Raw genomic sequence first — 57,671 nt, 5'->3', positions numbered from 1 at the left:
CCGCTAAATTAATGGCTCAAAAGGGTATTTGGTGGAGTTTACAACCGTTTCTGGACGATGAAGATGCCAATCCACTTCCTGCGGGATCTCCGAATCGCTTAAAACAAATCGAAATGAGTAAAGGCACCGATGATGCTTATGCCTTAGCTAAAAAATATAAGATTAAAACAGCCTGGGGAACCGATGTTTTATTCGACAGCGAATCCGCTAAAAAACAAGGAAAAAAACTGGCTAAATTAAGTCGTTGGTATACGCCTTTTGAGATTTTGAAAATGGCTACTTCTACCAATGCAGAGTTGTTGGGTATGAGCGGTAAACGAAACCCATATCAAAAGGGAAAACTCGGTGAAATCACAGAGGGTGCTTATGCCGATTTAATACTTGTTGATGGCAATCCATTGGAAAACATCGACTTGGTTAGCGATCCGGAAAATAATTTTCTAGTGATTATGAAAGACGGTGTGGTTTATAAAAATACCCTAACGAGATAAATAAACGCTTGGTTGCAATAACTCTTTTAATTGAAAAACCCGGACGCTGTTCGGGTTTTTTTATGTTCAAAATTTGCACAGAATTATTTTTCAGTTAGGTATTTCCAATACCGTTTTGGCACGTGTTGCAGGTGCAATTTCATATTACGGCGCGCTTCGATATTGGTGCTTTTAAAATACGATTTCCATAGGCTCTGATATAAAACCTCTTTAGGATCTAGGGCCAATGCAACTTCGGATGGATTCAAATCGCGTTGTTCGGATTTGCTCAGTATCACCTCTTCAATAGTTGTTTTGTTGTATAGGGCGCCATAGTCGCGCTTTAAATCATAGATCAACCAGCGTTGATCGCTATACCGGTTTTTAAAAAAAGCCAAAATCAAAGGCAACACGTTAAAATCGGGTTCCATAACCGCCACATACAGTTCGTCGGAACTCTTCTGAAAGCGAATAAATGCCTTCATCCGATGCCGTTCTCGACTGACTTTTTTTAGGGTTTGATGAAAATAAAGCACCTTGTTATCTCCGTAATCATTGAGGATGTCACGACCTTTGAATTTTTGAACGATGAGGTAGTGTATGCATTGCCACGCAAAGGGGTCTTCCGACAAATAGGCGCGATACACCTCATTGGAAAAAGCAGGGCCAAACTTCGTTTTTATCGCTTTGCCAATGCGTTCCGCTTTCTCATCGATGGAGTCTATCGTTCTAAAAGGTGTAAAGATATCTTGTTGAAAATGCTGTTGTGCCACGGGTACTGCGTCCCATTCGCGCATTTCAAAAGTTTCAAATACACTGCATAACAATCCGGGATAACTGCCGTCAAATACATAAATCATATTAAAACAAACTCAATTGATTGGCAGCGGGTAAACTTTGAAACTTACTATTACCGCCCTTTAAGATATGGTGTTTAACTTGGTGCATTTGCAAGCTCCCTCGCGAAAATGCCGTATCGGCACAAACCATAAAAAAACGAGCTCTATTATAAGCAATGCCCATTTTTTTTAATTGAAATTCGCGTAAAACGCCAAATTTACGTGCCTGAATGATTTTCATGGCCGACTGTCTACCAATGCCGGGAATGCGAATAATAGCGGCATACTCTGCCGTATTGATATCCACGGGGAAAAAGTGTGGATTGCGCAAGGCCCAGCTCAATTTTGGGTCGATGTCGAGATCCAAATCGGTAAAGGAAGGATTTAGAATCTCGTCCAATTTAAAACCGTAAAACCGCAGTAACCAATCGGTTTGATACAGTCGATTTTCGCGAATCAACGGCGGACGCGTACCGATCTGTGGTAAGTTTTTATTATCGTTGTTAATTGGAATATAACCGCTGTAATACACCCGTTTTAAATTGTAGTTCTTATAGTATTCATCGGCGACATTCATGATTTCCAAATCGCTTTCGGGCGTAGCACCAATAACCATCTGTGTACTCTGTCCGGCAGGTACAAATAGCGGTTTGTGTTTGATCAGTTTCTGATCGCCTTGAAGTGCTTGAATTTTTTCGTTGACAAATTGTAGGGGTTCGCGTACCGATTGGTGATCCTTTTCTGGCGCGACTAATTTTAAGCCCGCTTCGGTCGGCATCTCTAAATTGATACTCATTCGATCGACATACAATCCCGCTTCGAGTATCAACTCCTTACTGGCACCCGGTATGGTTTTTAGATGGATATAGCCGTTATAATGCTGTTCCAAACGCAGTTTTTTAACGATGCGTAACAGGCGTTCCATCGTATAATCGGCATCTTTAAAAATACCCGAACTCAAAAACAATCCTTCTATATAGTTTCTGCGGTAGAAATTCATCGTCAAGTCCACCACCTCTTCAACGGTAAAGGCAGCGCGTTGCACGTCATTGCTCTTCCGACTGACGCAAAAGGCACAGTCGTAAATACAGTAATTGGTCAACAAAATTTTTAATAACGAAACACAACGGCCGTCTTCGGTATAGGTATGACAAATACCCGAGGCTGACGCATCTCCGATTCCACCCGTGTTCTTGCGCTTGCTACCGCTAGAACTGCAACTCACATCGTATTTTGCAGCATCTGCTAAAATACGCAACTTCTCTTCTATGCGCTCCATTATTGACTATCAAGATATTATAATACAAATTTAGTATATTTAAAACACACAGTCTGAGAAATAATAGGTAACTATTCGTTAAAAAGTAGTCGCTGATTTCCCAAAGCTATATTTTGGGAATTGTATTATTTAATAGTTAAAATTTGTGATACCGTCATTTATTTTAATTAAATTTAAATAATTCTATAACTTATGTTGAAATTTACGGATAAAGGTATTTACTGCATTCCCGGTCGATTTTACATCGATCCGTGGAAACCTGTAGATAAAGCATTGATCACTCACGGGCATGCAGACCATGCACATTGGGGCATGAAATCGTATTTATGTCACCATTTTACGGTGCCGATTTTAAAGAGTCGTATTAGTGAGGATATTAATGTGCAGGGAATAGCATATAATGAGATTATTCGTATTAATGGAGTGCAAGTGAGTTTTCATCCGGCGGGACACATCATTGGATCTGCACAGATTCGTATGGTATACAAGGGTAAGGTCGTCGTGGTTTCTGGAGATTATAAAATTCAAGACGACGGACTGTCGACGCCCTTTGAAGTAGTACAATGCCATGAATTTGTAACGGAGAGTACCTTCGGATTGCCGATTTACCGATGGCCTTCAATAGCCACACAGCATCAACAATTGCAACAATGGGTTATAGATAATCAGAAAATGGGTAAAACCTCTGTTTTTATAGGTTATTCGCTGGGTAAAGCACAGCGAATCATGAAGGCGATTGAAGGGATAGCTCCGATACACGTGCATTACTCGATCGGGAAGCTCAATGAGGCTTATGAACAAGTGGGTATAAAATTGCCCGAATACCAGACGGCCGATTTTAGAGAATCGGTAACTCATTTAGATCAACAGATTGTGATACTACCACCGTCATTGGTGGATACCTCGGTTTTTAAAAAGATTCCCAATAAAGCCTATGCCATTTGCTCGGGCTGGATGCAGGTCAGAGGTGCGCGCCGTTGGCGTAGTGCCGATGCGGGTTTTGCAATCAGTGATCACGCCGATTGGGATGGGTTAATCACTGCCGTTCAAAATACGGGAGCAGAAAAAGTACATGTCACCCACGGGCAAACAGCGGTTTTTGCCAGATATCTGACGGAATTGGGCATAGAAGCAGTCGAATTGCAAACGGAATACGGAAATGAAGAAGACGATAAAACTCCTGAATAAAATGTCCTATGAAAACATTCGCTACTTTAATTCACGCCCTGGATAGCACCAACAAAACCACGCACAAATACGAGGCGATTTACCGTTTTTTGGACACAGCCGAGGAGCGAGATAAACTATGGTTTTTGGCGTTGTTTACAGGTAGACGTCCCAAGCGTTCGGTCAATACCACCTTGTTAAAACAATGGGCGATTACGCTTACCGAATTGCCAGAATGGCTCTTTGTAGAGAGTTATGCCACCGTAGGAGATTTGGGCGAAACTATTGCTTTAATCCTTCCTCCAAGTGAACAGACCACAGAGCAATCCTTATCACAGTGGATGGATCAGATTATCGCCTTGCGAGATGGCACGGAAGAAGAGAAACGCGAATTTGTAATTGATGCGTGGATGCATCTGAATCTCACAGAACGCTTTATCTTTAATAAATTGATCGGAGGTAGCTTTAGAATTGGTGTGTCCTCCAAAACATTAATCAATGCCTTTGCGCACTACTATCAGCTGGAACCCGCCGCGGTGACCCACAGTTTAATGGGAGACTGGCAAATGGATCAAGTCAATTTCGAAGACCTCGTTCACGGCAAATTCACCGAAGTACACAAGAGCAAGCCCTATCCATTTTGTTTGGCCTATGGCTTGGATAAAGAGATAGAGGAATTGGGGGAGGCAGCACAATGGCAGGTGGAATACAAATGGGACGGTATACGGGCACAAATCATCAAAAGAGACGGTGAAGTTTTTATCTGGTCTAGAGGGGAAGAGTTGATCACGGCTCAATTTCCAGAAATAGAACAAGAGTTTTTAAAGTGGACCGATGATTTTGTTGTGGATGGTGAGTTGCTGGTGGTGATCGATAAGCAAATACAAAACTTTACTTCCCTGCAAAAACGACTCAATCGGAAAACGCTAACCAAGAAAATGTTGCAGGAATTACCTGTTTCAGTCTATCTCTATGATATGTTAGAATATCAAGGCACCGACATACGGGAACAGCCCTTAAGGAAAAGAAGAGTAATTTTAGAAGATATAGTCATACAAAACCCGTCCACAGTGGTCGTGATTTCCCAAAGAGAAGAAGCGTCCAATTGGCAGCAGGTGATAAAAAGCCGCTCTTTGTCGCGCGAACATTCCAGCGAAGGACTGATGATTAAAAACCTCGAGTCCCCTTACCACAGCGGTAGAAAACGCGGTGATTGGTGGAAGTGGAAACTGGAACCGTTAACGATAGATGCGGTATTGATTTACGCTCAAAAGGGCAGTGGTCGACGCAGCGGACATTATACCGACTACACCTTTGCCATTCGCAATGGCGATGCCTTGGTTACCATTGCCAAGGCCTATTCGGGCCTGACCGATAAAGAAATTCAGGAGGTCAGCAAATTCGTCAATAAAAATGCCATAGAAAAGTTTGGACCGGTTCGGACGGTAAAGCCCGAATTGGTTTTTGAAATTGCCTTTGAAGGAATCGGTTTTAGCAGTCGACATAAATCGGGTGTCGCTTTGCGTTTTCCGAGAATCAAACGATGGAGAAGAGATAAAACCGTAGCGGATATCGATACGCTCGAACAAGTGAAATCATTGATAAGCTAACTATTGAAAACAAAACTCAGCCAAACGGACGGTTATCAGCTCATTCACAATTGGATGGCAGAACGGGATCAACAGCCTTTTGATTTTCAAAAGAAGGCTTGGTCGTACTATGGTCAGCACTATAGCGGTTTATTGGTTGCGCCGACGGGTTTCGGCAAGACCTACGCCATTTTTTTAGCGGTTTTGATCGACTATATGAATCAACCCGATACCTATGGTAAAGGTTTAAAACTGATCTGGATCACACCGATTCGCTCTTTAGCCAAAGATTTGGCAAAAGCCATGCAAGAGGCTATCGACAGCATTGGATTGGACTGGAAGGTATCGGTGCGCAACGGCGATACCTCGATAAAAGAAAAGGCCTTACAAAAGAAAAATATACCCGATATACTGCTGCTGACACCAGAGAGTTTACATCTGCTGTTGGCGCAAAAGGACCGCGACAAATTGTTTGAAAACCTAAAATGCATTGCCGTAGATGAATGGCATGAATTGATGGGCAATAAACGCGGAGTGATGGTTGAACTCGCTTTGGGCTATTTGAGACTTAATCAGCCTAAACTGCGTATATGGGGCATCACGGCAACCATTGGTAATTTGGATGAGGCCTTGGATGTATTAATACCCCAAGCAGTCAAAAAGATAAAAATTACCGCTAAAGAAAAAAAGAAAATAAAAATCATACCCGTTTATCCCGATGAAGTTTCCCTATTGCCGTGGGCGGGGCATTTAGGCGGTAAGTTGGTCGATAAGGTGGTGCCGATAATCTTGAATAGCCGCTCGACTTTGATTTTTACCAACACCCGAAGTCAAAGCGAAATGTGGTACCAATTGCTGCTCAATGCCTATCCAGACTTTGCGGGTCTGTTAGCGCTACATCACGGATCCATCGATCATGCTTTGCGACAATGGATTGAAGAATCGTTGAGTGACGGTTTGTTAAAAGCCGTGGTATGTACCTCATCATTGGATTTGGGCGTTGATTTTAAACCCGTAGATACGGTGATACAGATTGGTTCCAGCAAGGGCATTGCGCGATTTTTACAACGTGCCGGACGTAGCGGTCACTCCCCACATGAAGTGTCTAAAATCTATTTTGTACCCACCCATTCCTTGGAATTAATCGAAGTAGCGGCTCTGCGTCAAGCGATGGTCACCAACACCATAGAGGCGCGTACACCTTTGGTTTTGACCTATGATGTATTGGTGCAGTTTTTGGTTACTTTGGCTTTAGGTGGTGGATTTAAATCCGACGAATTATTCGAAATGGTTCAGAAAACCCATGCCTTTCAGATTATGGAAGCCGAGCAATGGGCTTGGTGTTTACTGTTTATAACACAGGGCGGTAAACTGGGGGAACACTACGAAGAATTTCATCGCGTCCAACATCGAGAAGACGGATTATACCTCGTAGAAAACCGTAGAATTGCCATGATCCACCGTATGAATATCGGTGTGATTGTCAGTGATGCGATGATACGCGTAAAATTCCTATCAGGCGGTTATATCGGTATGGTAGAGGAGTACTTTATCAGCAAACTCAAAGTAGGCGACCGTTTTATATTGGCGGGGCGTATATTGGAGTATATTCAAATCAAAGAGTTAACGGTCTATGTTCGCGCTTCCAAAGGCAAGGCCATCACGCCGAGTTGGTTGGGAGGGCGCTTGCCTTTAAGTTCGGATTTGGGGCATTTCTTACGCGAAAAAATCGGAGATTCACAAAATGAACATCCAAAGGATAAAGAGTTGCAGTTTTTAAAACCGCTTTTGCAACATCAAAAGCTGTATTCACATATTCCAAAAGTCAAGGAATTTTTGGTCGAACAAATCCATACGCGAGAGGGTTATCACTTGTTTATGTATCCGTTTGAGGGGCGTATTGTACATGAGGTCATGGCAACTGTGATTGCTTATCGGATCAGTAAAATAGTGGCGATTAGTTTTTCAATTGCGATGAACGATTACGGTTTTGAATTGTTTACCGATCAGCCCATACCGCTTGATGAAGATATCTTAAAACAATTACTTACCGTAGAATCGTTGATGGCAGATGTTTTTAGTAGCATCAATGCCACCGAAATGGCCTTGCATAAATTTAGGGAAATTGCCGTAATTTCGGGTATGGTTATTCAAACTTACCCCGGTGCCCAACGCAATAACAAATCGCTGCAAGCCTCGTCGAGCATCATGTTTAAAGTACTCGAAGATTTTGAACCCCAGCACTTGTTGTTGCGCCAAGCCTATACGGAAGTTTTTAACCAACAATTGGAAGAAGTGCGTTTGATGCAAGCTTTTATCCGTATCGCAGCAAGTACGATTATCTATAAAGAATCCGATTTTTTCACACCCTTGAGTTTTCCGATAAAAGTGGACAGTTTAAGACAGTCCTTATCCAGTGAAAATCTCGCTACCCGCATTGAGAAAATGATACAGCGCAATACCCTTAAAAAGAAAAAGAGATAAGATGATCGATCAGGAAATTCTATTTGCAGATAAAAGTTGGTTTATATCGAATCAACGAACGTTGTATTGGCCCGATAGGGAGATATTGATTTTATCGGATCTGCATCTGGGGAAAAGCCAGCATTTTCGCAAACACGGTTTGCCAATTCCATCTTTAGTACACCAACGCGATTTAATCCGTCTGGAAAGGCAGTTGGACCATTACAAACCCAAACAATTGATTGTGGTCGGTGATCTCATTCACGCAGCAGCTAATGCTGAGGTACAGCAACTAAGCGAAATATTAAGGCGTTTCCCCGACTTAAAAACCACCTTGATCAAAGGCAATCACGACCGTCATAAAACGATGGTTTTTGAACAGTTAGGTATAGATGAAGTGGTTGATTTTCTTGAAATTGATGGCGTCGCCTTTGTACATCAACCGATAGTTAAAGCTGATGTCGCTGTGATAAGCGGACACATTCATCCGGGTATAGCCTTAAAAATGACTACCAAAAAACAATTGCGATTGCCTTGTTTTGTCGTGCAGCCCCAACAATTAATATTACCTGCTTTTAGCCTTTTTACAGGGCTGGATATTCAAAATCAATTGGAGAATGCGGTTTATTATGGCTTGCATGAAGAGGGGATTTTTATTTTATAAAAATGGTAATGCAGTTGCAGACTAAATCAACAGTCAAAATCATAAAAAATGCTAAAAAATATTGAGTACGGCTAGAAATGCCTAACTTTATTTCAGAATTAGGACCAACTTAATTTAGCTAAAAAAATACATTATGAAAATATTAAAAACCAGCCTTTTTATTGCCGCAGTGATCAGTACACAGTGGATGTCGGCCCAATTTAAGCAAGCGCCTTTGCCGTATGCTTACAATGCCTTAGAGCGTTCGGTAGATGCTCAAACCATGGAAATTCACTACTCCAAACACGGTGCTGCCTATACCAATAACTTGAACAAAGCCATTGCGGGAACACCACTTGAAAAGAAATCTTTAGAAGCCATATTAGGAAAAATATCAGCGGAGAGTCCGGCGGTAAGAAATAACGCTGGAGGACATTACAATCACGAATTGTTTTGGACGATACTAACCCCTGAAAAAAACACTCAACCGTCTGTTAAACTATCCAAAGCAATAGTCGAATCATTCGGTAGCATGGACGCTTTTAAAGAGAAGATGAGTAAAGCCGCTGCAGATCGATTTGGATCAGGTTGGGCTTGGTTGGCTGTTGATAAAAGCGGTAAGTTGTTTGTGAGCTCTACGCCTAATCAAGATAACCCTTTGATGGATGTGGTTGAAGAAAAGGGAACTCCTGTTTTGGGGATTGATGTTTGGGAACACGCCTATTACTTAAAATATCAAAACAAAAGAGCGGATTATTTAGCTGCAATTTGGGATATCGTCAATTGGAACGAGGTGAGTAAAAGATATGAAGCAACTGTTTCTATCAAGAAATAATGGAGAGAAAATAGTTAGAGTAAAAAGGTCGAATTCTAATTTCTAGAATTCGACCTTTTTTGTAAACTGTTTATTTGAAATTCCAAGTAGTACTAATACTTACGGAGTTTTTAAGAAATTATGGACGCGCATAGGGCGTTATATTTATGTACAAAACTTTAATTAAACCTGGTTAACGATAAAATTTATAATCGTGTACAAAACCATAATCGTCAATGAGTTGTAGTTTATAAGGTTGATTGTCCAGAGGTAATTCCTGGACATGTACAGTTACACTATTTGTATTAATGTTATTTACAGCTAATACAATTTGATTGTCTGAATTATAAACTATAGCGGTTTGTAGGTTTTTATTGGATACTATATCGATTTTGTCAATTGGAATAAGCTTTGAATTCGACGTACTGTATTCCACTTCGTGGTATCTGTTGATGGTTAATTTTAAAGCAACCGCTTTCATCTTGATATAAGTATTGAAATAGCGCTGCCCCATTTCGCGCTGTCCTGCCGCATCGAAATGAATATCATCGTTGGCATTATTGGGTTTAGTAATAACAGAGGGACTTTCGGAATCGGCATATCCTGTATTGATAACGCGATCTGGAGTATTTTTGATAATTTGTTGTTGCTGTTTTCGACTGCTGTTTGAATTGACCCAATATGGGACCATACCGCCAAGAATAAAGGGAATTTCCTGAATGTTGTTCTGTTCAATATCGGAACGCATATCGGCAATCATTTGATCGAGCGTTGCTTGATAAGGTCCCCAACCTACATTTGCTTCGCCTTGATGCCAAAGTATAGCTACTAATCTGCTTCCAGGTGCGTTATTCAGTATATAATTTACCCTATTCATAGCATCTGTATAGAGGTTTTGATTTTTTGTCCAGCTGGTTATGCTACTACCCGCATAGCCACAGGGTATTAGAAGTACTTTACGTTTACTGTGGTTTAAAAGGTTATTGACATAGAGATTTGAAAAAGTTATCGCAAAACTATTTCGGTTTGTCTGTTTGGTCCAGAAGTCCAATGCAGGTTGTGCAGTCTCTATTCTATAGTCCTTACCGTTGTGTCGATTAAGGGAATAAATTCTCGAATTTACTGTATCTAAGGCAGTATCCAAGGGATAACCATAGTGCGTATTGGATTGTCCTGCAACCAATATAACATCATAACCTTCATTGTCGGGTAAACAATTGATTTCAGATTGAGCCATTACGGTTTGTACCAATAATAGCGAAAAGAGCAGATATATAGTCTTCATGATCTTATTTTTTTAAAATTTTAATTCGCTCTACACGATTGTTTTCCAAGGTTACGATCACGAAATAGAGTCCTTTTTCTAAATTTTGTGTTGGTATGGTGACTAGGGTGTGGTCATACTGATTTTTAAATACAGACTTTTGACCTTGGTTGTAAATTTCGACCTGTTTCATCGTGACAGGGGATGATAAAGTAATCTGATCTGAAGTCGGATTGGGATGTATAATAACTTGCGATTGATTTGCAGCTTCCGACAAAATCGTTTCTGTGAGTTGATTCTGTGAGGTGTTGATCATATCGGAATTAGATATCATTTTTAAGAAAGTATCGTAATAGCGATAGCCCATTTCACGCTGTCCTGTTGCATCAAAATGTATATCGTCGAAAGAATTGTTTGGCTTGGTGATCGCAGTAGGTAATTCAGAATCTGCATATCCCGTATGACTGACTCTATTTGGAGTGTCTTTTATAATTTGCTGCTGCTGTTTTCTGCTACTGTTAGAATTAACCCAGTACGGAACCATACCTCCTAATATAAACGGAACTTCGTCGGTGTTTTCTTGTTTTATATCGTTTCGCATATCTGCGATCATCGTATCCAAAGTAGTTTGATAAGGTGCCCATCCGACATTAGCTTCACCTTGATGCCACAATACAGCAACTAGTTTACTTCCAGGAATGTTTTCTAAAACATAATTAACCCGATTGATAGCATCAACGTATAAATTCTGATTCTTGGTCCAACTCGTAATACTACTTCCCGCATATCCACACGGAATGATTAATACTCTTCTTTGACTATCTTTTAAGACATCCTGAATATACAAATTAGAAAAAGTTATAGAAAAACTATTTCTATTGGTTTGTTTAGTCCAGAAATCCAAAGCCGGTTTTGCAGGCGCAATTCGATAGTCAAGCCCATTTTGTCTATGTAGTGAATAAACTCTCGAATTTACCGTATCCAATGCCGCATCTAATGGATATCCATAATGAGTATTAGATTGTCCAGCAACCAGAATGATATCATAAGACACTTCCTTGGCGTCTGTAGGACAGTTTGGGGTTTGTGCGTGTATTGTAGTCAGTCCCGAAACCAACATGATCATACACAGAAATGTAGTTTTTTTCATAGTAATTGTTTTTGATATTAGGTTAAAAATAATGAATATTTACTATTTTTTTTTAATTTTTTAAATTAATATATTTATTTTTTTATCTAATTTTCATACAATATATTTATTTTCTTGTAATTTGCTATTAGCTTATTTGCGGTTCTATATAAAGTTTGTTTAAGAATATAGGAGTATCGCACTTACAGCCATCGTAATCAATGAATATTACATTTGTGGACAAACGACGATGATAAAAGAGGTATGGGGCAGTTGTTGTAAAATAACATCTATGGTTTTGTGTAGTAAAAGTCTTGGGCAATCGAGTGCAAAGTAGACTAGAGCAGGTAATATGCTTCAAGTATTTAGTCTAGATGTTTTTTGGAAACAAACTTATGCGAGTTTTTTTAGTGATGTATTTTAATACTAAGATAGCATTGTTGAAAGGCTTGATGGAACTCGTAATTGTGGCAATACAACAACCTTTTTTAGATGTGGTCGCCTAAACTAATAGATCTAAAAAAAGGTGTGTATTGCGTTGAGAAAAATTGTTTTCTCAATGCGGAATCTCAAATAAATTTTTGAATTCTTGTGCAAGTTCGCTGTTTTAATTAAGTCCTTAGCTGTTGATGAGGATCTAGCTTCCTAAAAATTCGACTAAATCTTTATTCAAATCATCTTTGTGCGTGATATTCAAACCGTGAGGAGCTTTTTTATACACCTTATAGATGGAGTTTTTAATCAATTGATGTGCTTGATCTCCTGCAGTGGCTATGGGTACGTTCTGATCGGCGTCGCCGTGTATGATTAAAACCGGTATATCAATTTTCTTGCATTCGGCTCTAAAATCAGTATCGATCCAGGATTGCGCTGCTTTGATTGTAGCGTGTGCAGCAGTCTGAGAGGAAATGCTAAAATCAAAATCCAATTGAGCGGGATGAACCGTAGGATTTTTATCTGTATAGTTGTAAAAGCCTTGGTGAAAGTCCTTTAAAAAGGCCAGTCGATCCGTTTTCAATTTTTGCAATATCTGATCTAAATCTTTCTGCGGAACTCCCGCCGGATTGTCTGCATGTTGCTTTACCAAAGGTATAATCGATGATACCAACACAGCTTGACTGACGTGTTTGGAGCCGTATTTACTCAGATAGCGTATAACTTCACCGCCTCCCATTGAAAAACCAACCAAGGTACATTTGTCAATTTTTAAATCGAGTATCAATTGATTCAAATCATCAGCCAATTCATCAAAGGAATAACCATCCCAAGGCGCCGCTGATTGACCAAATCCTTTTCTGTCGTAAGCAATAACGCGGTAACCGTTGTTCACCAAATGAGTAATCTGATATTCCCAGGATTTGGAGCTCAAAGGCCATCCGTGCATTAATATAACAGCAGGACCACTTCCGTAATCCATTACGTGTAATTCGGTGTTTTTATCTTTAACTTTTTTCATATGGAGCTATTTATAGTTTCGTAAAAAGGTCGTTGACATTGCGCAATCAAATAGATATAATTCAACCGAAACAGCCAAGGTAAAAGCGAAAAATCGTATCTATTAGTAAGTGTTTTACAATTATAAAAATAAATATTTATAGGGGTAAAACCTATTTTTTTGGCTAAAAATTATCAAAAAAAAATAAATAATTGTTGTTTTATGTCGGATAATGCGGTGTTTGAACGAAAGGCCAAACAGCCGACGGTTTTGGATAGGTAAAGTTTTAAAAAAAAATTGAGACAGCTAAGAGCCTGGAGGGGGCTGAAGAATTTACTGATTTATAAGGAAGGTACCGTTGCAATTATCCGTGTAATTATATTAAAAAAAGACCTGTTTTTAGTAAGTCCAATAAATACTGAATTAGATTTTAATAGTAACTTGCTGATCATAGTTTTGGAATGAAGAAATAATAGCAAATAAGAAAAAAGATGTTTGAACGCGTAGTTTTAAATCCTTTGCTGACTGCTGAGCTGATCGCGAAGTACCAGCATTTTTTTGTACCACAAAGTTTCTCAGCAAAAACGATCTTGTTGGAAGAGGGACAAATAGCAGAAAAGGTTTATTGGATAAAAAAAGGTTGTATACGAGTGTGGATCAATCATCAGGGGTCTGACGTCACTTTTCAGTTTTTTTTAGAAGAAAGTCTTGTTGCTTCTATGGAGAGTTTTTGGAAAGGCAGTGCGAGTCAAATCACTATAGAAACCATAGAAGCTTGTGATTTGCTCGTAGCGGATAAAAAGGATATTAAAATAGTCCTGGAGGATACTTTGGAAAAAAGAGATTTTCGAGACCTTTTTATCAATGCTATTTTTGATCGTACTTTTGATTATATGCAGCACAGCTTGTCATTTATAAAATTAACTCCCGAACAGCGCTATTTAAAATTGCTCGATGAACGTCCGGAACTCGTTCAGCGAATTGCCCAACATTACCTCGCTTCGTATTTGGGGATTTCTAAAGTCCATTTAAGCCGAATCAAAAGCAAATTAGCTCTTAAATAATTGAATTTGATAACAAATGTTATCGTTCAGTCTTCGGAACTGTATTAATTTTATATTTTAATAATAAAAAATCTAAGCATGAAAGCTATAGCAGTAATGACCAAAGGGAGTGATCCTGTATATGTTGAACAATACGAACAACCTCTTCCCAAAAATGACGATGAAGTACGTATTCATGTCAAAGCGGTTTCTATTAAAAACTTAGACCGCGCTATCGCGAGTGGCAAGCATTATTCTGCGCAGACTGCTGAATTTATACCGCGAGTAATTGGTACTGATGGCGTGGGACTGCTCGATGACAATACACGGGTCTATGGTTTTGGAATTACGGGGATGTTGGCAGAAAAAGCCTTGATTAAAAAAAGCAGTTTGGTAATGATCCCAGACGGCTTGAGTAACGAATTGGCTGCGGCCTTACCCAATGCTTTGATGGGGTCGGTAATCGCACTAATGCTGCGTGCAAAATTGCAAAAAGGACAACATGTATTGATTAATGGTGCTACGGGGATCACCGGAAAAGTGGCGATTCAAATGGCCAAGCACTATGGCGCATCGAAGGTTAGCGTAACGGGTAGAAATGAAGAGGTACTAAGTTCGCTACTGGATTTAGGAGCGGATACCTTGGTCTCTTTAAAACAGTCCGAAGGTGATTTTATCGACCAGATTAAAGCGATTGACTCTGAATCACCGGTAGATATCGTGATTGATTACCTTTGGGGACACAGTGCTAAGATGATTTTAGAGGCTTTAAAAGGTAAGGGACATTATACACATAAAACAAAGTTTGTCAATGTAGGTGCGATGTCTGGGGATTTAATGGAATTATCATCATCGATTTTACGCGGAACGGATATACAGTTGCTAGGGTCGGGTTTAGGAAGCTGGAATGACGAGGAGGTCAACACCTTTTTTAAAGCCTTACTTCCCGAAGCCTTTAATCTGGCTGCCACAGGTACTCTAAAAATGGATACTTCGGTATATCCGATGACAGCGATTGATGAAGTCTGGAACCCTTCCGTAATTTGGAACAGCAGGCTGGTATTGACTGTAGACTAATAACAAATCGCAACCGCCTTTTTTCAGCGTTCTAACTGACTTTAAACATAGGACCACATCGTTTTCAGAATTAATAAAATCATATGGATCAAAATTTTTTAGATCATAAAAATGTATTTTTGCAGGGGATATCGATGGATAAGGTGGCAATAGCTTGCCTTCTGAAGTTTGATACAGTGATTTCACGTTCCGGGATTAAGTACCAAATAAAAAGAGTTTAGGTACAGGATGCTTAAAATTAGAGCTACAGATTCTATAAAAAAATGAGAAAAGTAAAATTATATATAGCGACCTCCTTAGATGGATATATCGCGACTCTAGATGGCGGATTGGATTGGTTAACAGCATATCCCAACCCCGAGATATCCGATTACGGTTATAGCGATTTTTATAATACGGTCGATATACTCGTAATGGGCGGTAGCACCTATCAGAGTATCCTAGATATGGACATTCCGTGGCCTTATGTGGATAAACAAACCTATGTACTAAGTCGTACTAAAAAATCTATTTCGAATATCGTTGAGGTCGTAGGCGAAGACATCGTTTCAAAAGTAGCGGAATGGAAATCGACTAACGGAAAAGACATTTGGTTGGTTGGCGGAGGAGAAACGCTTGCTCTTTTTTTAAATAACAATCTGGTAGATAGCATGGAAATTACCGTAATTCCAACTCTTTTAGGGAGTGGAATCCCCTTATTTCCAGCGTTGCACAACAGTTCCAATTGGCGCGTTATTGATATAGAAAAACATTATAACGGGGTTGTTACTACCGTATATGAATTAGAACGTGAAATAGCTAACTAAATTACAATGGACAATACCCTGGACAATTGGGCGAAAATGGTGCCCGAACTAATCGTGACAGACATCAGTCGCAGTTTGTCTTTTTGGTGTGATCTGATTGGGTTTACGGTATCCTATGACCGTCCTGAAGAAAAATTCGCCTATCTTAATTTGCAGGGCGCTCAAATCATGTTAGAGCAGTTCAATGAGCACGATCGCGATTGGGAAACCGCTCCACTTGAAGCACCCTTTGGCAGGGGGATCAATTTTCAGATTGAGGTTCCCGACATACAATTAATCATAGAAAGATTGAATCAGGTGAATTGGCCGTTATTTATTCCAATCGAAGAGCGTTGGTATGTTGCGGATGAGGTAGAATTGGGTCAACTTCAATTTCTGGTAAAAGATCCCGATGGTTATCTGTTGCGTTTGATAGAAGATCTTGGGGAAAGACCAAAGAGCACGATGTAAGAGTTCTATAATACCCTTCAATTTATAAATGGATTTTTTTCCGTTCTAGACATGCCAAAATGAAAAAGTACTTAGCTTCCTTAAATATATTATCTAGGTCCGAATTAGATCAGATCGATGCCTATATCGTCAAACGCACGGTTGAAAAAGCTACGGTCTTACTCGAAGAAAACCAGATTTGTCACGAGTTAATGTTTGTGGTTTCAGGTGTACTTCGCAGTTTCTATTGGAATTTTAAAGGCGAACAAGTTACCAGCTGTATAGCCTTTGAGGGCGAGTTTATGGCGGCCTATCCCAGTTTTATCCAACAGTTAAAATCGCGGGAAACCATACACGCGCTGCAACATACCGAAATAGAGGCAATCAGCTATGAGAATCTGGAAAAATTGTACGATAGCAGTATGGCTTGGCAAAAGATAGGACGTAAACTCGTTGAAAATCAATATGTTTTTATGGATCAGCACTTTACTGAATTTCAACAGCAAAACGGCTCACATCGGTATGAATATTTGATAAAAAATTATCCGAAGCAACTCCACCAAATTCCACAACCTTACATCGCTTCATATTTGGGGATCTCGACCCGACAATTAACGCGTATTCGCAAATCGCTTTTATAGACAATTGGCTACTTCATAGAGCAATTGCCCTACTTACCTTTGAAAAAAAATCAGTTTACTGCTAGAGTCGAGTTTACCATAAACGACAATGGACGCAGGCAGCAGTGATTCTATATAACCTTAAAACATAAGCGCTATATGAAAAATATTTTATTGGTAGGAGGCACAGGACTGCAAGGTCAATTGACGCAACAAATCTTAAAAGAACGACAAACCGCTGTAAGGGTTTTTATCAGCAGTAGAAAAGCGAGTTCGGGAACTATGGTGATTGATGTTTGCTTACCCCAAACCTTTCAAAACATACTGACGGCTCAAATTGACTTGGTTGTCATGTGTACGGTTGATTCTAAAAATAAACTTTTGCATTTCTGTATCGAGTACGGTTTGGACTACTTGGATATAACCAAAACGAGTTCGGCTATTGCAGTAGCGCATAGCGCGGCGGTATCCCAACAATTAAAAAGCAACATTGTCTTGGCATCGAGTTGGATGGGGAGTGTGGTTCCGGGATTGATTCAAGATGTGATGGAATGGCGTGATATAGAAGCGGTGGAATTACTGATTTACTATTCGATGCGCGATAAAGCCGGGGCTAGTGCTGCTGATTTTATGGCGGAAAATGCAGCGAAAAAATTTCCAATTTACCGCAACGGTAAAGAGTACGCTGTCCGGCATTTTGAAGGGCGTAAAAAACACCAGTTTGCCTTTTCCTCCTCTGTTTTTAATTTATATCATTTTGACGCACCCGACAATTATGTACTTCATCACATTGAAGGCATACCCAATGTTTCAACCGCGATAACCTACGGTGATAACTTATCGGGAGTCTCGCTGAGTATCATGCAAAAGTTGCGCCTATTCGATATACTGCCGATGTCCATGCGGAAGAAACTTTTCTACGCCAACGGTCAAGGAGATAAAACCGCTTTTGACATACGGCTAATATCTAAAAAAGGGGAAGTAATGAAAATCGGTTTAATAAACGAACAAGGACAGGCGAATTTAACGGCATTTTCAACCGTTATGCATATCGAGAAATTAATTTCGGGTACGGTATTGCCCCCTGCAGTTTATTTTGGTCATCAGTTGTATTCCAAGGGTATTTTTACCTCGGCCTTAAGTCAAAATACTAACATCAATATTTGCATCAAATAACATGAAAAAAATTTTAATAATAGACGGTCATCCCAATGAAAATAGTCTTTGTTATGCCTTGGCGGAAGCTTATAGGGTTGGTGCCGTGAAACAAGGTGTTGAGGTAAAGAAATTGAGAATAGCGGATCTCGATTTTAATCTCAATTTGCGGTTTGGATATCAAAAACGTACCGAGCTCGAGCCGGACTTGCTCGAGGCCTTTGACTTGTTGCAGTGGGCCGACCATTGGGTATGGGTACATCCCGTGTGGTGGAGCGGAATACCTGCGCTGATGAAAGGATTTATCGATCGGCTCTTCCTTCCGGGGTTTACCTACGAACCTATTATTGGATCGCTCCGAGTTAAACCGTTAATGAAAGGGAAAACCGCACACATCATCGCGACCTTAGATCAGCCGAGCTGGTATTATCGACTGTTTTCTAAAGCGCCAAGTGAGTATCAGATGAAAGAAAGCCTAAAATTGTGTGGTGTCAAACCGATAAGAATGACCTATATCGGTATTGTAAAAGACGCTTCGGCTATACAGCGTGAAAAATGGTTGGATAAAGTCAGGAATTTGGGTCAGAAACAACTATAATTTTGAATTTTAAATATCAAAAAAGCCTGTCTCTACAAGACAGGCTTTTTAGGGTTTATAATGCATTAGGGATAATGTGATTATACAACCCCGTTAGGGGTGAAAGAATTATGGAACCCCGTAGGGGTGACATGATTGTTAGGCCTATACGCCTATGGGCACATTCGCCCATGCGCAAAACAAACCCCGTAGGAGTGAAATCATTATAGAGCCCCGTAGGGGTGACATGATTGTTAGGCCTATACGCCTATAGGCACATTCGCCCATGCGCAAAACAAACCCCGTAGGGGTGAAATCATTATAGAACCCCGTAGGGGTGACATATTTGTTAGGCCTATACGCCTATGGGCACATTCGCCCATGCGCAAAACAAACCCCGTAGGGGTGAAATCATTATAGAACCCCGTAGGGGTGAAATGTTTATAACATATACGGATTGTGCACATTCGCATATGGACAAAACAAACCCCGTAGGGGTGAAATGATTATATACGCCTATGGGCTTAAAAAGGATACGTTTTAGCAAGATTTTTATTGCCGAAAATTTCAATTGCCTTGGCATCTGGTGCGGCATAAGTTGCCTTGGTAACTACCGACGGATTAGATGGGTAAGTTCCCTTGTTGTAAACCAATTCCTTCCATTCATTACCCGATTGTACAGTAAGTACATTCCAGCCGTTTTTCTCGCTAGGCTCTACAAATAGTGGTGGACGAGTTACTGTAAATTTGGTGATAACTTCCAACTGATCGCTTAATAACAATATCGTACAACCACCTGACCCACAAAAGTAAGGGGAATTTAAATAGACAAATACCTCGTTTTTACCATCCTTGTTTAAATCAATTGAATACAACTGAAAGTGGCGTTCATCGGCTTTAATCGCTTTTAAATCATTGGCTTTTAAAAAGCTCTTATTTAAAAAGTCTTTTATTTTTGACGCTAATGCATCATCAACCGTTTGCGCTTGAAATTCGCTAACTGTTGTAGGATTGACGGCTTCCTCAGTAGGAACTACCGTTTCTGTAGTTGCTGGAATTTCAATATTTTCGTCTTTGTTTTGCTTGCAAGAAGCTACGGCAAAAAGCACAGCCAAACTCAATAGGGAGATCTTAATATTTTTCATAGTTTGTTTTCTATAGCACAGTCAATATCTATGCCGTTTTATCATGTTTATTAGCACAGTATTTCAAATCTCTATACTATTTTTATTATTGCTTCCAGTTAATGAACAACTGCTGATAAATACGGTTTAATTTGATGGTATAGCTAACTTGGGTTCACGGATCATCAAGCAGACTACGTATAGAATATGGCAAATAAACAAGGCCAATCCCGTTAAAAACAACAGATCTGCGGGAATTATATTGGTAATTGCCGATATAAAGAAAGTCACCACCAATTGAAGGGATCCCAATAACGCAGATGCCGATCCGCTATTTTCATTAAACGGTTCCAAGGCTAGTTTTGTTGTGGTTGGGAATAAAATTCCCATACTGAGTTCCAAAAAGAACAACAACACCAAAATCGCTTCAATCGGTTGTTTGTAAATACACAACAATAAGAAAATAGTACTGAGACCCAATGCTGCGAATACCGTTCCTTTTATGACTTGACGTACGGACCACCAACGCGACAAAACCGAATTGGAGAACCAAGCACCGAAAATCAAACCGATGGCGTTTATAGCAAAAATATAACTAAATGCATTGGAGGACAGTTTTCCGTATTCCATAATTAAATAGGGTGCGTTTGCCAAGTAAATCATCAGTATACTATAGGTTAAACTACCGATGAGTGTATACTTTAAAAAGGTTTTTACCCGCAGTATTTTTTTAAACTCTCCGAGTAGATTTACGGGTTTTGAGGCAGACTTAATACGGGTTTCTGGTAGGAAAAACACCACGGTTAACAAACAGATGATACCCAATATCAGTAGGGTAACAAAAGTGGATTGCCACTCAAAATGCGAGATTAGAAAATTTCCTGCAATTGGACCGATGATCGGTGCTACTCCGGATATGATGGCCAGTAACGAGAAAATCTGCATCGTATTGCTCGCGTCAAAATATTCATTGACCACAGCTCGTGCAATAACAACTCCGGCACAACCGGCGAAAGCCTGGAAAAAGCGCGCCACCCAAAATTGCTCAATACTATTGGAGTAAATACAGGCTGCTGTTGCTGCAATAAATAACAGTAGTGATAGGATGGTTGGCCATTTTCGTCCATAGCGATCCGAAAGGATTCCCCAAAATAATTGTCCCACTGCAAAACCGGCTAAAAACGTAGATATGGAGAACTGCACGGATTTTAAATCCGTCTGATAATAATTGGCCATCTTTAAAAAGCCCGGTAAATACAAATCAATGCTAAAGGGTTCTAAAGCAGATAACAGTGCTAGAATCAGCACGACAACGAGTTGATTTTTCTTTAATTGTCCCATGTTCTTTTTTTTGAGGATACAAAGGTAGTTTCAAATCAACGGCTTAAACTTATATAAAAAGGAGCTATCCTTGCACTTTCTTCACCTGTTCTCTAAAGTCTAATGGGGTTACTAAGGTCAGTTTCTTAAAAAAACGGTTAAAATACGTCACATCTGAGAAACCCAATATATTTGAAATGTCTTGGATATTATCGGTGCTATAACCCACAAGGCGTTTGGCTTCAAGCAGCAAACGGTCTTGTAACTGTTGTTTAAGACTTTTGCCGACGGAACGCAATAAAATTTCATTCATGCGCTTGACGGATAACGCCACTTTATCGGCATAAAATTCATTTTTTCGCTCGCTGATATAATGCAGTTCAACCAATTCAAGCAGTTTGTGAATACGCGCATCTATGGTCACATGTCGCTGTTGTAATACCGGTAAATCCTGTAAGTGAAGGATTAATAATTCCAAGTATTTTTCCAAAACATTAGCGCGTTGTTGATCGTGAAACTCCTGTTCTATCAATAGCGATAAATGCTCAAATAGAGGACGCATGCTAGCGGTGACTTCAAACTTTAAAGGCGCATTTTCAGTAAAACCTTGCTGTTTGGCCTCTTGAAATAAAATACGGTGAAAATAATCTTTATCAATGGCAAGGTAATAACCCGATACCGCAGTGGGGTCAAAATAATGTACTTGTCCAGGATAGATAATCCAAATTTGTTGTGCCTCGAGTGGATAGGCGATAAAGTCAATTTCTTGTTGTTGATCGCTAACTTCTATAAACCAAAAAATCTGATAAAAATCAAATTGATAATGCTGACTGAAGTCGAACAAATCAAAATTGTCCTCAATTCGAAAAAACTCAATCGGAATATTTTTGTCCAGTTGCTGTACTTGAACGACTTGCTTTTTTGATTTCATCCATAGCGGTGTTTAAAGTTGAATTGATCGAAGTGAGGGTAGGTACAAATCAAAAGTATTAAAAATATACGTAGTAAGTGTAGTGGATTTATTCAAATTGGAAACTCATGATAAAAAATGTATAATTTTTTTTAGGTTTAAATTTATTATCGTAATATTGCGATATATAAATGCGGCTATGGGAATAACGAAATCAGAAATGTATACAAACGGGCAAAATCAACTGGCAGCGCTATTTAAGGTGTTGGGGCATCCGGCGCGAATTGCAATTTTGCAATACATCATCGACCAAAAGACTTGTATTTGCAATGATTTGGTCAAAGAGTTGGGATTGGCACAAGCAACGATTTCGCAACATCTAAAAGAACTAAAAAGCAGTGGCATCATTCAAGGCAGCATTGAGGGAAAATCGATTTGTTACTGTATTGACCCAGCCGTTTGGAAAGAATTTCAATCGGATTTCAATCGATTTTTTAATCAGGATATCAACGACAACAGCTGCTGTTAGACTAATAGCCTTTTTTTATATTTTAACATCGTAATATTGCGATATTAAATAAAGATCGGTCAAATAAGTATAAAACAAAACCTATAAAACAAATTATTATGTATTTATCAGAAATTAAAAAAATCCTGCCCACTTTAGAAAACGTCGCATTTCAATTGGAAAATGGACAATGGGTACCCGAACATTTTCACGTAACTGAAGTCGGCCAAATCACCAAAACCTTTATCGATTGTGGTGGAGTGGTTAGGCATGAAACGGCTGTTAATTTTCAATTGTGGAATGCGGACGATTTTGAGCACAGACTGAAACCGGCGAAACTGTCGCACATTATTAGCCTATCCGAAGATAAGCTCGGTATGGAAGATGCGGTTATAGAGGTCGAATATCAAAGTGAGACGATTGGAAAATATGATTTGGAGTTTAATGGGACGCATTTTATCCTAAAAAACAAAACAACCGCTTGTTTGGCTCAAGATGCCTGTGGGATTCCCACCGCTAAGCAACCGATGAAATTAACTGATTTGTCGAGTAGTACAGGCAATTCTTGTGATCCAAACTCGGGTTGTTGTTAGTATATAGGATTAAATTATGTATCTCACCTTAGTTGATTTTATAGAGGAACTGCATGCCAATTCGGTTGTTTCAGTTCAACGCAAGAAAACACTGCAACCTTTGATTGATATGATAACGCTCAATCAGTATGATGTTGCGGGTATCAATCTGAATTTTATCTGTACCCACAATTCGCGTCGAAGTATTTTGGCGCAGGTTTGGGCACAGTTAGCCGCGCATTATTATGGGATTGCCAACGTCACTTGTTATTCTGGAGGTACGGAACAAACCAGCATAGCATCGACAATACTGTCGACCTTATCTGATCAGGGGTTGTGTATAGATGCGTTGACCGATGGAACAAATCCTGTTTATGCGATAAAATATGCGGAAAATGCACTACCTATAATTGGATTTTCTAAGAAATACGATCACGCTTTTAATCCGGTTTCGTCTTTTATCGCGGTTTTGACTTGTTCGCAGGCCGATGTCGGTTGTCCTTATGTCGTAGGAGCCAAAAGCCGTATTCCGATTACTTATGAAGATCCCAAAATAGCGGATTCAACGGAAAATGAAGCGGCAGTTTACGCCGATTGTAGTGTACAAATTGCCAGCGAAATGTTTTATGTTTTCTCACAGATAAAAAAAATAGACTTATGTCCATACGAATGAAATTTTTGGATCGTTATTTAACCCTGTGGATTTTTTTAGCCATGGGATTGGGAGTATTGTTGGGCAACGGATTTCCGCAAATTTCGACAGTGATGGAAAAATGGTCGATAGGAGCTACCAACATACCGTTGGCAATAGGATTGATTATCATGATGTATCCGCCTTTAGCCAAGGTAAATTATAAACTCTTACCCGGGGCTTTAAAAGATAAAAAAGTACTCGGTCTTTCTTTGGTATTGAACTGGTTGGTAGGACCGGTGTTGATGTTTGTTTTAGCGATTATCTTTTTGCGCGATCAACCGGACTATATGGTTGGACTGATATTGATTGGTCTAGCTCGTTGTATAGCGATGGTTATTGTTTGGAACGATTTAGCTCAAGGTAACAGAGAATATGCAGCATTGCTGATAGCTCTAAACAGCGTGTTTCAGCTGTTGTTTTACAGCGCGTTTGTATGGTTGTTTATAAATGTATTACCTGCGCATTTTGGGTTTGCAGCCTACAAGGTCTCGATAGAAATGAGCGCGGTATTTCAAAGTGTATTGATTTATTTGGGCATTCCGTTTTTAGCAGGCTTTTTGACTCAACATTACTTACCAAAAATTAAGGGAGCAAAGTGGTATCAACAAAAATTTATTCCCTTTATCTCGCCTTTTACGCTTTATGCGCTACTGTTTACCATTGTATTGATGTTTAGTCTAAAAGGGGAACAACTGCTGCAATTGCCCGTACAAGTGGTAAAAGTCGCCATACCGTTGGTTATCTACTTTATATTGATGTTTTTCATCAGTTTTTTTATCAACAAATCGATGAAAGTACCTTACGATAAAAATGCTGCAATCTCCTTTACGGCAACCGGAAATAATTTTGAATTGGCTATCGCCGTGGCCATTGCTGTATTCGGTATACATTCGCCTCAAGCTTTTGTCGGTGTGATTGGTCCTTTAGTGGAAGTACCGGTATTGATTGGCTTGGTACGGGTTAGTTTGTGGTTGAAGGGAAGGTTTTATAAGTAAAAGAAATATAAGTTTTCTATACATCAAATCAAAATAATGACGTTTACAACTATGTACGTGCAACTTCATCTATATTTAAAGGAGGAACTTCATTGAGTAAAGCGTATAAAATCATCGATCGCTTTTCCGATGAGCGATCTGAATGGCTTTGAGCGATATTTTTAGAGACCTTTTTACGGCAATCCCTTGATAAAACCCTCCGTTTTATGTCCGGTCAATATTGCTGTGCTTTTTAGATATTCTTAATAGGATATCATGATTACGGCTTTAAAATATGATGGACTACGGCTTTATTTCTAAAATACAAACCCAACCAAAGCAGCGCTCCGATATAAACAGGAAATAGGGTATGACTGTATAAAGGATGATGTGCATGCATATGTATAGCAACGGCACCACCTAGATAACCGGTTAACAAAATCGCACCGAGAACCGAATATTTCGGAATCATATACAATAGCGAACAAACTAATAAAAGCACACCTATAGTGGTAATTTGATTGGAATCAAAACCCAAGGCTTCACTGGCTTTCATAACTTCTTCCAACTGAAACAACTTTCCCAAACTATCCGTAAGTAAGAACAGAAAAACCAAGGTACTCAGCAACCATTTTAAAAATAGTTTTCTCTTTGTTTGAGGGGATACTGTTTCCATAATCGTTTTTTTAGGGTTAGTGTTAATCTTCTAATAAAATTACAAAAAAAGCGCGATAAATAGTGTTTTAAAAGTAAATATTTAACAGTAATGTATTGGTTGTCATGGAGTCGCCTCATTGGTGAATATATAATGGCAAATAGAAGAAGTTACCCTTTCGTACTAAACTTGACTTTATTCGGATATTTCTGAGCATAGGTATATAACAATCGCATAATATATTGATTGCTTTTATAAGGTGTTATATAATCTTTGAGTTCTTCAATATCGTTAAGTGTGCTGTCCATGGGAAGATATCCCATACCGTAAAAGTGGCCGTTTTCGACCCAAATACAACTGCGTTCATCGGCGGTCCTACCTTTGTCTATAAGGGCAAAACTCGGTCGGTTGTTTTGTATTTGATCGAGGGCATTTTGAACTTTTTCGTTGTGGACTTGTACTTCAGGTAAATCGTCCATATTGTATTGTTGCGGAGCTTCACCATCGGCAGGCAGACCGTATTTGCAGAATCGCGGATCAATTTCAAATTGTTGTGATAATCCCAATAGTAAATTAATACCGGCATATTCGGAGTCAAACGCTTCGATGCATTCTTGAAACTTACTGAGTTTTCCAACGGCCAGATAGCGGTAACCGTTACGCGCTTCATAGTGGTACAATCCGAATTTAGCATCAAATCGCTTTAAAGCCCGGTTGTAGGTAGGCCATAGCTTTTTGATTTCGGTACATTCCAACAGTAATGCCAAGAGTTCCGTACCGCATACTTCATAGGAAATAGCGTGTATATCGCGTAAAAAGTGCTGTCGTTGTGGATTGATATTATGACCGGTAAAATGTGAAGCTACCCGTTTTTTGAGGTTGACGGCCTTGCCGACATAAATCACCTTTTTATATTGATCATAAAAATAATATACTCCAGCTTTTTCGGGTAATTGCTCAAAATCTTCAGGCGGGAGGTTGGGAGGCAAGCGTTGATCGGGCGCTGATTTTTTAATCATTTTATCGATTTCTCCGTTTTCATCCCACAACAGCAAACGCGAAAATAAGATGGCAGTAGCATCGGCATCGCCGCCGGCGCGGTGTCGGTGTTCTAGATTGATGTCTAGTGTATTGCAGAGATTGCCCAGACTATAGGAACCCAATCCCGGTCTGATTTTTCGCGTTGCCCGAACGGTACACAGTTTTTTCGGAGTCCAAGTAAATCCCGCTTGTGCTAATTCATGTCGGATAAAAGAATAATCGAAATTGACATTATGCGCGACAAAGATACGTCCTTCAAGTCGTTGCAATACTTCTTCGGCTATATCCTCAAAGATCGGCGCATCGCGTACCATATCGTCGTTAATACCCGTTAGAGCAAAAATCGGAAGCGGTATCTCTTTTTGTGGATTGACCAGCGTTTCCCAACGGTCAATGACCTCAGTTCCGTTGTGGATGACGATGGCTATTTCCGTTATTCTACTACCACCGGCATTGCCGCCGGTGGTTTCGATATCTACTATGGCATATTCTGTTTTTTTCATTTTTTTCGTAATTCGTAATTCGATTCTCGGGTTACATTCGATGTCTAGGCAATCCACTTTCCTGCGGATACGGCGCGCGGTGGGTCATCGATACATCTTCTTTGATGTTTTGTTGCACGTCATAAGGGCGTTTTTGTGCATGGTCGTAACGCGGGTCGGCGACAAAAGGCATTTTGGCCATTTTACTGATGGTAATGGTGGGGAAGTGGTAGTCCACTTCTACGGTACCCAACAGCAAATAACATCCACCGCCTTGAAACGGGTATTTTTCGAGGCTATCGCTAAAATGTGCGGTATCGAAATAAGTGCCTTCAGCATCGATCCAGGTTCCAAAAAACATCGCTCCCCTTTTGGTGGGCACGTGTTTTCTCGAAATCAAATAAGCCAGCATTTTGACAGTCTTTTTGTGTTGATATATCAAATCCTTTGCCATAATATTTCCTCTGTATAACGTTTGTAGCAAATCAAAAGGCGTACAGGATACGGGAAAACTCAACAGTTCAATCTCGTCAAAGGCATCTTCAAAAGGCGAGCGTTCCAATACGGGCAATTGGTATTCTTTAATCGGTTCTTGCATCAGTGTGGGATGCTTGTTTTCGGGTTTAAAATTGACCAGAATCAAGCGGGCAATCACGAGTAATTGGTTTTTGCTTTTTCCGGTAAATCGAAAGGCTCCGATAAAAATCAAAATCTGAATGCCCTCTATGCCTATGGGGATGCGGTTGATAAAATCTTCCAGCGAGTGAAAAACTCCGTTTTGTATCCGTTCTTTAACGATGAATTGGGCAATTTTGGTTTCGAGTCCTTCTAGGTGCATCAGTCCTAAATATACGTCCACACCATAGAGTGTGGTTTCGTATTCGCTTAAATTGACACAGGGATTTTGAATGGTAGCACCAGACATACGCGCTTCGTGGACATAGACTTCTGTGCGGTAAAATCCCCCTTGATTATTGATAACAGCCACCATAAACTCGATCGGATAATGCACTTTGAGATAGAGACTTTGATAACTCTCTACGGCATAGGATGCCGAGTGAGCCTTGCAAAATGAATAGCCGGCAAAGGATTCGATTTGACGGTATATCTCTTCGCTGAGTTGTTGTGGATGTCCTTTCTCGGCACAGCAGGCAAAGAAATTGTCCTTGACCTTTTGCAAGGCCGATTTGGAACGCCCTTTGCCGCTCATGGCTCGTCGGAGAATATCACCATCGGCAGCGGGTAGGCCACCGTAGTATAAGGCTATTTTGATCACGTCTTCTTGGTAAACCATAATGCCATAGGTTTCGCCGAGTTGTTCCTTAAATACTTCGTGGAAATACTCAAAGCGATCGGGATAATTATGGCGGAAGATATATTCCTTCATCATACCGGATTGGGCTACTCCAGGGCGAATAATCGACGAGGCGGCCACCAGTGTTTTGTAATTGTCACAATTTAAACGGCGCAGTAATCCACGCATGGCGGGACTCTCTATATAAAAACAACCGATGGTTTGTCCGCGGGCCAAAAATGTATTACAAATCGCCTCGTCTTTGGACAAAGCGGTATTGCGGATATCCACCTTAATCCCGCGATTTTTTGCAATCAGTTTAACGCTATCGTCTATATGTCCGATACCGCGTTGACTGAGGATATCGAATTTCTCAAAACCGATCTCTTCAGCTATATGCATATCAAATAAAACAATCGGAAACCCCTTAGGGGGCATTTCCAAAACCGTATAATTGGTTAAAGGTTCTTCTGAAATCAAGATACCGCAGGCGTGCATACTGCGTTGATTGGGGTACTTTTCGAGTAGCATGCCGTATTCCTGTACATATTTAACCACGGAATTGGAATCGTGCATCGCCATCGGATTTTTGGCCAGTAGATCGAGTTCCTCTTTGGGCAGCCCGAAAACCTTTCCCACTTCTCGAAAGATCGAACGGTATTTAAATTCGACATTAGTGCCGCAAAAAGCAACGTGTTCGGCACCATAACGGTCAAAAATATAGTGCAATATGGTGTCGCGTTCTTTCCACGACCAGTCGATATCAAAATCGGGTGGCGTTTTTCTGTTGAGGTTTAAAAAACGCTCAAAGTATAAGTCCAGTTCAATAGGGCAAATATCCGTAATGCCCAAACAATAACTGACAATGCTATTGGCACCACTACCGCGGCCAATATGCAAAAAACCACAACTGTTGCTATAGCGAATAATATCCCAGGTAATCAGAAAGTAACCGCTGAATTGGAGTTCATCAATTACCTTTAATTCCTTTTCTACACGTGCCTTAGCCTGTGGATGGTTTGCTCCGTATCGCGTAATCAGTCCTTGATGAGCCAAACGGGTTAACAAGGCCATATCACTTTGTCGATTGTTGGTATAGAATTTTTTATTTTTGGGTTTCTTAAACTCAAATTCAAAATGACAACTATTGATAATGTGCTCCGTATTGGCAAGGATATCGGGGAAGGGAGTGTATTGGCTTAACAAGGTTTCTTGATCAATCATAAAATCCGTAGTTGCGCAATAATCGGATTCCGTCAATTTGGACAACAATACATTGGTATCGATAGCGCGTAAAATCTTATGCAGATTAAATTCTTTTTTGGTGCGAAAAGTTACGGGTTGCAATACGACCATTTTATGTTGTAAGACCTGCCATTTCTTATCGACTAAGAGCGACAATTGTTCGGGGCGTATACCGATGTATTCGTTGGATTTTAGATCGATAGGGACATTTTCTAGTGGATAGATGATGTATACTCCTTCCAACTCGGGAGCTACAAAGGGTAGGGGTTCGCCATTGAAATTATGTGCGGTCAGAAATCGATTCATCGCGGCGAGTCCTTGGGCATTTTTAGCCAGTCCGATATAGCGTAATTGCTGTTTGTCTCGAAACTCCATACCTATTAAGGGTTTGATTTCGACCTGTTGACAAGCTTGTATAAAATCGTAAATACCCGTAACGGTATTGATATCCGTTAACGCAAGAACCTTGACCTGACAAGCCACAGCCTGTTGTACCAAATCCGTAAGCGGGATGGTTCCGTATCGCAAGGAATGAAAAGAGTGGCAATTGAGATACATGGGTTTTTAGTATTTGCGTTTTAAGATTGCGGCTTTGTTATTCGGTTTAAAGGATGCTCCGGCACAGCGCATCACCGCGTCAAAGCCGTAGCGACTTTTCATTTTATCCATCGCCTGATAAAGGGACAATAACTCTTCGGTATCTTCAAATAAATTGATTTGATAGGTACCTCTTACCAAACCGCTAAAGCGAATTCCGATCAGGCGTAGGCGCATACGACGGTGGTAGAGTTTATCGAACAAATCGGTTACACATCGAGTTAGGGTATGGTCGGCTGACGTATAGGGTATTTTGCACTGTTTGGTTTCCGTGTCAAAATTGGAATAGCGTATTTTAATCACGACAGTGGAAGTAAGCCATTCTTCGGAGCGCAATTGAAAAGCCAATTTTTCGACCATACCGATCAATAAAGCTTTTAGCAACGCGATATCTATAGTATCTTGGGTAAAGGTGTGTTCGGTTGAAATCGATTTGCGCTCGGTATAGGGTTCCACGGGATTGTTGTCAATACCGTTGGCTTTTTTCCACAATTCGATACCGTTTTTGCCAATCATCTGTTGCAACACTTCTGCCGGCATTTCCGAAAGGGTTTGTATGGTTCGAATGCCTATACGCGATAACAATTGAAAGGTGACTTGACCCACCATGGGAATTTTCTGAATCGACAGTGGATTGAGAAAGGGCTGTACCATGTTTTCGGTGATTTGGAGGTTTCCCAAGGGTTTTCCCTCTCCGGTAGCAATTTTGGAAACGGTTTTGTTGACTGATAAGGCAAAACTGATCGGCAACCCCGTTTCACGAGTCACGGCTTGTGCGAGTTCATCGGTCCATTTATAACTGCCGTAAAACTTGTCCATGCCTGTAATATCCAAGTAAAACTCATCGATACTGGCTTTTTCCATTACCGGGGCTTTCTCTTCAATGACTTCAGTCACGGTATGCGATAATTTGGAGTACAATTCCATATCTCCTTTGACTACTTTGGCTTGTGGACAAAGCCGTAGCGCCATCTTAATGGGCATGGCGGAGCGAACTCCAAATGTACGAGCTTCATAAGAACAAGAGGCTACCACACCACGGTCGCCACCCCCGATGATTAAAGGAATTCCATCTAATTCTGAATTTCCCAACCTTTCACAGGACACAAAAAAAGTATCCAAATCCATGTGTACAATAGCTCTTCCCATAATCTTCTCATTTTATTAATGACAAAATTAGCACAGCTTGTAACAATAATAACTATATTTGCTGTTACAAATTGTAACAATATCGCTATGTCTTTATTTTCTGATAATATTCGAAATCTGCGGATTAAAAAGAAGGTTTCTCAAGAAAAACTTGCCGAAAGCCTTTTGATTACTAGGGGGAGGTATGTCAAATATGAAGATGGAACCTCGGAAGCTCCTTATGAAATCCTAAAAAAAATCGCACATTATTATCATATTAGCATTGATTTATTGCTTTCTGTGGATATTCGGAAAATTCCTATGGACGATTTATTACAGTTGGAAGGCAATCGTTTGGTATTGCCCATCACGGTAGATCGAGAGGGAGAGAATTTTATTGAAGTGGTTACTCAAAAGGTCAAAGCCGGTTATTTAAACGGTTATTCCGATCCCGAGTATATCGAAAACTTACAGCAAATCTCCTTGCCTTTTTTAGGGCCGGGAAAACACCGTGGATTTCCGGTTGAAGGTGATTCGATGCCGCCTCATGAAGACGGCTCCATCATCATCGGTCGTTATGTAGAGCGTTTGGGCGATGTGCTTGACGGCAAAACCTATATCTTGATTACCAAAAGCGAAGGTATGGTTTACAAACGCCTCAACAGAAATAAAAAGAACAGTTTGGTCTTGGAATCGGACAATCATTTTTACCCTGCCTATGAAGTCAAGGCTTCAGACATTCTGGAGGTGTGGGAATACACTTGTAGTATAGCCACTAGAGAATTTGTTCCCGATCGTAGTGGGGAGGATACGATGACGGAAATGCTGAGAGAAATCAGAAAGGATATTTCAGACTTAAAAGCGCGTATTTAAAAATTAAGATTGGACATTGGTGTGTATCCACTTTTCAAAAGCACTCATAAATTTTTTCAGAAACCCCTTGGTTGACTCGTTGTTTAGTTTGCCTTGCTCATCAAATAAATCAGCGGCACCTCCGATATAAGCTTCGGGTTGTGCTAGGGTTGGAATGTTGACAAACACCAACGACTGACGCAAATGATGATTGGCACCAAAACCACTGATACCACCTATTGATACACTAATCACAGCACCGGGTTTTCCATCCCAAGCATTTTTTCCATACGGACGTGAACCGACATCAATCGCGTTTTTTAATACAGCCGGTACCGATCTGTTGTATTCTGGAGTCACAAAAAGTACGGCATCGGCAGCGCTGATTTGCTCTCTGAAAATCGTCCAAGATTGTGGAGGAGTTACTTCTACATCTTCGTTGTAAAACGGTAAATCACCAATGTTGATGATGTCGAGTTTTAGCGATTCTGGAGCCAAAGCAGTTAATGCTTTTGCTAATTTTAGATTATAAGATTCCTTGCGCAGACTCCCTACAACAACAGCTACTTTATAATTTTTCATAGTTTTTTATTTTTAAGTGGAAATAAAACAAATGCAGTTCCTTATCAGCAGGATGCCTTTATAAAGTTACACATATTTTCGAATTCTACACAACGTTTAGAATCATTTCACCCCTACGTTTTTTTTGCCTATATGCGGATAAGCCCATACGCGTATTCGCGTTAGAATCATTTCACCCCTACGGGGTTTTCTATGCCTATATGCGAATGTGCACATAGGCGTATTCGCCTTAGAATCATTTCACCCCTACGGGGTTTTATATGCTTATAAGCGAATAAACGGATTCGTGTTAAAATCACTCGGATTCGCTCTTCTGAAATAAAAACAGAGCATAAAAGACGGTTTCGAGTTAAGATACAGCCTCTTCAAAATTGTACCTTAAAGTGCTGTTTTTATGTAAAACAGTACTGCTTATTAAGTGGGATTTTTTTTACCTTTTATCTTAAAATTTATAGTATGAAAAGAGAAAATAATAACCGATTTTCGGCACTTCACCGAATGTTACATTGGATAATTGCTTTAGCGATGTTGGTCTTATTTATGACGGGTTTTTTACGGATGTATTGGATGAACAAGAGAACCATTATCAGTGCAATTGATCTGTACACTTCCAGCGATTTTAATATAGAAAAAGATCAAAAATTGGGGATAGCCAGAACGATTTTGAGTCCGATGTGGGAATGGCATATCTATGCGGCCTATGCTTTGTTTTTTGCCTTTGTAATTCGGGTGATTTACATGTTGTTTCAAGGGATTAGTTTTCCCAATCCGCTGTTGAAAGGACAAGCCCTAAAACGACGATTACAAGGATTTCTATATATAGCGCTTTACCTTTTATTATTGGTTGGCATAGTTACGGGTATGTATTTAAAGTGGGGTGATGGTCAATTTAAAGCCCCGATGGAGATGGTACATAAATGGGCAATTTATTGGTTTCCCATATTTGTAGTAGTGCATTTTGTCGGCATCGTGATTGGAGAATATACCGATAAAAAAGGAATCGTTTCCAAGATGATCGGGGGAGACTAAATTCACTGTTGAACTCATATAGGGAGTAAAACTCGATGTACTAAATTTCTTGTGGGCGTATACTTGCACTGATTGATGTTTAGGTTTACCGCATATACGCATTTCTCGCAGTTGTAATCGATTACTAAAAACGGGGTTATATACTAAATTAAGAAAAAAGAGAAATAAATAATCGCTAAGTGTACCGTATTGTATGCGATCTGTGGGTGTTTTAATTTTTCTCTAGGGGGAGTCTATTTTAATGATTTTTTTACATTTTTTTTCAAATATAAGTTGAATAAATAGATATATTTGCGCTACTTTAATTAAATCTAAATAAGCGTATAATGATTGCCAAATCACTAGAGTTAGCCGCTCACAAAACCGGTATTCACACCAAATTGCGAGCTTTTATTTTGATCTGTTGTGCTGTTTTTTCGCATCAAATTTTTGCTCAAGAGATCAGCCTTCAGCTTAAAAACGCTTCTAATCAACCGGTGTCTTATGCCAATGTAATTGGAAATTCGGGCATTTTAGCTACCTCAGACAATGCGGGAGTAGTGCTGTTGGATAAGGGGGTATTGCAAAACACTACCATAACGATTTCCGCGGTTGGGTATCTGGATTTTAAACAAAATTTTCCTGCTGAGATCACGCAATTAACCTATGTTTTGGTATTAAAAACGGATGATACTCAGATGGACGAAGTGGTCATTACAGCGGGTAGAAAAGCCGAAAATATACGTACTGTACCTTCATCGGTTACGATTTTAAATCAAAAAGATATAGAAACGCAAAGTAGTATCACTACGAATTTGGCTTCGATATTGGGAAATACTGTTCCGGGTTTGGGAACTTCAACCAATAAGGCTACCAATTCGGGGCAAACTTTGCGCGGGCGTCAGGTATTGGTACTTATTGACGGTATTCCCCAATCGACACCACTGATGAATGGAGCTCGTGATTTACGTACCATAGATCCCAATGTCATTGAACGTATAGAGGTGATCAAAGGCGCTACTTCTATATATGGAAACGGTTCAGGCGGAGGAATCATCAATTATATCACCAAAAAAAACCGCGGCAATAAAGTTTTAGAAGGAGCAACTACTATCGGTACATCGTTTAATCCCTATAACAGCGCTGGTACCTTGGGATATCGCGTGGCTCAATATTTTTCGGGAAGAAAAGACAAATGGACTTATACTTTTGGTGGAACATTGGACTACACAGGACTGCAACGCGATGGCGAAGGCTTGCCTGTCGGACAAACCGACGGCCTATCCAATACCTATTCCAATAATGCATTTGTAAAGATCGGATACGATATCAATGATAACTCTTCGATAACAGCGCTCTATAATTATTATGGAAGCACCCAACACGCCAAATACATCAGTAAAAATGGGGTTTATGGTCAGAGTCCTACTATAGGTGTTCGCGGAGAAGAGCCGGGAAAACCGGCAGGAACTCCCTATAACCATAATGCGATGTTGACGTATACCAATAGCAATTTATGGTTGGATACCCAATTGGATGCAACGGTATATATGAATACTTTTAGTTCGATGAATCGTTATGTCACTTCGGGAACCGCTTGGTATGGACCGGGACAAACCATGATTAATTCCGACAAAAAAGGGGTGCGTATCAATTTAAATACGCCATTTACAATCGGAAACCTACCCGCTGAAATCACTTACGGTTTGGATCTTTTAAACGATGTCACTTACCAAGATTTGGTTGATGGTAGAGTATATATTCCCAAAATGAATATGGTAAACATAGCGCCGTATGCGCAGTTAAAAATAGACTTTTTTGAAAATTTGATTTTTAAAGGAGGAGTTCGTTATGAGAATGCGCAGGTTAAGGTAGATGATTTTAATACCATTGCTACCGGACCGGGAAACGAGGGCAGTATTTTTGTTAGCGGAGGTAGTATACCCTATAAAGCCACGGTATTTAATGCGGGCTTACGATATAATAAATACGAATTATTCAACCCCTTTGTCAGTTTTTCTCAAGGGTTTGCGATTAATGAATTGGGACGTATCTTAAGAAGGGCCAAGGAAAATACCTTGGGCAATTTAGAAACCGATCCGATTATTACCAACAACTACGAAATCGGTTTTTCAAGCCGTTACAGCATCTTTAACTTCTCAGCAGCTTATTATATCAGTACTTCTGATTTGGGCGTTAACTTGGTAGACGTTGGTGGCTTTTTAATGGCACAACGCGAACCTGAAGAAGTCAAGGGATTTGAGCTGACACTAGACGCCAAACTGCGATCCAATTTAACCATCGGAGGTAGTTATGCCTATGTAGAGGGAAAAGCCAAATTGGATGACGGTAGTAAAGTATATCTAAACGGGTCGCGTATTGCTCCTCCTAAAGCTACGGGATTTGTCAGTTATCAACCCACAGACAAGTGGAACCTTCAATTGTTTTGGGTTTATACGGGCAGTCGCGATCGATTTGAACCTAATGCTAAGGGAATTTACAAAAATAGCGAGGGTCCAATTAGTGATGTTAACCTCTTTAATTTCGCGGGTAGTTATACCATCAACAGTCAGTGGAATATCAGCTTGGGAATCGAAAACTTATTTAATAAAACCTACTATCCAACGGTGAGTCAATACCGTGCTTTGGATGCGGAATATGTTCGGGGGAGTGGAAGCCTTGTAAATTTAAACCTACACTTTAAATTTTAAGCATGCTTAAAAAACAAATTCTTTGGTTTCACAAATGGTTGGGACTGCTCAGTGGAATCATCGTTTTTATAGTGAGTATTACGGGCTGTATTTACGTGTTTCACGACGAGTTAAAACTGCAGGTTTATCCCGAAAAATATTTTACCAACACCGACAGCACACTTAATAGAACGCCGCTTCCATTAAGTGTGCTGCAAGCAGACGCACAATTGGCTCTGGCAAAAGGCGAAAAAATATCGCGGGTAGATTTGTTTCCTGCCAAAGATAGAACCTGGGTTTTTAGAGCGTCGAAAACCAATGAAAACGCTGTTGGACATTGGGCTTATTACACCTACTACAAAAGGGTTTTTGTCAATCCATATACCGGAGAAGTACAAGCGGTAGAAGACAGTAAAAACGAGTTCTTTCAGTTGGTATTGCAACTGCACATGAATTTGCTGTTGGGAAAGAAGGTAGGGAGCCTTGTTGTTGGTACAGCCACGGCCTTGTTTGCGGTCATTCTCCTTACGGGCTTGGTCTTATGGTGGCCCAAAAAGTGGAAAGGCAAAACCTTGAAACGCAGTTTTCGTTTTGATTTCAAGGTCAATAGAAAACGTTTAAACTACGATTTGCACAATATTTTGGGAATCTATGCCTTGTGTTTTGCGCTTTTGTTCGCATTAACGGGATTGGTATTTGCATTTCCTGCCGTGAAAAAGATCTATGTCAACGGCTTTAATTCGTTTAGCACTGTGTCATCGCCCACACCAAATTTCGGAAAAATACCCTTTACTCCAAAACGCGATAATTTGTTGGATACTGCTTTGAATTACGCCCTGTCTCAACATCCCACGGCAGATATGATGGCCATTCGCCTCAAACCTAAAGAAGCCATTCAGGATATACAGGTTCGCTTAAACAAAGACAGAAGTGGTGTGTTTGTATGGTATTATTTTGAAAAAGAAACGGGCGGTATACAAAACATTAAAAGGTCGCATTCACAACCTTTGGGCGACCGCCTGTCGTCGATGAATTACGATTTACACGTGGGCAGTTATGGAGGTATTTATACCAAAATAATTACTTTTATTATGGCTTTGGTCTGCGCTTCACTGCCGTTAACCGGATTTATTATCTGGTTAAACAAAGGTAAAAAGAAGGGAAAAAAGAAGAAACTCTGCTAATTCTATCGATTTAAGAACGCTAAAAAAAAAATCGGCACCCTTCAAAAATATAACTATTTTAAAAACCAATAAACAAAATGATAATCAATGGTTTATTGGTTTTTATCTAAACAATAACATGGGTTTTTTTGTGCGTTTTACCTTACAAAAAAGACTTCTTAATTCGTTGATTTAGAGCGATGATAGGATTGTAAACAAAGTGGGTATCGATTTGTAAACAATTGTAAACAACGATTGATTTTATCGTTGCGGTTCGAAAATCATTAGGGTAGCTTCATCCTTAGCGACGGGTTTGTTTTCAACACCTTTAGGTACTACGATACATTCATTTTTACGCAGTTCAATGATTTGATCGCGAAAATGCAACTCTAAAATACCGTCTACAACAAAGAATAATTTATCTTCTTCTTCATGAGTATGCCATTCGTATTCTCCTTGTAATTTGATCAACTGCACTTCGTGATTATTGATTTTTCCCAGTGATTTTAATTGCCAAAAGGCTTTTAGATTTTCGGATTCTAATTGTAAATTGATTTTTTCAATGTTCATAATAGGATGGATTAGGAGTGAATCGGCTTGCAGTTCCAACCGCAAGCGGCTAGTCGTTGATGTGCTTATTTGGATTCGGTTTAAATAATAACGCAAAGTTACCTATCTTTGTATATGATAAAAGCAGGAAGTTATACGATAACTGCATTCTTTTGAAAGAGGTGAATTGTCGGACAAATAACCTGAGAATTTAACAACCTGAAATGACAATCGAAATCACAAATGAACGATACCCATCGGGTAATCGGGTACTGCAGCGATCGGCGGGATATTCATTGCCTTTGGGACAAAATCTTTTAGAATCGGAGGACTTGATCTCCGAGTGTGGTTTTGTGCAACACCAAAAGCAGTTGCAGGTCGAAGGCTTACACCTCAGTTTTTTCAAACGATCCCAAGACGAAGCCCTGGAGACTACGGTTAAATCCGACGGTTCCTATATGCAAATGCACTTTGAAATTTCTGGTGGTGCTGCCTCTTATCAACCTCGCGATAAAAAGGAAAAATCCTTGCATACAGTAGGGGGGCAATTTACTTTTTTTTATGTGCCTCAACTCGACGGTCGTTTGGCAGATCCAGCTTGCAAACCTGCGCTGAGTTTGGAAATCGAAGTGGCCGTAAGTTGGCTGAATCGAAACCTTATTGCGAATTGCAAAACCTCAGAGCAATTTTTAAAAGCGATTGACCGTCAGCAGGCAGTTGTATTGGGTGGTCAGAGCCATCGCATTAATCCTCAGATGCAGCGTGTGATTCACGAGATTTATCATTGTCCCTATGTTGGGCAAGTCAAGCGACTCCATATCGAGGGTAAAATATTGATGTTGTTGGGGCTGCAACTTCAGCAGGCCAATGCTGTTGTACAGCGGTCCAAATCGGTTTCCATAACAGCGGGTGATCGCGAACGCTTGTATGCACTCTACGAGATTTTGAGTAAAAACTTTTCCACCAATTATGCCTTGGAAGAATTGGCTCAGCTCACGGCTATGAATCGAACCAAGTTACAGGCGGGATTTAAACACTTATTTGGAACCACCATTCATGAATTTGTGGTAGAGGGGCGGATGATGGAGGCCTATCGACTGTTGACCACAACCGCTGCTGATACGCTGACGATTGAAGCTTTGGCTCATCAGGTTGGATACAAACATTATAACCACTTTTCAGTTGCCTTTAAAAAACGCTTTGGTTATAGTCCAAGCTATTTTTTGCGAACTAATTAAATAAAATGATGAAAAGGTGGTTGTATAAATAGCTGTCATTTTATACCTATAAGGACCATTCTTAATGCATTTCTTTTGTGTAAAAACAAGATTTTTATTATATTTACTTAAGAGGGATTTAGGATTGTAAAGCCTCCAAAAAATGAACGAGCATCAAAATTTTTTTCTGCGTCAGCAAGAACCCAACAACAGTTGTCTGTTGGCACTACGTAGTATTATTCTAAATCAGCATGTGCAAATTTCCGAGACACTAAAATACGGAATGCCTTGTTTTGTGTATGCTAAAAAGGCTATCTGTTATTTGTGGATTGATAAAAAAACCACAGAACCCTATATCTTGTTTGTTGAGGGAAGTTTGTTAAACAATCCTGAATTGGAAATAGGTACGCGATCGCGTATGAAAATTTTAAGAATAAATCCACATGTAGACATTCCCTTTGCATTAGTAGAAAATATAATAGCACAGCTCTTGGCGTATTATAATTCAGAGTTGGCGAAGCATAAAAAAAATAATCAAATCAATTTATGAAGTACGCTATAAAAGAAGTCTTGATAGTTTGTTGTTTGTGTAGTTGATGTACATTTTATTGTTTTATAAAGGTAAAGTGATTTACAATAATGCTAAAGTTGTTTGGTGTTTTTCGGACGAACAATTTGAACATTTCGTAAAGCGATTGAACGAATTGGAGGTTGTAAGAGTAACAAAAGTTTACTAATGTTATTATTTTTAATTCTTTACTAAGTCAAAATATAAGAGCTCGTAGTAGACAAGTGAAAAATTGCGATGAAGTCTAGGAATTAAAAGTAAGCTTTGAAAAATATATAAGAAACAGCAATGCCATATTTGATATCGGAATTATTTATGCATATATCTCTTTTTATCGATGGGAAATCTATGCACTATACGAGACAAGTTTTTTATATGGCCTATGATATTAAAAGTAAAAGGAGATAGTAGTTTGCATTTGATTAGTGTTTCCCAGCTTTATATCCTTAGAGGGAAAGCACTATTGCCAGAAGAAACTAAATCGAGTAAAAAAATGAGCCGATTAAATCACTTAATCGGCTCATTTTTTATGTATATTTGATTTGTTTAAGAAATTTAATCGGCTTATGCAATACAATTGGCAACATAAAGAATGGGCAAAATTTGATTATAATGCAGCTGTTATAGATCAAATTATCTTGGAGTTTGCCTTAGAAATTGGCGAAATTAAAGGGATGATTGAAAATTTATCTGAAGATATTCGTCAGGAAACCATACTTCAATTTATGATTGATGAGGCTCTTAAAACTTCTGAAATTGAGGGGGAGTATTACAGCCGTCAAGATATCATATCGTCGATTAAGAACCGAATCGATGTCACATCGGCTTTAAATATTAAAGATAAAAATGCCCGAGGAATTGGGGAATTGATGGTATTGGTGCACAAAGATTATAAAGCAGTGTTGTCCGAACAGCTTATCAAAGATTGGCACCAGACCTTGTTTGGCAATTCGAAGCGCATTCAATCGGGACAATATAGACAAGGAGAGGAACCTATGGTCATTGTTAGTGGTCGTTATGGACAAGAACAAATCCATTTCGAGGCCCCTCCTTCCAATCGATTGGCTGAAGAGATGAGACAATTTGTGGAGTGGTACAGGCAATTTGATGTAACTGTATTGGATATAAAAGGTATTTTAATCAAAACAGCCATTACACATTTGTATTTTGAATCCATACATCCTTTTGAAGACGGTAACGGTAGAATAGGTAGAGCCTTAGCTGAAAAATGTTTGGGAGAATCTTTTCAACGTCCTTTGATTATGAGTTTGTCGAGTATGATTGAAAAAGATAAAAAAAAGTATTATAACGCCTTAAAAACAGCTCAAAAGTCATTGGAGATTACGGATTGGATATGGTATTTTTCACAAACCATTTTAGAGTCTCAAAAGTTAACAAAGAAAATAATAGCCTTTACGATTAAAAAAGCACATTTTTTAGATCAAAAAAAGTTACAGCTAAACGAACGACAATATAAAGTAGTACTAAAGATATTTGATCAAGGTATAGCGGGTTTTGATGGCGGTATGACAGCCAGAAAGTATATTTCCATTACTAAGATTTCAAAAGCTACTGCAACCAGAGATTTAATAGATTTAGTAGAAAAACAAATTTTCACTTCTATTGGTGCTGGTCGATCCGTTCGTTATGAATTGAATTTTAGCTCTTGATTTTAGAAATCCACTTATTTTTTGTCGCAGTAGACTACTATTTGATTTTTAATATATTACACATTTTTGCGGCCTTAGACTTTTAGCTGTATTGTTGCACCTAAACAGATGGAATCAAATAACCTAGCGCCTTGGTTTTGGTTTTTTGTCTCCTTATATCTGTTTGCTTTTCATCCCCGTTTCCTTCAATAAAAAACTAATCCCTATAGCTATGGCTATACCTACAATCCAGAACATACCGGCTTGTTGAAAGTGTTGGATTTTATCGGCAGTATTTTCTAAACTTCGTCCAAAAAGTCGACTAAATACCGGACTTACCAAGGTGGTCACTCCAAAAGTAATAAAGTTGATGGCACCGGTTGCGCTGCCTTTGACGAAATCGGGATTGGCTTCTTTGATGATGGAATACGGAATCATTGCAGCACCGGAACCGATTCCCATCATAAACATACTGACTTTAGCGGGTATCAGATCGGGGAAGTAGAGCAGCAGTACTAAACTTGCGATCATGATAAGCGCACCGAGGCGCAGTATCGGTTTTCTACGTCCGATTTTATCGGTAAAATAACCCAGTATTGGACATCCGAATACCCATCCCAACGCGACCATGGCACTGGCAATCGTAGCGGTATGAAAATCGAAGGAGAGGTCTTTCTGAAAAAAGGCCACAGCCCAGGTCATGGCAAATATGGTGGTTGGTGCAAAGAGCAGTCCCGATATGATACCGCAGTACCACGATTGCGGATTGCTAAATACAATTTTATAGGGCTCGAGCAAGCTAGGTCTTTTTTCGTTATTAGCGATTTCTTTGGCGTCATTAGCGGGAATCACAAACCACAATCCCACCGCAACGAGAATGGTAAACAGGCCGGACCACAACCAAAACGTATGAATTTCCATGCCGTTTTCCATCCAGGGTCCTACGATAAACTGTCCTGCTGAGCCGCCGAGCATTCCAAAACACTGCGTAAAACCGATGGCGGTAGCCAGTGATTTGGCAGAAAAACCTTTACTGGCGAGATACACACAACCGGGAAAGGCAAATGCACAACCCGCACCTTGTAGTAAACGACCTGCAGTACCTGCAAACTGACTCGATATCAAAAATAGCAAACACCCAAGACCCAAGATAAAAGCTCCCGCAAACAGCGAGTATTTTGCTCCAAAGCGGTCTAAGGCCATACCGGCTATTAAACTGCAAATCGAATAGGTATAGTAGTAGGTACCGACTATAGTGACCAAACCGATCGAACTGACGTGAAAATTGGATGAGAGCTCCGGTATCATCACTGCGGGTGCCGAACGGATTACATAATCCAAAAAATAAAACAATAATCCGAAAACCCACGCAATCACGTAGTATTTGGTATGCGACTTAGTAAGAGTATGATCCATCAGTGGAGGGATTAAGTTAAAATTGATTCAAAGTAAATGACAAAAGCGGATTCGTTTAAATCTTATAATAGTGTACTAGACAAAGTGATCAAAACTCATCAAAACTAGTAGACAAAGTGAGTAATATTCTAAAGAACTATTAGACAAAGCGATTAATGTTTCTAAAGAAGTATTAGACAAAGTGACTAAAAGATAAAAAGATTAAAAACCTTCTTTGAGGTGTTTGTAGTTGGTTTTTATCGTATCCAGAACCTCGTCCATTTTACCGCCGAGCATCAGTCGTGTCATGGATTTGGCCATACCAGTAACCTGTGCCCATTCCATCTTTGGAGGCATGGCTAAGGCGTTCGGATTGGTAAACACATTGAGTAAGATGGGGCCGTCGTGCATAAAGGCTCTTTTAACGGCATCGAGTACGTCTTCGGGTTTGTGTATATTGATACCGGGGAATCCCATCGCTAGGGCTACCATACCAAAATCGGGATTGACCATATCGGTTTCATTATCGGGTAGTCCATTGACTTCCATTTCGAGTTTAACCATGCCCAGTGCGCGGTTGTTAAATACGATAATTTTGATGGGCAGGTTATATTGTTTTATAGTGGCTAGATCGCCGAGTAACATCGAAAGTCCACCGTCGCCACACATGGCGATGATTTGTTGTTCTGGGTGGGCGAGTGCTGCTCCAATTGCCATCGGCATGGCATTAGCCATAGAACCGTGGTTAAACGATCCGAGCATTTTTCGCTGTCCAGTTCCGGTTATAAATCGCGCACCCCATACGCAGGTCATCCCTGTATCTACGGTGAAAATCGCGTCTTGATCGGCGAGTCTATCGATAATATGCGCGAGGTATTCGGGTTGAATAGCATCTTCAGATCCGTTGTCGTTGATATAAATGTTTTTGTGTTCTTTGACTTTATCGTAAAATTCCAATTGGGCTTTGAGAAAGCTGTCGTCGGTTTTTTCTGCCAACAGCGGTAAGAGGGCTTCTATGGTATGAGCAACATCCCCACAAAGTCCCAAATGCAATTGAGCACGTCTGCCGAGGCGTTCGGTACTGGTATCGATTTGAACGATTTTGTTGTTGGTAGGCATAAATTTATCATACGGAAAATCTGTACCTAAAAGAATCACCAAATCCGACTCGTGCATGCTGTGGTAGGCCGAAGGTTGTCCGAGTAGTCCCGTCATGCCAATTTCATAGGGATTGTTGGGTTGTATGCTCATTTTACCGCGAAACGAATATCCAACAGGAGCTTTAAGGTGTTGTGCAAGTCGCACCACCTGATCGTGAGCTTTTTCCGATCCGATACCGCAAAACAAAGTGATTTTAGCACTGCTTTCAATGGCGCTAACCAATTGTTGTAATTCGTAGTCCGAAGGTCGAATCACCGGATTACAGTTAAAATACTGCGTAGATGTAGTGCTTTCAACAGCTTTCAACTGCGACACATCGCCGGGTAAGCCAATTACAGCTACGCCTTTTTTACCCAAGGCATGTTGGATAGCGGTTTGTATAATTCGAGGCGCCTGCTCGGCGGTCATGATCATTTGATTGTAGTAACTGCAGTCGTCAAACAATTTGATGGTATTGGTTTCTTGAAAATAGTCCATGCCCATTTCATCGGTATTGATGGTAGAGGCTATGGCGAGCATCGGCACATGGGAGCGATGAGCATCATACAAACCGTTGATCAAATGCACATGTCCAGGACCGCAACTACCGGCGCATACGGCAAAACCGTCTAACTCTGCTTCGGCAGCGGCAGCATAGGCACCCACTTCTTCGTGGCGAACGTGTATCCATTTGATTTTTCCGCTTCGGCGGATGGCATCATTAAAGTGGTTTAAACTATCACCCGTTACGGCATAAACCCGTTTTACTCCGGCTTCTATCAACATGTCAACTAATTGTTCTGCGACTATTTTACTCACAATGGGCTATTTTATAAAATTCGTAATTGAGTGGAAGTTTTTGTTTCTAAGGTTGATCCACGATTAGGGTGTGGAATTCGATCTGATGAGTTAGGATTTTGTGGACTGGACAGGAATTGGCTACAAAGAGCAAACGCTTTTTCTGAGCCTCGTCTAAATTGCCGACCAACTCGATTTTACGGGTAAAAAGCGTAGACTCGTCGGCTTCAGACAATTCCACGTTCATACGTACTTCTTGCAGATCCCAACCTTTGCGATCGGCATACATCCGTATCGTTGCGGAGGTACAAGCACTTAATGCGGCAGTTAATAATTCCTTGGGTGAAAAACCGCTGTCTTTTCCGCCTTTATCAAGCGGTTCATCGGCGTGAATGATGTTGCCCGTAGGGGTTTTGATTTCAATCTGGTACAAATCCTTTTTAATACTTGAGTTTACTTGAGCCATTTTAAATCCTTTTTGAGTTAATACAAAACTAGGGTGTTGGAGTACAATGGGGAGGTAGGAATTGATCTTTTATAAAATTCCAGATAACTCGTATTGATGATGCTTTTACAAATTATTAAAACTATTTTTCAAATAGCTGCTAGAGGTTAAATTTTATATACCTGCTTTAATCAATGATTTAACTCTTATAAATTTAATAAAAAAAGAGATAGTTTTTACTTTTTTAAGAGAATTATATTTATCGTATGGATTTCCTTTCGATAAATCGTATCAGCCTAGTCAGGCTCACGAGTGCGATAGTATTGGGTATAATAAAATTGATAGCGATTTACTGAAATAGGGGCAATTCAAAATTTGATTTCAGTTTTCTACGGCGCTTTCCGATCTTTTTTAGTATTTTCGAAATGCCAATTGAAACGAGATACAGCCCGACTTTAAGCACATTTTTAAATGGCGTTATACCTTGATAAATCCCGATGATTTTATAGTAAATCGATAGTATTGACAAGGAGTTATCACGAATTAAAGTACGTTGCAATGGAGTACTTGCAACACTAGAAAAAATATGGAATGCATCAATAAAAAGAACATGGAAATAATCACTTTAGAAAATACAGATTTACAAAGCATTGTTAGTATTATAAACGAATCCTTTGCCGATTATATCATACCCTTACAGTTAACTGCCGAACAATTAGAGCAAAAGATAGCTGCGGAAAACATTCAATTGAATTTGTCTATTGGCGTGGTTTCAGCGGGTAAATTGGTTGGCTTTATGTTGCATGCGATTAACCATTTAGAGGGTAATGTAGTCGTTTATAATGCAGCAACAGGGGTTGTTCCCGAATTTAGAGGAAAAGGAATTGTCGCCAATATGTATGGCGTTTTATTGGCGAAACTGCGAGAATTGGATGTGAAAACCATGCTTTTGGAGGTAATAGTCGGCAATGATTCGGCGATTCGAGCTTATGAAAAAATGGGTTACCGTGTCAACCGTACCTTGGACTCTTTTAAAGGTGTAATTGCGATTGCAGCAGAAAATAAAAACCATGAAGTTCGCGATTTAGTTAACTTGGATTGGGATTGTTTAAAAGCGTTTTGGACTACTTCACCATCGTGGCAAGCCAGTGCGCAGGCTTTAGATAACAGCAGAGAGCGTTTGAGCGTGTTAGGTGCTTATGAAGACGGAGAATTGGTGGGTTATGTGGCTTTTTATGCGAGTATAGCTCGAATACAACAATTAGCTGTGGCACCGAATCAGCGTCGTAAAGGTGTGGCTACAAAATTGATTGAAGTGATGAAAACGGCAATAGGAAGTTCAGAAATAGCAATCAACAATGTGGATCACGAGGCAGTAGATGTAATTGCTTTTTTACAAAGTATGGGATTGAGTTATCGCTTGTCTCAATTCGAAATGATCAAGAACTTATAAAAGCTTTTGGTATGATTAATCTATATACGTTGTTTTTACTGCGAACAAATTTATATTTTGAGGAATCCCATACAAAAACTTATGGAGTAGCAAACAGGCTGAATAGGTTACTTAAAGATTTGGAGTTCAACTTCTTTTTCTTAAAATATTTTTGGAACAAGGAATAGTGAAGTCTGGGTGACGCAATTGGAAATACTACTGACTAAAAGATTATAGGGATTAAATATTTTTCACGAAAATTATAAAATATGGAAATTAAAACATTTTGGACTATCATTATCAAGCTGATAGGTTTATGGATATTATTTAGTGGTTTTGAAATAATTCCGCAGTTTACAATGACCATATCCTTTGTTCAAGGGGAAGTGAATACAGCAGCTTTGTTGTATACTTGGTTTATCATGATCAGTGTTTTGATAATTTATGCATTTCTTATTTACGTATTTCTTTTTAGAAGCCAATGGATTATTCAGGTATTAAAACTGGAGAAAAATTTTAATGAAGCGAGAATTGATGTCAATATAAAAAGTACTGCTGTATTAAAAATAGCGGTTATTGTTATGGGGGGAGTGTTACTTGCAGACAATGTTCCACATTTCTTAAGTAGATTGCTTACTTTTTTTCAACAGAGTGAACAGTTGAAAGATTATAGAGAATCCAGTTGGTTGGCTTATTATTTTATAAAGTTGATGATCGGTTTATTATTGCTTACCAATGCAAAAGCAGTCACGAAATATATAGATAAAGAATCTGTTTCGGATTAGTTGTTTAAACGCTTTAAATAAATGCGTTATCGGCTTACTAAAATTGTAAAATCATTTAAAAAAAAAATCATTTGATGTCAGCAGTTATGACAGAATTAAAGCATTGGTCAAAAGTAGAATATTTACATCAGACGGTTACCAATCCCAACATACACATTAAAGGAACAACGAGTTACTACAGTAATGCGTGGTCGGGAAATTTTGAGCAAAGTGTAGTTCGTTACCTCTATGGAGATGCGTATAGTTTGGAAAATTGGAAATCGGATTGGCCTATCGATCAATTATTTATAGGTTCTCATGTTTGTATCGCGGCAGAGGCAGTGATTTTAATGGGGGGAAATAATACTCATAGAACGGATTGGTTTAGTCTATATCCTTTTGCCGAGGTGATCTCAGAAGCCTATATCGGCAAGGGGGATACGGTTATTGGTGATGGCGCTTGGATTGGTATGCGAGCGATGATTATGCCGGGTATAACCATAGGCGAGGGAGCTATAGTTGCTTCTGGCGCTGTAGTGACTAAGAATGTGGCGCCTTATACTATCGTAGCGGGCAATCCGGCTCAGTTAGTTAAAACTCGATTCGCGCAGCAAATGATAGACGACTTATTGGCATTACAGATATACGAATGGCCTACTGCTAAATTCGCCAAACTCCAAACCTTTATCTGTGCTGCCGATATTGATATTTTGGTGGAGCAAGCATTAAAATACGATCTCGAGCACAAATAAAAATAGTATTGAAATCAATAAATAAGCAATCCTAAAACTGCTGCTAATCCGAGTATTAAAATCGGGTGTAAACGGTATTTGATTGCGAGTAGTAGCGTTACAACAAAAATTAGGGGACTAATTACATCTGTGAAGTTTTCTTCGTTCATAAGAGAAATAGCGGCTATTCCGATTAAGGATACACTCAAGGGACGTATTCCCTGTAAGGCGGAAGCGAAATACACATTGGCTTTAAAACGAACAAAATAGTAGGAGATGAAAAGAATCATTATAAATGAAGGCAAACAGAGGGATAACGTAGCGATTATAGAACCGAGTACACAAAAATAAGGGTTATATCCCAAGTTTTCGAGTGCTTTATATCCAGTATAGGTGGCGCTATTGATACCGATAGGGCCGGGGGTAGTTTGAGAGATTGCTACCAGATCGACAAACTCTTTGTTGGTCATCCATTGGTTTTGAACTACCACTTCATCTTGTATAAGCGATAACATCGCATAACCACCGCCAAAACCAAAGGTACCAATTTTTAGAAAAGTCCAAAACAATTTTACAAATACCATCATATACTTAGTTCGTTCGTGCTTTAATGATGTTATAAGTGATGCCTCCTGTAGCACCTAGGATAATAACCCATATAGGCGAGAAACCAAATTGCCACATCAGCAATAGGGCTGCTAAAGGAATCAATATTGTAAATCTGTTTAATTTATTGGCTTTAAAGGCTGCATAACAAGGGGCAACAATCAAAGCGACCGCTGCGGGGCGAATGGCTTTAAAGGCTTTGACTACCCAGATGTTATCAGCAAAACGATTGAAAAATACAGCAATCAGTACAATGATTAAAAAAGGGGCTATAACAGTACCCAAAGCAGCGACTATTCCTCCTTTGATACCCGACATCTTATAGCCTACCATAGCGGCTAAATTGGTAGCGAATACCCCCGGAAGCGATTCGGTTATCGGTAAAATCTCGTAAAACTCATCGGTGGTTAACCAACCTTTCGCGATGATTTCGCGTTCAATTAATGGAATCACGGCATAACCGCCGCCTATGGTGAAAAGTCCGATTTTGGTGAAAGTGAAAAAGAATTTTAAAAGCATTTTGTTGCCGTTTTACCGCCTTGAAGGTATATATCTTGGAGGTAATTAAAGAACTTGAAAGATACGTTTAATTCAATTTTTATCCTAGGAAGTGGGCTGTTTACTTATGGTAAAAAACAGTTTTTTTTATTTTTTTAAAGCCATTCACAGTAAGGATATATACCAATTTGATAAATCAGAAGAAATATAACGAGTTCTGTGAAAAATCTAATTTAGAGTAGTATTTTAAAAAGAATTCAATGGGTTCGTTAAGCTTGATGACTGCGGTTACTGGCAGCGATCCATTCGGATTTTTGACATCTTGGGCAAGTAGGAGAGGTCTGGTTTTGAAAAGCGATGGTTTCTCCGCAAAACAGGCAAGAATATCGGGTCCCTATTTCAAAATTGGTTACAATTTGTTCGATATATTGAGGCAGGATGGGAAGACCATATTGCAATTCAGCCTTGTCGAAGAAGTACACACTTACTTCACCTGAAGTCTCTAGAATAGCATACTCGACTTGTCCTAAATGAAAAACACCTTGAAGGCGTAATTCCATAAAAAACTCATCCTTACTAAGCGTTTCTTTTTTAAAGTCATTTAGGGCAAAAGTTCCTTTCTTAATGATATAAACCGGCTTTCCTTCGAAGAAATTTTCTAAACGTTGGTATTTAAAAATCAACAGTGTAAATATTTTATAACAGATAACAAGTACAGCAAAAGCAATCAAGGCATTGATGATTCCAATTTCCATGTACAACATCGGATCGCCTGCGGCTGATCCCAAACCTAGAATCACGACCAGTTCAAAGACAGACAATTGTTTGACTCCTCGTTTTCCCAGTATTCGCAAAAAGATTAAAATAATGAAAAACATAACAACCGTACGTAGCGCAACGTTGATGAGTAAATTGTTTTCTAATTCTCCGAATAAAAAATTACTGGCTTCCATATGTAGACCTTAGGGGTGAATTAAATATACGTTTTTTTAAAGTGGTTAGCACTACAGAGTGCGATCATTTATAAAAAATATTTACAATACTATATATGGTGCATATTTAAAAAAGAAGTACACCAACTGCTTGAATATGCTTTTGGTGTACGCCTTTGTTGTGCTAGTTAATAGCAATCTATTTACTTATAATTTGTGAGGCGAAATTAGATTCTAAAGCTTCCAATACTTGTCAAATAACGCCAATTGATTGGACATCGATTGGCTCCAATAGTTAGCGTCGTGAGTACCGAGAGATTCGATATACAGATGTTGTACTTTATTAGTGATCAGTTGCTGATGAAATTCCCGATTCATCTCAATCATTTGTGTGTCTTCTGTGCCACAATCTAGTATATACAATTGTTTTGAAGATTGCATTTTCGATATATTATGGCTTGTAAAAAAGGTATGAGGCAGTTTATTAAAGTCACCCAATACCTTATTTACTTGATAGTAAGTATAATTATTTCCAAATCGATTAAAATCCAACGCACCGCAGGAACTGCCTACAAAAGCAAAATTATTGGGATGATTGATACCGATATGTAACGCGCCATAACCACCCATGCTCCAACCGCATATTGCACGGTATTGGCTGCTTGAGATTGTAGGATAATTGCTATCTATGTATTGTACCAATTCCTCCCCTATAAAAGTTTCGTATTGGGAGCTTTTATCTATGGGACTGTCTACATACCAACTGTTGTATCTACCGTTGGGAATCACGTAGATGGTTTGAAATTGCTGTGATAGCTCCATCAGATTGGGAATGTCTTTTTGAATCGTTCTTTCAGGGTTTCCGCTGTATCCGTGAAGTATATAGACCGTTTTATACGCATGACCACTTTCTAATTGGGGTGTGATGATGATGGTTTCAATTTTGGTATTCATCTTGGGACTATAGATCAGTTCACGATGAATTTGTTGGGCATAACCAACAACGGTTACGAGGAATACTACAAAAGTATAAAGAATTGTTTTCATGTTTTGAATTTTAATTACCCTACAAAATTCAGAAGTAAATAAAATAAAAAACTAGACAAATGTTGATGATTTATAAATTTAAATCTTTGCGGATACGGCTCAATTGAGTTGGTGTAATACCGAGATAGGAGGCAATCTGATGTTGTTTAATTCTGGAAATTAAAGAGGGGTTATCTAGCATTTTAAGGTAGCGTTGTTTCGCGGATTCCCGTTTTAGATTGATTTCTAAGGGTTCCTTTTTAACCACCCAGTTTTTTTCGAGATAGTGAAGGTGAAAAAGTGCAAGATCGTGATGTTTATTGATCAATTGACGAAACTTGTCGGCACGATAGCTAATAACCTGAACATCCTCCAAAGCGACTATATTAAATTTACTCGCTTGCTCTTCAATGATGGCGGCGGTGCTAGCGACAAAACTATTTTCCTCAAAAAACATTTTGTAAACGGTATCGCCATTTTCATCTAATAAATAATAGCCCAACAGTCCCTTTTGAATAAAATAATAGTGCTGAGGCCGATCACCAGCTTGTAAAAGCAAATCATTTTTTTTGAAGTAATCTATATGGCAGATGGCTAATAATTCACTTTTCGTTTCTTGTGAAAGGGGGTGATACCGATCAATTTGTTTAAAAAATTCGTCGAAAGTACTCATTCTTTGTTAGGAGTAGAAGGTTCGTGAAATTAAATATTTTGCAGCTGTTTATCAGAGCTTTTTGAGGTTTGTATTTTTGCGGAGGCCATGCGGAACTTTATCTAAAAGACTTGGGGAATGGACAGCGCTGGATCGTAATGGATGAATGAAGGGGTCAAAAGCATTATATTATTTTGCAGACGAAGGCCTTAGCTATGTGAAAAAAAAGAGACCGTTCCTAAAATTATTTGGGAAGGGTCTCTTTTATTTAGTCCATGGATCAAAGGTTATTTTTTGGGCGCATTGTCCAAAAACATTTGTTTAACTTTTTGTGCGTCATAACTTTTGCCAGATTCTAAATCACCCGATCCAAAGATGTTTATAACCACGCCCTCACTATTGATAACAAAAAAGAATGGATACCCCAAACCTTTGGCATCGGGTGCGTATTTAGCAAATACCACTTTATTTTTGTTTTTTGTCGAGTAGTTTAGATGATAGTACAGATAATTGGCATCAACTACCGATTTTAACTCACTATTTTTCTGAACAAAGTCATTAAAACGCAGACACCAAATACACCAGTTTCCACCTGCTTGTACAAATACGTTTTTACCTTCTAACTTGGCTTTGGCTATTAATTCATTGAGTTTAGCTTGAGCATCTTCTTGTTCGTTATAGGGTTTTGATAAGGTTTCTTTTTCAGCCTCAATCGCTTTTTTTGCAGCCACAGTATCAACTTGTACGGTCGCATCAACAGGAGTTGTTGTTATTGGTTCTGTAGGAGTTTCTTTTTTACAGCTGTTGAAAGCAACTAGCGAAGCAATTAGTAAAGCGGTTAGAATCGTCTTTTGCATATTTTTTGAATTAGGGGATTAGATGTTGGTCGCATTTTAAAAAAAGCCCCGCACTTGACAAGGAAATTTCAGATACTAGCGATGAATATCAGTACAAAATTAAGGTTTTTCTGTTTATCATGATACTGTAATTGTAGAGAAGATTATATTAAAAAAATAAGGGCGTCTAATTAGACGCCCTCAGTATAAAATGTTGATCGATAAGTTTTACTTATCTTTTGTTTTTAAGGTTTTTAGCCGCATCAAAAGCCTTTCCTTTTCCAAAAGATTTTGTAGTTGCTTTAACGGTTTTTGCTTTAGCAGCCGGTTTTTTAGCGCTATTGTGAAACGTTAATGCTCCTGAATAATCAGCTGTAATTTTGTTCGCTCTGTCATCTACAGCATTTAACTGTATAGAATAATTATTTCCTGTTTTAGCAATAGTAACCGATCCTGTTCGAGTTGGAGCAGAATTGGCGTAATCGTCGTTTTTCATTTCAAAAAACCAAGTTCCGAAATCCAAACCAACTTCAGTACCACCACCAATTCCAGCATTTCCAGCGCTTTCTTGACCAATTGGGTAAACTCCAGCAGGAATATCAGTAGTAGCGTTCACATCAGTGTAAATCGATAGACGCACATATTCTCCTGTTCCTTCCGTTGCCCAATAATATTCTGGGTAAGTAGTAACTCCTTTGTTATATAGATAGATATTCCAACGGTTGTTTTCTTTTCCATCAATTGGTGATTTTCCAACATACTCGATAAAACCATAATCTAAAGCACCTACAGCGCGGTCTGCTTTTAAAGAGGAGATGGTGTATTCGTCACCTTGTCTTACTTTTCCAGTGTATTTACCAACGTGTCTTGATCCATCTTGCAATTCAATGTTAAAACGAACTTGTTGTCCTTTAGCATCATCCATGGTTTTGATTGTACCGTCAGTGATGTATACCGCTTTCTTTAAGCTTTCTGAGCTTTTATTCTGAAGAAAAACAGCATAAGTTAAATCAATTTTTTCTTGATTTAAATTCTCTTCCGATTGAATAAGGAAAGTTCCTTCCTTACGCTCTCTAGAAGCTTTATAGGTTTTATTCGGGATTTTTGCTTCCCATGCTTTTGCTGGCATAGCATCAAAGAAAGATAATGAGATATGGTAGCCATCTCCTTCTAGTTCACCGTATTTATTAGCTTCTCCTTGAGTGAAAAAGGTCATATACTCTCCGACGTTCGGATAGTCATATTGATTATCTCCCCAGAACCATCCGTTTTGGATTTCGTATTGCGTTTCGTAAATCGGTTCGATATCCAATAATCCCGTGTAATTGATATCAAAAGCCACGTTTTGTGCATCTACTAATTGTCCTTTGATCGTGTAAGTGTCTTCGGTATGAGTGATATTCAGATTTCCACTGGTGATGTTTAATTTTGCATCAGCTTTCTTAAAATAACTATCAGGTGAAATCGTATAAAGCTCTCCTGATGGATTTACACCATAGTTGGTCGCTTTTAATTCTGCATCCAATAGATCTTTGTCAGCGATGATGTCAGAAATCAGGATCAATTCTAAATCCGTGTCGTTCGATTTAAGCTTAATAGCAAATTTACCTTTGTTTTGCACTGTTCCTAGGTAAGTCCCTGTAGAAGATACAATGGTGATTTCATTGTTTTTCTCTTCTTCTTTTGTGGTGTTGTCATCATTGCTGCACGATGATAATGCGCCGTTTGTAAGCACAAAAAGACCTAATAATCCAATTAATTTTTTCATAGAGTTGAAATTAAGGGTGTTTAATTTTGCTACTCAAAGCAAGTGTTTAAAATTTGGTTTTTCAAAAATAGTAGTAGGTGATAAGGAATCTTATCTGTTGGTGTTAATGTTGATAAATTTTATTTTGTCGTTAACAATACACATTTTGTGATGTGTTTAATTTTTAAGGAGGATAAATGTAAACAAAATTTTTTGATAATATTATTTATTTAGGCGTCATTTTTTTTCATATTGATAATATTAGCGGTTTTTTGCAGGTGGAATATTTAGTAAATAACCGTGTATCCCTTGTGAATTCTAAGTTTTGTAAGTTTTTAAAAAAAAATTAAATTTTGTAAAACTAGTTTCGTTTTGTATCGGTTAAATATTATAATTATGACCTATTTCGATGTTTTGATAGTAAATTCTACGGCTTTTTAACTGTTGATTATTGTGGTGGTATAGCTATATACCGATCAAAAATTATAGACGTAGCATTGTTGATTAATGGGTGTGTAGATTTGGTGTTTAGAACATTTAATCGTAACTTATAGTAGTGGGAAGCAGGTAAACACTTTTACTGCCGTGAATAGTGGATTAAAGTTTTTAGTTTAAAAATCATCTTAACTCTCAAAACCTATTAAAAAGGCTAATTGGTGAAATAAACCTATGAATTCCGTTCAAATACTCTAATTTTGTAAAAAACAAGGAGATGAAAGCTAGTAGCCCCAATAAAAAGAAATTACACCCGAGAAATAAACACAATAAACTATATGATTTCGACCGTTTGAAAGCGGCCGTTCCTGAATTAGTACCTTATATAATTAAAAATCCTTCGGGAGTAGACACGATTGATTTTTCAAAACCCGAAGCAGTGGTATTGCTCAATAAGGCGTTATTGATGACTGATTACAAATTGACCTATTGGGAATTACCTCAGGACAATTTATGTCCGCCTATACCGGGTAGGGCTGATTATATTCATTATATAGCCGATTTACTGGCTACCTATAATGCGGGGGTAGTACCGACTGGAAATTCGATAAAAATATTGGACTTAGGCGTGGGGGCAAATGCGATTTATCCGATAATTGGTGTTGCTGAATACGGTTGGCGATTTGTGGCATCGGACATTAATAAAGAATCCTTGGCTTCCGCTGAGAATATTGTCAGTAATAATCCGCATTTGAAAACGATGGTAAGTTTGCGTTTACAACCGAGTTCTCGAAATATATTGGAAAATATTATTGGAGAGCAAGAGCAGTTTACAGCGGTAATTTGTAATCCACCATTTTTTAAATCTCAGGAAGACGCGGCCAAACAAAGTGCGCGCAAAGTTAAAAACCTCGGAAAGAAATCCGTTGTTGCACCAACACCTAATTTTGGTGGTCAGAGCAATGAGCTTTGGTGTGAAGGTGGCGAGTTAACTTTTATTACGAACTATATATATGAGAGTAGACGTTTCGGTGCTCAAGTAAAATGGTTTACCACTTTGGTTTCCGATCAAAATCACTTAAAATCCATACAGCGATTATTGCACAAAGTAGGCGCTACAGAAATGCAAATTATCGAAATGGAGCAAGGAAATAAAATTAGTAGAATTGTAGCTTGGAAGTTTTAAATGGGATTTAATATGTAAAGATTATTTTATAATTTTATAGAAACACTTCATCCACTATATTATGACAAAGGTGAATTTTGAAATTGAAAAATATCAGGATAATTACAAACCTCAAATTCTCGCAGTTTGGGAGCGAGCCGTTTTGGCTACTCATGACTTTTTGACTCCTCAAGATTTTCAGGAAATCAAAACTTTTTTGAGGGAATTTGACTTTACAACTTTAGAGGTCTATTGCTTGATTCAGCAAGAAAAAATTAGCGGTTTTATGGCTATCCACGACCATAAATTAGAAATGCTGTTTATTGATTCTGATTATTTTGGAATTGGTTTGGGGCGTAGTTTATTGGATTATGCAGTCGAAGTATTGGACGTGGATCGCGTTGATGTCAACGAGCAAAACACCCAAGCTGTTGGTTTTTATAAAAAGATGGGATTTCAGGTAGTTGATCGATCAGAAACTGATGATCAAGGAAGGAACTATCCGCTTTTACATATGAAATTGTAAATCTCCGCATCGTAGGAACAAGTCTTGAACTGTCGAACTGCGGTATCCCTCATGTTTACCTTGATGGTTTTTCATTACTTTGTAGCTTACATCCAATTGTATGATGAATTACATGAAAAATTATTTATTAGTAAGTTTATCCGTAGTGACTTTATCCGTAGCTGGCAGCTTTTATTACAATTCTAGTGCTGCAACTTGTACGGGATCATCAAGTTGTAAGGCTTGTAAAAACTGCAAATATTGTAAACATTGTTCTGTAAAAGGGAATAGTTGTGGGGTTTGTAGATAAAGGCTTCTAAGAAATCGGTGAATGCTACTTTATGTTTTTCAATTCTTTTACTTCCTTCATTAAATCTTCGAGATAATCGGTTTGTATTTCTTGGATCTCCAACAATTTTTTATTTTGATGCACGAGTAAATGGTCTATTTTTTCGCTTAGGAGTTTAATTTCCAATTCTGCTTTGAGGTTGATTTTATAGTCGTGTTCTCCGCGGATTCGGTCTTTCTGTTCTTGTCTGTTTTGACTCATCATGATAATGGGGGCTTGGATAGCAGCCAAACAAGATAAAATTAAATTAAGGAGTATGAACGGAAAGGGGTCAAAGGGTTTGGTCGCTAAAAACCAAATGTTGATCAGCATCCAAACTAAAATAAACAAAAAAAAGGTAATGATAAAAGTCCAACTACCTCCAAAGGCAGCAACGTGATCGGCAAGTTTTTGACCGATTGTCAACTCTGTTTCGATTTCATCTTGGATGTTTTCAGATAATATAGCATTGTTTTGTATGGCAGTCATCACATCGATATCGATCATGGCGAGTTCACCCTTCTCTTGAGTGATCAGTGAGGTCAAGTAAAGGCGGCGATACTGATTGAGTTCCATTAAGCTGATATAGTGATCTTTTTGAATAGCCGGGAAATC

The 57,671-nt window shown here is 39.1% G+C and carries 55 protein-coding genes (2 of these 55 cut by a window edge); 30 read left to right on the top strand and 25 right to left on the bottom strand.

From position 1 onward, the window contains the following. Positions 1 to 491: the final stretch of an amidohydrolase family protein gene (locus tag L1275_RS11005; RefSeq protein ID WP_253472885.1), read on the top strand. It extends 856 nt beyond the left edge of the window; 491 of the gene's 1,347 nt are visible here — the last part of the coding sequence; the start codon falls outside the window, past its left edge; the stop codon is at positions 489 to 491. Between the two features lie 83 nt (positions 492 to 574). Here L1275_RS11005 and L1275_RS11000 read toward each other — a convergent pair whose 3' ends face one another. Then, on the bottom strand, positions 575 to 1,330 hold the full coding sequence (locus L1275_RS11000; protein WP_253472882.1) for a TIGR03915 family putative DNA repair protein: 756 nt from the start codon (positions 1,328 to 1,330) through the stop codon (positions 575 to 577). A gap of 1 nt (position 1,331) precedes the next feature. Next, positions 1,332 to 2,588 carry a putative DNA modification/repair radical SAM protein gene (locus L1275_RS10995; RefSeq protein WP_253472879.1) on the bottom strand — a complete coding sequence of 419 codons (1,257 nt, stop codon included), beginning with the start codon at positions 2,586 to 2,588 and terminating at the stop codon, positions 1,332 to 1,334. Between the two features lie 192 nt (positions 2,589 to 2,780). On the opposite strand from L1275_RS10995, the gene L1275_RS10990 reads away from it, so the two are divergent. The 5 genes from L1275_RS10990 to L1275_RS10970 all read left to right on the top strand — a co-directional run bounded on the left by L1275_RS10990 (position 2,781) and on the right by L1275_RS10970 (position 9,285). Next, positions 2,781 to 3,776, top strand: a complete 996-nt coding sequence (locus L1275_RS10990) for a ligase-associated DNA damage response exonuclease (protein WP_253472876.1) — start codon at positions 2,781 to 2,783, stop codon at positions 3,774 to 3,776. An 8-nt stretch (positions 3,777 to 3,784) separates the two neighbouring features. Continuing rightward, entirely contained in the window at positions 3,785 to 5,365 is a 1,581-nt protein-coding gene (locus L1275_RS10985; RefSeq protein WP_253472873.1) for an ATP-dependent DNA ligase, read from the top strand. Between the two features lie 3 nt (positions 5,366 to 5,368). Further along, positions 5,369 to 7,828 (top strand): ligase-associated DNA damage response DEXH box helicase, encoded by a 2,460-nt coding sequence (locus tag L1275_RS10980; protein ID WP_256499871.1) that lies wholly within the window; start codon positions 5,369 to 5,371, stop codon positions 7,826 to 7,828. Position 7,829: 1 nt separating this feature from the next. Next, the gene (gene pdeM, locus L1275_RS10975; RefSeq protein WP_253472871.1) at positions 7,830 to 8,471 is read left to right on the top strand and encodes a ligase-associated DNA damage response endonuclease PdeM; all 642 of its coding nucleotides are present in this window, start codon (positions 7,830 to 7,832) and stop codon (positions 8,469 to 8,471) included. Between the two features lie 133 nt (positions 8,472 to 8,604). Continuing rightward, a complete protein-coding gene (locus tag L1275_RS10970; RefSeq protein WP_305882336.1) occupies positions 8,605 to 9,285 on the top strand; it encodes a superoxide dismutase in 681 nt (226 codons plus the stop codon). A gap of 172 nt (positions 9,286 to 9,457) precedes the next feature. On the opposite strand, the gene L1275_RS10965 is transcribed toward L1275_RS10970, so the two are convergent. From L1275_RS10965 to L1275_RS10955, 3 genes are all read right to left on the bottom strand, one after another. Beyond that, entirely contained in the window at positions 9,458 to 10,549 is a 1,092-nt protein-coding gene (locus tag L1275_RS10965) for a sialate O-acetylesterase (RefSeq protein WP_253472868.1), read from the bottom strand. Between the two features lie 4 nt (positions 10,550 to 10,553). Beyond that, positions 10,554 to 11,678 carry a sialate O-acetylesterase gene (locus tag L1275_RS10960; RefSeq protein WP_253472865.1) on the bottom strand — a complete coding sequence of 375 codons (1,125 nt, stop codon included), beginning with the start codon at positions 11,676 to 11,678 and terminating at the stop codon, positions 10,554 to 10,556. A gap of 616 nt (positions 11,679 to 12,294) precedes the next feature. After that, positions 12,295 to 13,113, bottom strand: a complete 819-nt coding sequence (locus L1275_RS10955) for an alpha/beta fold hydrolase (RefSeq protein WP_253472862.1) — start codon at positions 13,111 to 13,113, stop codon at positions 12,295 to 12,297. Between the two features lie 470 nt (positions 13,114 to 13,583). On the opposite strand from L1275_RS10955, the gene L1275_RS10950 reads away from it, so the two are divergent. From L1275_RS10950 to L1275_RS10920, 7 genes are all read left to right on the top strand, one after another. Next, entirely contained in the window at positions 13,584 to 14,156 is a 573-nt protein-coding gene (locus L1275_RS10950) for a Crp/Fnr family transcriptional regulator (protein WP_253472860.1), read from the top strand. A 78-nt stretch (positions 14,157 to 14,234) separates the two neighbouring features. After that, positions 14,235 to 15,212, top strand: a complete 978-nt coding sequence (locus L1275_RS10945) for a zinc-binding alcohol dehydrogenase family protein (RefSeq protein ID WP_253472857.1) — start codon at positions 14,235 to 14,237, stop codon at positions 15,210 to 15,212. Positions 15,213 to 15,475: 263 nt separating this feature from the next. Next, positions 15,476 to 16,018, top strand: coding sequence for a dihydrofolate reductase family protein (locus tag L1275_RS10940; RefSeq protein ID WP_253472854.1), 543 nt, complete (start codon positions 15,476 to 15,478; stop codon positions 16,016 to 16,018). 6 nt (positions 16,019 to 16,024) lie between these two features. Beyond that, positions 16,025 to 16,468: a VOC family protein gene (locus tag L1275_RS10935; RefSeq protein WP_253472851.1), complete on the top strand. Its 444-nt coding sequence runs from the start codon at positions 16,025 to 16,027 to the stop codon at positions 16,466 to 16,468. A 59-nt stretch (positions 16,469 to 16,527) separates the two neighbouring features. Then, positions 16,528 to 17,088 (top strand): Crp/Fnr family transcriptional regulator, encoded by a 561-nt coding sequence (locus L1275_RS10930; RefSeq protein ID WP_253472848.1) that lies wholly within the window; start codon positions 16,528 to 16,530, stop codon positions 17,086 to 17,088. A gap of 138 nt (positions 17,089 to 17,226) precedes the next feature. Next, a complete protein-coding gene (locus L1275_RS10925; RefSeq protein WP_253472846.1) occupies positions 17,227 to 18,243 on the top strand; it encodes a hypothetical protein in 1,017 nt (338 codons plus the stop codon). 1 nt (position 18,244) lies between these two features. After that, on the top strand, positions 18,245 to 18,820 hold the full coding sequence (locus L1275_RS10920; RefSeq protein ID WP_253472843.1) for an NAD(P)H-dependent oxidoreductase: 576 nt from the start codon (positions 18,245 to 18,247) through the stop codon (positions 18,818 to 18,820). A 503-nt stretch (positions 18,821 to 19,323) separates the two neighbouring features. On the opposite strand, the gene L1275_RS10915 is transcribed toward L1275_RS10920, so the two are convergent. The 3 genes from L1275_RS10915 to L1275_RS10905 all read right to left on the bottom strand — a co-directional run bounded on the left by L1275_RS10915 (position 19,324) and on the right by L1275_RS10905 (position 22,174). Then, positions 19,324 to 19,944: a hypothetical protein gene (locus L1275_RS10915; RefSeq protein WP_253472840.1), complete on the bottom strand. Its 621-nt coding sequence runs from the start codon at positions 19,942 to 19,944 to the stop codon at positions 19,324 to 19,326. 126 nt (positions 19,945 to 20,070) lie between these two features. Continuing rightward, positions 20,071 to 21,264, bottom strand: a complete 1,194-nt coding sequence (locus L1275_RS10910) for a multidrug effflux MFS transporter (protein ID WP_253472837.1) — start codon at positions 21,262 to 21,264, stop codon at positions 20,071 to 20,073. Between the two features lie 64 nt (positions 21,265 to 21,328). Then, positions 21,329 to 22,174: an AraC family transcriptional regulator gene (locus tag L1275_RS10905; RefSeq protein WP_253472834.1), complete on the bottom strand. Its 846-nt coding sequence runs from the start codon at positions 22,172 to 22,174 to the stop codon at positions 21,329 to 21,331. A 178-nt stretch (positions 22,175 to 22,352) separates the two neighbouring features. Between L1275_RS10905 and L1275_RS10900 the strand changes: the two genes are divergently transcribed. The 5 genes from L1275_RS10900 (at position 22,353) to L1275_RS16590 (ending at position 25,074) form a co-directional block, all read left to right on the top strand. Then, positions 22,353 to 22,682 carry a helix-turn-helix transcriptional regulator gene (locus L1275_RS10900; RefSeq protein WP_253472831.1) on the top strand — a complete coding sequence of 110 codons (330 nt, stop codon included), beginning with the start codon at positions 22,353 to 22,355 and terminating at the stop codon, positions 22,680 to 22,682. A 98-nt stretch (positions 22,683 to 22,780) separates the two neighbouring features. After that, positions 22,781 to 23,254 (top strand): DUF6428 family protein, encoded by a 474-nt coding sequence (locus tag L1275_RS10895; protein WP_253472828.1) that lies wholly within the window; start codon positions 22,781 to 22,783, stop codon positions 23,252 to 23,254. A gap of 16 nt (positions 23,255 to 23,270) precedes the next feature. Then, the gene (locus L1275_RS10890) at positions 23,271 to 23,906 is read left to right on the top strand and encodes a low molecular weight phosphatase family protein (protein WP_253472825.1); all 636 of its coding nucleotides are present in this window, start codon (positions 23,271 to 23,273) and stop codon (positions 23,904 to 23,906) included. Next, entirely contained in the window at positions 23,891 to 24,922 is a 1,032-nt protein-coding gene (arsB, locus tag L1275_RS10885; protein WP_253472822.1) for an ACR3 family arsenite efflux transporter, read from the top strand. Before L1275_RS10890 ends, arsB begins: the two co-directional genes overlap by 16 nt. A gap of 71 nt (positions 24,923 to 24,993) precedes the next feature. After that, entirely contained in the window at positions 24,994 to 25,074 is an 81-nt protein-coding gene (locus L1275_RS16590) for a nucleotidyl transferase AbiEii/AbiGii toxin family protein (RefSeq protein ID WP_371923468.1), read from the top strand. Positions 25,075 to 25,181: 107 nt separating this feature from the next. Here the strand turns inward: L1275_RS16590 and L1275_RS10880 are convergent, their stop codons facing one another. From L1275_RS10880 to dinB, 4 genes are all read right to left on the bottom strand, one after another. After that, a complete protein-coding gene (locus L1275_RS10880; protein ID WP_253472819.1) occupies positions 25,182 to 25,577 on the bottom strand; it encodes a DoxX family protein in 396 nt (131 codons plus the stop codon). A 149-nt stretch (positions 25,578 to 25,726) separates the two neighbouring features. Beyond that, positions 25,727 to 27,100 carry an exonuclease domain-containing protein gene (locus L1275_RS10875; protein ID WP_253472815.1) on the bottom strand — a complete coding sequence of 458 codons (1,374 nt, stop codon included), beginning with the start codon at positions 27,098 to 27,100 and terminating at the stop codon, positions 25,727 to 25,729. Positions 27,101 to 27,131: 31 nt separating this feature from the next. Further along, positions 27,132 to 30,176: a DNA polymerase III subunit alpha gene (locus tag L1275_RS10870; RefSeq protein ID WP_253472812.1), complete on the bottom strand. Its 3,045-nt coding sequence runs from the start codon at positions 30,174 to 30,176 to the stop codon at positions 27,132 to 27,134. Positions 30,177 to 30,182: 6 nt separating this feature from the next. Continuing rightward, on the bottom strand, positions 30,183 to 31,364 hold the full coding sequence (dinB, locus tag L1275_RS10865) for a DNA polymerase IV (protein ID WP_253472809.1): 1,182 nt from the start codon (positions 31,362 to 31,364) through the stop codon (positions 30,183 to 30,185). Between the two features lie 87 nt (positions 31,365 to 31,451). Here dinB and L1275_RS10860 point away from each other — a divergent pair, with 87 nt between their 5' ends. After that, positions 31,452 to 32,216 (top strand): helix-turn-helix domain-containing protein, encoded by a 765-nt coding sequence (locus L1275_RS10860; RefSeq protein ID WP_253472806.1) that lies wholly within the window; start codon positions 31,452 to 31,454, stop codon positions 32,214 to 32,216. 3 nt (positions 32,217 to 32,219) lie between these two features. Here the strand turns inward: L1275_RS10860 and L1275_RS10855 are convergent, their stop codons facing one another. Further along, positions 32,220 to 32,777 (bottom strand): NADPH-dependent FMN reductase, encoded by a 558-nt coding sequence (locus L1275_RS10855; RefSeq protein WP_253472804.1) that lies wholly within the window; start codon positions 32,775 to 32,777, stop codon positions 32,220 to 32,222. A gap of 456 nt (positions 32,778 to 33,233) precedes the next feature. On the opposite strand from L1275_RS10855, the gene L1275_RS10850 reads away from it, so the two are divergent. The 3 genes from L1275_RS10850 (at position 33,234) to L1275_RS10840 (ending at position 37,659) form a co-directional block, all read left to right on the top strand. Further along, a complete protein-coding gene (locus L1275_RS10850; RefSeq protein WP_253472800.1) occupies positions 33,234 to 33,806 on the top strand; it encodes a cytochrome b/b6 domain-containing protein in 573 nt (190 codons plus the stop codon). 326 nt (positions 33,807 to 34,132) lie between these two features. Continuing rightward, positions 34,133 to 36,496, top strand: a complete 2,364-nt coding sequence (locus L1275_RS10845) for a TonB-dependent receptor (protein WP_253472797.1) — start codon at positions 34,133 to 34,135, stop codon at positions 36,494 to 36,496. Positions 36,497 to 36,498: 2 nt separating this feature from the next. After that, the gene (locus tag L1275_RS10840; protein ID WP_253472794.1) at positions 36,499 to 37,659 is read left to right on the top strand and encodes a PepSY domain-containing protein; all 1,161 of its coding nucleotides are present in this window, start codon (positions 36,499 to 36,501) and stop codon (positions 37,657 to 37,659) included. Between the two features lie 240 nt (positions 37,660 to 37,899). On the opposite strand, the gene L1275_RS10835 is transcribed toward L1275_RS10840, so the two are convergent. After that, positions 37,900 to 38,208, bottom strand: coding sequence for a cupin domain-containing protein (locus tag L1275_RS10835; RefSeq protein WP_253472791.1), 309 nt, complete (start codon positions 38,206 to 38,208; stop codon positions 37,900 to 37,902). A 203-nt stretch (positions 38,209 to 38,411) separates the two neighbouring features. Here L1275_RS10835 and L1275_RS10830 point away from each other — a divergent pair, with 203 nt between their 5' ends. The 3 genes from L1275_RS10830 to L1275_RS10820 all read left to right on the top strand — a co-directional run bounded on the left by L1275_RS10830 (position 38,412) and on the right by L1275_RS10820 (position 41,642). Continuing rightward, entirely contained in the window at positions 38,412 to 39,425 is a 1,014-nt protein-coding gene (locus tag L1275_RS10830) for an AraC family transcriptional regulator (RefSeq protein WP_253472788.1), read from the top strand. Between the two features lie 142 nt (positions 39,426 to 39,567). After that, positions 39,568 to 39,954 (top strand): DUF1801 domain-containing protein, encoded by a 387-nt coding sequence (locus L1275_RS10825; protein WP_253472785.1) that lies wholly within the window; start codon positions 39,568 to 39,570, stop codon positions 39,952 to 39,954. A 584-nt stretch (positions 39,955 to 40,538) separates the two neighbouring features. Beyond that, positions 40,539 to 41,642: a Fic family protein gene (locus tag L1275_RS10820; RefSeq protein WP_253472782.1), complete on the top strand. Its 1,104-nt coding sequence runs from the start codon at positions 40,539 to 40,541 to the stop codon at positions 41,640 to 41,642. A 153-nt stretch (positions 41,643 to 41,795) separates the two neighbouring features. Here L1275_RS10820 and L1275_RS10815 read toward each other — a convergent pair whose 3' ends face one another. From L1275_RS10815 to L1275_RS10805, 3 genes are all read right to left on the bottom strand, one after another. Next, positions 41,796 to 43,037 (bottom strand): MFS transporter, encoded by a 1,242-nt coding sequence (locus L1275_RS10815; RefSeq protein WP_253472779.1) that lies wholly within the window; start codon positions 43,035 to 43,037, stop codon positions 41,796 to 41,798. 201 nt (positions 43,038 to 43,238) lie between these two features. After that, positions 43,239 to 44,975, bottom strand: a complete 1,737-nt coding sequence (locus tag L1275_RS10810) for a thiamine pyrophosphate-dependent enzyme (RefSeq protein WP_253472776.1) — start codon at positions 44,973 to 44,975, stop codon at positions 43,239 to 43,241. Between the two features lie 46 nt (positions 44,976 to 45,021). After that, positions 45,022 to 45,420, bottom strand: coding sequence for an OsmC family protein (locus L1275_RS10805; protein ID WP_253472773.1), 399 nt, complete (start codon positions 45,418 to 45,420; stop codon positions 45,022 to 45,024). A 589-nt stretch (positions 45,421 to 46,009) separates the two neighbouring features. On the opposite strand from L1275_RS10805, the gene L1275_RS10800 reads away from it, so the two are divergent. The 3 genes from L1275_RS10800 (at position 46,010) to L1275_RS10790 (ending at position 48,347) form a co-directional block, all read left to right on the top strand. Next, positions 46,010 to 46,852 carry a GNAT family N-acetyltransferase gene (locus tag L1275_RS10800; protein WP_253472770.1) on the top strand — a complete coding sequence of 281 codons (843 nt, stop codon included), beginning with the start codon at positions 46,010 to 46,012 and terminating at the stop codon, positions 46,850 to 46,852. 248 nt (positions 46,853 to 47,100) lie between these two features. Beyond that, positions 47,101 to 47,616, top strand: coding sequence for a hypothetical protein (locus L1275_RS10795; protein ID WP_253472768.1), 516 nt, complete (start codon positions 47,101 to 47,103; stop codon positions 47,614 to 47,616). Positions 47,617 to 47,690: 74 nt separating this feature from the next. Next, a complete protein-coding gene (locus L1275_RS10790; RefSeq protein WP_253472765.1) occupies positions 47,691 to 48,347 on the top strand; it encodes a CatB-related O-acetyltransferase in 657 nt (218 codons plus the stop codon). Between the two features lie 14 nt (positions 48,348 to 48,361). Here L1275_RS10790 and L1275_RS10785 read toward each other — a convergent pair whose 3' ends face one another. The 7 genes from L1275_RS10785 to L1275_RS10755 all read right to left on the bottom strand — a co-directional run bounded on the left by L1275_RS10785 (position 48,362) and on the right by L1275_RS10755 (position 54,644). Further along, positions 48,362 to 48,913, bottom strand: coding sequence for a chromate transporter (locus L1275_RS10785; protein ID WP_253472762.1), 552 nt, complete (start codon positions 48,911 to 48,913; stop codon positions 48,362 to 48,364). Positions 48,914 to 48,917: 4 nt separating this feature from the next. Then, the gene (locus L1275_RS10780) at positions 48,918 to 49,451 is read right to left on the bottom strand and encodes a chromate transporter (RefSeq protein ID WP_253472759.1); all 534 of its coding nucleotides are present in this window, start codon (positions 49,449 to 49,451) and stop codon (positions 48,918 to 48,920) included. A gap of 248 nt (positions 49,452 to 49,699) precedes the next feature. Further along, on the bottom strand, positions 49,700 to 50,383 hold the full coding sequence (locus tag L1275_RS10775; protein WP_253472756.1) for a DUF421 domain-containing protein: 684 nt from the start codon (positions 50,381 to 50,383) through the stop codon (positions 49,700 to 49,702). Between the two features lie 213 nt (positions 50,384 to 50,596). Continuing rightward, positions 50,597 to 51,409: an alpha/beta hydrolase family protein gene (locus tag L1275_RS10770; protein WP_253472753.1), complete on the bottom strand. Its 813-nt coding sequence runs from the start codon at positions 51,407 to 51,409 to the stop codon at positions 50,597 to 50,599. Between the two features lie 70 nt (positions 51,410 to 51,479). Then, a complete protein-coding gene (locus tag L1275_RS10765) occupies positions 51,480 to 52,061 on the bottom strand; it encodes a Crp/Fnr family transcriptional regulator (protein ID WP_253472750.1) in 582 nt (193 codons plus the stop codon). A 266-nt stretch (positions 52,062 to 52,327) separates the two neighbouring features. Continuing rightward, complete coding sequence (locus tag L1275_RS10760) at positions 52,328 to 52,897, bottom strand: thioredoxin family protein (RefSeq protein WP_253472747.1); 570 nt, start codon at positions 52,895 to 52,897, stop codon at positions 52,328 to 52,330. A gap of 211 nt (positions 52,898 to 53,108) precedes the next feature. After that, the gene (locus tag L1275_RS10755; protein WP_253472744.1) at positions 53,109 to 54,644 is read right to left on the bottom strand and encodes a hypothetical protein; all 1,536 of its coding nucleotides are present in this window, start codon (positions 54,642 to 54,644) and stop codon (positions 53,109 to 53,111) included. 691 nt (positions 54,645 to 55,335) lie between these two features. Here L1275_RS10755 and rlmF point away from each other — a divergent pair. After that, on the top strand, positions 55,336 to 56,244 hold the full coding sequence (gene rlmF / locus L1275_RS10750; RefSeq protein WP_253472741.1) for a 23S rRNA (adenine(1618)-N(6))-methyltransferase RlmF: 909 nt from the start codon (positions 55,336 to 55,338) through the stop codon (positions 56,242 to 56,244). A 61-nt stretch (positions 56,245 to 56,305) separates the two neighbouring features. Then, positions 56,306 to 56,749 carry an acetyltransferase gene (locus L1275_RS10745; protein WP_253472724.1) on the top strand — a complete coding sequence of 148 codons (444 nt, stop codon included), beginning with the start codon at positions 56,306 to 56,308 and terminating at the stop codon, positions 56,747 to 56,749. 313 nt (positions 56,750 to 57,062) lie between these two features. On the opposite strand, the gene L1275_RS10740 is transcribed toward L1275_RS10745, so the two are convergent. After that, positions 57,063 to 57,671, bottom strand: partial view of a DUF1003 domain-containing protein gene (locus L1275_RS10740; RefSeq protein WP_253472721.1) — the 3' portion only. It continues 96 nt past the right edge of the window; the window shows 609 of its 705 coding nt (coding positions 97-705); its start codon lies beyond the right edge, outside the window; the stop codon is at positions 57,063 to 57,065.

Origin of the sequence: Flavobacterium sp. HSC-61S13 (assembly GCF_024171535.1) — a bacterium.
In the GTDB taxonomy this organism is placed as follows: Bacteria; Bacteroidota; Bacteroidia; order Flavobacteriales; family Flavobacteriaceae; genus Flavobacterium.
The sequence above is the reverse complement of the archived record's forward strand: the minus strand, read 5'-3'. Positions and strand labels throughout refer to the sequence as shown.

Bases quoted from the DNA above. Each gene is read 5' to 3' on its own strand.
- L1275_RS10990 (WP_253472876.1), top strand. From the start codon at position 2,781: ATGTTGAAATTTACGGATAAAGGTATTTACTGCATTCCCGGTCGATTT.
- L1275_RS10900 (WP_253472831.1), top strand. From the start codon at position 22,353: ATGGGAATAACGAAATCAGAAATGTATACAAACGGGCAAAATCAACTG.
- L1275_RS10860 (WP_253472806.1), top strand. From the start codon at position 31,452: ATGTCTTTATTTTCTGATAATATTCGAAATCTGCGGATTAAAAAGAAG.
- L1275_RS10905 (WP_253472834.1), bottom strand. From the start codon at position 22,174: ATGAAATCAAAAAAGCAAGTCGTTCAAGTACAGCAACTGGACAAAAAT.
- L1275_RS10825 (WP_253472785.1), top strand. From the start codon at position 39,568: ATGAACGAGCATCAAAATTTTTTTCTGCGTCAGCAAGAACCCAACAAC.
- L1275_RS10875 (WP_253472815.1), bottom strand. From the start codon at position 27,100: ATGAAAAAAACAGAATATGCCATAGTAGATATCGAAACCACCGGCGGC.
- L1275_RS10770 (WP_253472753.1), bottom strand. From the start codon at position 51,409: ATGAAAACAATTCTTTATACTTTTGTAGTATTCCTCGTAACCGTTGTT.
- L1275_RS10995 (WP_253472879.1), bottom strand. From the start codon at position 2,588: ATGGAGCGCATAGAAGAGAAGTTGCGTATTTTAGCAGATGCTGCAAAA.
- L1275_RS10775 (WP_253472756.1), bottom strand. From the start codon at position 50,383: ATGGAAGCCAGTAATTTTTTATTCGGAGAATTAGAAAACAATTTACTC.
- L1275_RS10855 (WP_253472804.1), bottom strand. From the start codon at position 32,777: ATGAAAAATTATAAAGTAGCTGTTGTTGTAGGGAGTCTGCGCAAGGAA.
- arsB (WP_253472822.1), top strand. From the start codon at position 23,891: ATGTCCATACGAATGAAATTTTTGGATCGTTATTTAACCCTGTGGATT.
- L1275_RS11000 (WP_253472882.1), bottom strand. From the start codon at position 1,330: ATGATTTATGTATTTGACGGCAGTTATCCCGGATTGTTATGCAGTGTA.
- L1275_RS10915 (WP_253472840.1), bottom strand. From the start codon at position 19,944: ATGAAAAATATTAAGATCTCCCTATTGAGTTTGGCTGTGCTTTTTGCC.
- L1275_RS10955 (WP_253472862.1), bottom strand. From the start codon at position 13,113: ATGAAAAAAGTTAAAGATAAAAACACCGAATTACACGTAATGGATTAC.
- L1275_RS10960 (WP_253472865.1), bottom strand. From the start codon at position 11,678: ATGAAAAAAACTACATTTCTGTGTATGATCATGTTGGTTTCGGGACTG.
- L1275_RS10925 (WP_253472846.1), top strand. From the start codon at position 17,227: ATGAAAAATATTTTATTGGTAGGAGGCACAGGACTGCAAGGTCAATTG.
- L1275_RS10815 (WP_253472779.1), bottom strand. From the start codon at position 43,037: ATGGATCATACTCTTACTAAGTCGCATACCAAATACTACGTGATTGCG.
- L1275_RS10910 (WP_253472837.1), bottom strand. From the start codon at position 21,264: ATGGGACAATTAAAGAAAAATCAACTCGTTGTCGTGCTGATTCTAGCA.
- dinB (WP_253472809.1), bottom strand. From the start codon at position 31,364: ATGGGAAGAGCTATTGTACACATGGATTTGGATACTTTTTTTGTGTCC.
- L1275_RS10850 (WP_253472800.1), top strand. From the start codon at position 33,234: ATGAAAAGAGAAAATAATAACCGATTTTCGGCACTTCACCGAATGTTA.
- L1275_RS10950 (WP_253472860.1), top strand. From the start codon at position 13,584: ATGTTTGAACGCGTAGTTTTAAATCCTTTGCTGACTGCTGAGCTGATC.
- L1275_RS10970 (WP_305882336.1), top strand. From the start codon at position 8,605: ATGAAAATATTAAAAACCAGCCTTTTTATTGCCGCAGTGATCAGTACA.
- L1275_RS10920 (WP_253472843.1), top strand. From the start codon at position 18,245: ATGAAAAAAATTTTAATAATAGACGGTCATCCCAATGAAAATAGTCTT.
- L1275_RS10845 (WP_253472797.1), top strand. From the start codon at position 34,133: ATGATTGCCAAATCACTAGAGTTAGCCGCTCACAAAACCGGTATTCAC.
- L1275_RS10835 (WP_253472791.1), bottom strand. From the start codon at position 38,208: ATGAACATTGAAAAAATCAATTTACAATTAGAATCCGAAAATCTAAAA.
- L1275_RS10880 (WP_253472819.1), bottom strand. From the start codon at position 25,577: ATGGAAACAGTATCCCCTCAAACAAAGAGAAAACTATTTTTAAAATGG.
- L1275_RS10765 (WP_253472750.1), bottom strand. From the start codon at position 52,061: ATGAGTACTTTCGACGAATTTTTTAAACAAATTGATCGGTATCACCCC.
- L1275_RS10795 (WP_253472768.1), top strand. From the start codon at position 47,101: ATGGAAATTAAAACATTTTGGACTATCATTATCAAGCTGATAGGTTTA.
- L1275_RS10840 (WP_253472794.1), top strand. From the start codon at position 36,499: ATGCTTAAAAAACAAATTCTTTGGTTTCACAAATGGTTGGGACTGCTC.
- L1275_RS10870 (WP_253472812.1), bottom strand. From the start codon at position 30,176: ATGTATCTCAATTGCCACTCTTTTCATTCCTTGCGATACGGAACCATC.
- L1275_RS10895 (WP_253472828.1), top strand. From the start codon at position 22,781: ATGTATTTATCAGAAATTAAAAAAATCCTGCCCACTTTAGAAAACGTC.
- rlmF (WP_253472741.1), top strand. From the start codon at position 55,336: ATGAAAGCTAGTAGCCCCAATAAAAAGAAATTACACCCGAGAAATAAA.
- L1275_RS10800 (WP_253472770.1), top strand. From the start codon at position 46,010: ATGGAAATAATCACTTTAGAAAATACAGATTTACAAAGCATTGTTAGT.
- L1275_RS10935 (WP_253472851.1), top strand. From the start codon at position 16,025: ATGGACAATACCCTGGACAATTGGGCGAAAATGGTGCCCGAACTAATC.
- pdeM (WP_253472871.1), top strand. From the start codon at position 7,830: ATGATCGATCAGGAAATTCTATTTGCAGATAAAAGTTGGTTTATATCG.
- L1275_RS10745 (WP_253472724.1), top strand. From the start codon at position 56,306: ATGACAAAGGTGAATTTTGAAATTGAAAAATATCAGGATAATTACAAA.
- L1275_RS10785 (WP_253472762.1), bottom strand. From the start codon at position 48,913: ATGATGGTATTTGTAAAATTGTTTTGGACTTTTCTAAAAATTGGTACC.
- L1275_RS10985 (WP_253472873.1), top strand. From the start codon at position 3,785: ATGAAAACATTCGCTACTTTAATTCACGCCCTGGATAGCACCAACAAA.
- L1275_RS10790 (WP_253472765.1), top strand. From the start codon at position 47,691: ATGTCAGCAGTTATGACAGAATTAAAGCATTGGTCAAAAGTAGAATAT.
- L1275_RS10965 (WP_253472868.1), bottom strand. From the start codon at position 10,549: ATGAAGACTATATATCTGCTCTTTTCGCTATTATTGGTACAAACCGTA.
- L1275_RS10820 (WP_253472782.1), top strand. From the start codon at position 40,539: ATGCAATACAATTGGCAACATAAAGAATGGGCAAAATTTGATTATAAT.
- L1275_RS10830 (WP_253472788.1), top strand. From the start codon at position 38,412: ATGACAATCGAAATCACAAATGAACGATACCCATCGGGTAATCGGGTA.
- L1275_RS10760 (WP_253472747.1), bottom strand. From the start codon at position 52,897: ATGCAAAAGACGATTCTAACCGCTTTACTAATTGCTTCGCTAGTTGCT.
- L1275_RS10805 (WP_253472773.1), bottom strand. From the start codon at position 45,420: ATGGCTCAAGTAAACTCAAGTATTAAAAAGGATTTGTACCAGATTGAA.
- L1275_RS10930 (WP_253472848.1), top strand. From the start codon at position 16,528: ATGAAAAAGTACTTAGCTTCCTTAAATATATTATCTAGGTCCGAATTA.
- L1275_RS10945 (WP_253472857.1), top strand. From the start codon at position 14,235: ATGAAAGCTATAGCAGTAATGACCAAAGGGAGTGATCCTGTATATGTT.
- L1275_RS10755 (WP_253472744.1), bottom strand. From the start codon at position 54,644: ATGAAAAAATTAATTGGATTATTAGGTCTTTTTGTGCTTACAAACGGC.
- L1275_RS10890 (WP_253472825.1), top strand. From the start codon at position 23,271: ATGTATCTCACCTTAGTTGATTTTATAGAGGAACTGCATGCCAATTCG.
- L1275_RS10940 (WP_253472854.1), top strand. From the start codon at position 15,476: ATGAGAAAAGTAAAATTATATATAGCGACCTCCTTAGATGGATATATC.
- L1275_RS10780 (WP_253472759.1), bottom strand. From the start codon at position 49,451: ATGCTTTTAAAATTCTTTTTCACTTTCACCAAAATCGGACTTTTCACC.